Annotated in this window: 61 protein-coding genes and 1 tRNA gene (1 of these 62 cut by a window edge); 32 read left to right on the top strand and 30 right to left on the bottom strand. The window is 64.6% G+C overall.

Annotation, left to right across the window (positions count from 1 at the left end; genetic code table 11):
• From JQ627_RS26775 to JQ627_RS26800, 6 genes are all read left to right on the top strand, one after another.
• A protein-coding gene (locus JQ627_RS26775) for a hypothetical protein (protein ID WP_212487069.1) crosses the window boundary here: on the top strand, positions 1-10 show its end. It extends 218 nt beyond the left edge of the window; only the last 10 of its 228 coding nucleotides appear in the window; its start codon lies beyond the left edge, outside the window; its stop codon occupies positions 8-10.
• A gap of 77 nt (positions 11-87) precedes the next feature.
• A complete protein-coding gene (locus JQ627_RS26780) occupies positions 88-639 on the top strand; it encodes a DUF4142 domain-containing protein (protein WP_212487071.1) in 552 nt (183 codons plus the stop codon).
• Positions 640-845: 206 nt separating this feature from the next.
• Positions 846-1,736, top strand: a complete 891-nt coding sequence (locus JQ627_RS26785; RefSeq protein WP_212487073.1) for an SDR family oxidoreductase — start codon at positions 846-848, stop codon at positions 1,734-1,736.
• A gap of 77 nt (positions 1,737-1,813) precedes the next feature.
• The gene (locus tag JQ627_RS26790; protein ID WP_212487075.1) at positions 1,814-2,398 is read left to right on the top strand and encodes a phosphatase PAP2 family protein; all 585 of its coding nucleotides are present in this window, start codon (positions 1,814-1,816) and stop codon (positions 2,396-2,398) included.
• Positions 2,395-2,742: a DUF3147 family protein gene (locus JQ627_RS26795; RefSeq protein WP_212487077.1), complete on the top strand. Its 348-nt coding sequence runs from the start codon at positions 2,395-2,397 to the stop codon at positions 2,740-2,742. The genes JQ627_RS26790 and JQ627_RS26795 overlap by 4 nt, the downstream gene beginning before the upstream one ends.
• Positions 2,742-3,224: a hypothetical protein gene (locus JQ627_RS26800; RefSeq protein ID WP_212487078.1), complete on the top strand. Its 483-nt coding sequence runs from the start codon at positions 2,742-2,744 to the stop codon at positions 3,222-3,224. Before JQ627_RS26795 ends, JQ627_RS26800 begins: the two co-directional genes overlap by 1 nt.
• Positions 3,225-3,372: 148 nt before the next feature.
• Here the strand turns inward: JQ627_RS26800 and JQ627_RS26805 are convergent, their stop codons facing one another.
• On the bottom strand, positions 3,373-3,531 hold the full coding sequence (locus JQ627_RS26805; RefSeq protein ID WP_212487080.1) for a hypothetical protein: 159 nt from the start codon (positions 3,529-3,531) through the stop codon (positions 3,373-3,375).
• A gap of 172 nt (positions 3,532-3,703) precedes the next feature.
• On the opposite strand from JQ627_RS26805, the gene JQ627_RS26810 reads away from it, so the two are divergent.
• Complete coding sequence (locus JQ627_RS26810; RefSeq protein ID WP_212487082.1) at positions 3,704-3,958, top strand: hypothetical protein; 255 nt, start codon at positions 3,704-3,706, stop codon at positions 3,956-3,958.
• 158 nt (positions 3,959-4,116) lie between these two features.
• Here the strand turns inward: JQ627_RS26810 and JQ627_RS26815 are convergent, their stop codons facing one another.
• From JQ627_RS26815 to JQ627_RS26820, 3 genes are all read right to left on the bottom strand, one after another.
• Positions 4,117-4,323: a hypothetical protein gene (locus JQ627_RS26815; protein ID WP_212487084.1), complete on the bottom strand. Its 207-nt coding sequence runs from the start codon at positions 4,321-4,323 to the stop codon at positions 4,117-4,119.
• Between the two features lie 82 nt (positions 4,324-4,405).
• Positions 4,406-4,537: a hypothetical protein gene (locus tag JQ627_RS39545; protein ID WP_283817138.1), complete on the bottom strand. Its 132-nt coding sequence runs from the start codon at positions 4,535-4,537 to the stop codon at positions 4,406-4,408.
• 118 nt (positions 4,538-4,655) lie between these two features.
• Positions 4,656-4,850, bottom strand: coding sequence for a hypothetical protein (locus JQ627_RS26820; RefSeq protein WP_212487086.1), 195 nt, complete (start codon positions 4,848-4,850; stop codon positions 4,656-4,658).
• Between the two features lie 94 nt (positions 4,851-4,944).
• On the opposite strand from JQ627_RS26820, the gene JQ627_RS26825 reads away from it, so the two are divergent.
• Entirely contained in the window at positions 4,945-5,457 is a 513-nt protein-coding gene (locus JQ627_RS26825; protein WP_212487088.1) for a DUF4142 domain-containing protein, read from the top strand.
• 5 nt (positions 5,458-5,462) lie between these two features.
• Here the strand turns inward: JQ627_RS26825 and JQ627_RS26830 are convergent, their stop codons facing one another.
• On the bottom strand, positions 5,463-5,759 hold the full coding sequence (locus JQ627_RS26830) for a hypothetical protein (protein WP_212487090.1): 297 nt from the start codon (positions 5,757-5,759) through the stop codon (positions 5,463-5,465).
• 279 nt (positions 5,760-6,038) lie between these two features.
• Between JQ627_RS26830 and JQ627_RS26835 the strand changes: the two genes are divergently transcribed.
• Together JQ627_RS26835 and JQ627_RS26840 are read left to right on the top strand one after the other, a co-directional pair.
• The gene (locus tag JQ627_RS26835) at positions 6,039-12,332 is read left to right on the top strand and encodes a HAMP domain-containing protein (RefSeq protein ID WP_212487092.1); all 6,294 of its coding nucleotides are present in this window, start codon (positions 6,039-6,041) and stop codon (positions 12,330-12,332) included.
• Between the two features lie 14 nt (positions 12,333-12,346).
• A complete protein-coding gene (locus JQ627_RS26840) occupies positions 12,347-13,828 on the top strand; it encodes an HWE histidine kinase domain-containing protein (RefSeq protein ID WP_212487094.1) in 1,482 nt (493 codons plus the stop codon).
• Here JQ627_RS26840 and JQ627_RS26845 read toward each other — a convergent pair.
• Positions 13,825-14,046, bottom strand: a complete 222-nt coding sequence (locus JQ627_RS26845; protein ID WP_212487096.1) for a hypothetical protein — start codon at positions 14,044-14,046, stop codon at positions 13,825-13,827. The genes JQ627_RS26840 and JQ627_RS26845 overlap by 4 nt on opposite strands.
• A 140-nt stretch (positions 14,047-14,186) precedes the next feature.
• Here JQ627_RS26845 and JQ627_RS26850 point away from each other — a divergent pair, with 140 nt between their 5' ends.
• The gene (locus JQ627_RS26850; RefSeq protein ID WP_212487098.1) at positions 14,187-14,444 is read left to right on the top strand and encodes a hypothetical protein; all 258 of its coding nucleotides are present in this window, start codon (positions 14,187-14,189) and stop codon (positions 14,442-14,444) included.
• Positions 14,445-14,540: 96 nt separating this feature from the next.
• Positions 14,541-14,786, top strand: coding sequence for a hypothetical protein (locus JQ627_RS26855; RefSeq protein ID WP_212487100.1), 246 nt, complete (start codon positions 14,541-14,543; stop codon positions 14,784-14,786).
• Between the two features lie 84 nt (positions 14,787-14,870).
• Here the strand turns inward: JQ627_RS26855 and JQ627_RS26860 are convergent, their stop codons facing one another.
• Together JQ627_RS26860 and JQ627_RS26865 are read right to left on the bottom strand one after the other, a co-directional pair.
• On the bottom strand, positions 14,871-15,056 hold the full coding sequence (locus JQ627_RS26860) for a hypothetical protein (RefSeq protein WP_212487101.1): 186 nt from the start codon (positions 15,054-15,056) through the stop codon (positions 14,871-14,873).
• An 18-nt stretch (positions 15,057-15,074) separates the two neighbouring features.
• Positions 15,075-15,296 carry a hypothetical protein gene (locus tag JQ627_RS26865; RefSeq protein WP_212487103.1) on the bottom strand — a complete coding sequence of 74 codons (222 nt, stop codon included), beginning with the start codon at positions 15,294-15,296 and terminating at the stop codon, positions 15,075-15,077.
• 114 nt (positions 15,297-15,410) lie between these two features.
• Here JQ627_RS26865 and JQ627_RS26870 point away from each other — a divergent pair, with 114 nt between their 5' ends.
• Complete coding sequence (locus JQ627_RS26870; RefSeq protein WP_212487105.1) at positions 15,411-15,605, top strand: DUF3072 domain-containing protein; 195 nt, start codon at positions 15,411-15,413, stop codon at positions 15,603-15,605.
• 72 nt (positions 15,606-15,677) lie between these two features.
• Positions 15,678-15,968, top strand: coding sequence for a DUF6496 domain-containing protein (locus JQ627_RS26875; protein ID WP_212487106.1), 291 nt, complete (start codon positions 15,678-15,680; stop codon positions 15,966-15,968).
• A gap of 12 nt (positions 15,969-15,980) precedes the next feature.
• Here the strand turns inward: JQ627_RS26875 and JQ627_RS26880 are convergent, their stop codons facing one another.
• Both JQ627_RS26880 and JQ627_RS26885 read right to left on the bottom strand, forming a co-directional pair.
• Positions 15,981-16,343: a hypothetical protein gene (locus tag JQ627_RS26880; protein ID WP_212487107.1), complete on the bottom strand. Its 363-nt coding sequence runs from the start codon at positions 16,341-16,343 to the stop codon at positions 15,981-15,983.
• A 271-nt stretch (positions 16,344-16,614) separates the two neighbouring features.
• Entirely contained in the window at positions 16,615-18,150 is a 1,536-nt protein-coding gene (locus JQ627_RS26885; RefSeq protein ID WP_212487108.1) for a Do family serine endopeptidase, read from the bottom strand.
• Between the two features lie 209 nt (positions 18,151-18,359).
• Here JQ627_RS26885 and JQ627_RS26890 point away from each other — a divergent pair, with 209 nt between their 5' ends.
• The gene (locus JQ627_RS26890) at positions 18,360-19,196 is read left to right on the top strand and encodes a universal stress protein (protein WP_212487109.1); all 837 of its coding nucleotides are present in this window, start codon (positions 18,360-18,362) and stop codon (positions 19,194-19,196) included.
• 15 nt (positions 19,197-19,211) lie between these two features.
• Here the strand turns inward: JQ627_RS26890 and JQ627_RS26895 are convergent, their stop codons facing one another.
• Complete coding sequence (locus tag JQ627_RS26895) at positions 19,212-20,099, bottom strand: transporter substrate-binding domain-containing protein (protein ID WP_212487110.1); 888 nt, start codon at positions 20,097-20,099, stop codon at positions 19,212-19,214.
• A 112-nt stretch (positions 20,100-20,211) separates the two neighbouring features.
• Here JQ627_RS26895 and JQ627_RS26900 point away from each other — a divergent pair, with 112 nt between their 5' ends.
• Positions 20,212-20,901, top strand: a complete 690-nt coding sequence (locus JQ627_RS26900) for a GntR family transcriptional regulator (protein WP_212487111.1) — start codon at positions 20,212-20,214, stop codon at positions 20,899-20,901.
• Between the two features lie 39 nt (positions 20,902-20,940).
• Entirely contained in the window at positions 20,941-22,308 is a 1,368-nt protein-coding gene (locus JQ627_RS26905) for an FAD-binding oxidoreductase (protein ID WP_212487113.1), read from the top strand.
• Between the two features lie 13 nt (positions 22,309-22,321).
• On the opposite strand, the gene JQ627_RS26910 is transcribed toward JQ627_RS26905, so the two are convergent.
• The 9 genes from JQ627_RS26910 to JQ627_RS26950 all read right to left on the bottom strand — a co-directional run bounded on the left by JQ627_RS26910 (position 22,322) and on the right by JQ627_RS26950 (position 31,538).
• Complete coding sequence (locus tag JQ627_RS26910) at positions 22,322-22,534, bottom strand: hypothetical protein (protein WP_028148245.1); 213 nt, start codon at positions 22,532-22,534, stop codon at positions 22,322-22,324.
• Between the two features lie 257 nt (positions 22,535-22,791).
• Complete coding sequence (rpe, locus tag JQ627_RS26915; protein WP_212487115.1) at positions 22,792-23,529, bottom strand: ribulose-phosphate 3-epimerase; 738 nt, start codon at positions 23,527-23,529, stop codon at positions 22,792-22,794.
• Positions 23,526-24,461: a CbbX protein gene (gene cbbX / locus JQ627_RS26920; RefSeq protein ID WP_212487122.1), complete on the bottom strand. Its 936-nt coding sequence runs from the start codon at positions 24,459-24,461 to the stop codon at positions 23,526-23,528. The genes rpe and cbbX overlap by 4 nt, the downstream gene beginning before the upstream one ends.
• A 98-nt stretch (positions 24,462-24,559) precedes the next feature.
• Positions 24,560-24,967 carry a ribulose bisphosphate carboxylase small subunit gene (locus tag JQ627_RS26925; protein ID WP_212487124.1) on the bottom strand — a complete coding sequence of 136 codons (408 nt, stop codon included), beginning with the start codon at positions 24,965-24,967 and terminating at the stop codon, positions 24,560-24,562.
• A gap of 11 nt (positions 24,968-24,978) precedes the next feature.
• Positions 24,979-26,439: a form I ribulose bisphosphate carboxylase large subunit gene (locus JQ627_RS26930; RefSeq protein ID WP_183260015.1), complete on the bottom strand. Its 1,461-nt coding sequence runs from the start codon at positions 26,437-26,439 to the stop codon at positions 24,979-24,981.
• 35 nt (positions 26,440-26,474) lie between these two features.
• Positions 26,475-27,560 carry a class II fructose-bisphosphate aldolase gene (gene fba, locus JQ627_RS26935; RefSeq protein WP_212487126.1) on the bottom strand — a complete coding sequence of 362 codons (1,086 nt, stop codon included), beginning with the start codon at positions 27,558-27,560 and terminating at the stop codon, positions 26,475-26,477.
• A gap of 14 nt (positions 27,561-27,574) precedes the next feature.
• A complete protein-coding gene (gene tkt / locus JQ627_RS26940; RefSeq protein WP_212487128.1) occupies positions 27,575-29,596 on the bottom strand; it encodes a transketolase in 2,022 nt (673 codons plus the stop codon).
• A gap of 16 nt (positions 29,597-29,612) precedes the next feature.
• Positions 29,613-30,488 carry a phosphoribulokinase gene (locus JQ627_RS26945; protein WP_028158112.1) on the bottom strand — a complete coding sequence of 292 codons (876 nt, stop codon included), beginning with the start codon at positions 30,486-30,488 and terminating at the stop codon, positions 29,613-29,615.
• Positions 30,489-30,500: 12 nt separating this feature from the next.
• A complete protein-coding gene (locus JQ627_RS26950; RefSeq protein ID WP_212487130.1) occupies positions 30,501-31,538 on the bottom strand; it encodes a class 1 fructose-bisphosphatase in 1,038 nt (345 codons plus the stop codon).
• A 120-nt stretch (positions 31,539-31,658) separates the two neighbouring features.
• On the opposite strand from JQ627_RS26950, the gene JQ627_RS26955 reads away from it, so the two are divergent.
• Together JQ627_RS26955 and JQ627_RS26960 are read left to right on the top strand one after the other, a co-directional pair.
• Entirely contained in the window at positions 31,659-32,636 is a 978-nt protein-coding gene (locus JQ627_RS26955) for a LysR family transcriptional regulator (RefSeq protein ID WP_212487132.1), read from the top strand.
• A 384-nt stretch (positions 32,637-33,020) separates the two neighbouring features.
• Entirely contained in the window at positions 33,021-35,411 is a 2,391-nt protein-coding gene (locus tag JQ627_RS26960) for a TonB-dependent siderophore receptor (RefSeq protein ID WP_212487134.1), read from the top strand.
• Positions 35,412-35,496: 85 nt separating this feature from the next.
• Here JQ627_RS26960 and JQ627_RS26965 read toward each other — a convergent pair whose 3' ends face one another.
• The 4 genes from JQ627_RS26965 to JQ627_RS26980 form a co-directional block, all read right to left on the bottom strand.
• On the bottom strand, positions 35,497-35,706 hold the full coding sequence (locus JQ627_RS26965; RefSeq protein ID WP_212487136.1) for a hypothetical protein: 210 nt from the start codon (positions 35,704-35,706) through the stop codon (positions 35,497-35,499).
• Between the two features lie 136 nt (positions 35,707-35,842).
• A complete protein-coding gene (locus tag JQ627_RS26970) occupies positions 35,843-36,262 on the bottom strand; it encodes a DUF4118 domain-containing protein (RefSeq protein ID WP_212487138.1) in 420 nt (139 codons plus the stop codon).
• Between the two features lie 139 nt (positions 36,263-36,401).
• Positions 36,402-37,595, bottom strand: a complete 1,194-nt coding sequence (locus tag JQ627_RS26975; protein WP_212487140.1) for an MFS transporter — start codon at positions 37,593-37,595, stop codon at positions 36,402-36,404.
• 51 nt (positions 37,596-37,646) lie between these two features.
• Positions 37,647-38,201, bottom strand: a complete 555-nt coding sequence (locus JQ627_RS26980) for a TetR/AcrR family transcriptional regulator (protein WP_249143389.1) — start codon at positions 38,199-38,201, stop codon at positions 37,647-37,649.
• A gap of 536 nt (positions 38,202-38,737) precedes the next feature.
• On the opposite strand from JQ627_RS26980, the gene JQ627_RS26985 reads away from it, so the two are divergent.
• The 3 genes from JQ627_RS26985 to JQ627_RS26995 all read left to right on the top strand — a co-directional run bounded on the left by JQ627_RS26985 (position 38,738) and on the right by JQ627_RS26995 (position 39,882).
• Entirely contained in the window at positions 38,738-38,917 is a 180-nt protein-coding gene (locus tag JQ627_RS26985; protein WP_249143391.1) for a hypothetical protein, read from the top strand.
• Positions 38,918-39,128: 211 nt separating this feature from the next.
• Positions 39,129-39,353, top strand: a complete 225-nt coding sequence (locus JQ627_RS26990; protein ID WP_212487146.1) for a hypothetical protein — start codon at positions 39,129-39,131, stop codon at positions 39,351-39,353.
• Between the two features lie 202 nt (positions 39,354-39,555).
• Complete coding sequence (locus tag JQ627_RS26995) at positions 39,556-39,882, top strand: hypothetical protein (RefSeq protein ID WP_212487148.1); 327 nt, start codon at positions 39,556-39,558, stop codon at positions 39,880-39,882.
• A gap of 33 nt (positions 39,883-39,915) precedes the next feature.
• On the opposite strand, the gene JQ627_RS27000 is transcribed toward JQ627_RS26995, so the two are convergent.
• Positions 39,916-40,890: a tripartite tricarboxylate transporter substrate binding protein gene (locus JQ627_RS27000; protein ID WP_212487150.1), complete on the bottom strand. Its 975-nt coding sequence runs from the start codon at positions 40,888-40,890 to the stop codon at positions 39,916-39,918.
• Between the two features lie 477 nt (positions 40,891-41,367).
• Positions 41,368-41,444, bottom strand: a tRNA-Pro gene (locus tag JQ627_RS27005).
• 68 nt (positions 41,445-41,512) lie between these two features.
• Between JQ627_RS27005 and JQ627_RS27010 the strand changes: the two genes are divergently transcribed.
• The 6 genes from JQ627_RS27010 to JQ627_RS27035 all read left to right on the top strand — a co-directional run bounded on the left by JQ627_RS27010 (position 41,513) and on the right by JQ627_RS27035 (position 47,421).
• Entirely contained in the window at positions 41,513-42,502 is a 990-nt protein-coding gene (locus JQ627_RS27010) for an L-threonylcarbamoyladenylate synthase (RefSeq protein WP_212487152.1), read from the top strand.
• Between the two features lie 24 nt (positions 42,503-42,526).
• Complete coding sequence (locus tag JQ627_RS27015; protein ID WP_212487155.1) at positions 42,527-43,954, top strand: FAD-binding oxidoreductase; 1,428 nt, start codon at positions 42,527-42,529, stop codon at positions 43,952-43,954.
• Positions 43,951-44,388 carry a GNAT family acetyltransferase gene (locus tag JQ627_RS27020; protein WP_212487156.1) on the top strand — a complete coding sequence of 146 codons (438 nt, stop codon included), beginning with the start codon at positions 43,951-43,953 and terminating at the stop codon, positions 44,386-44,388. Before JQ627_RS27015 ends, JQ627_RS27020 begins: the two co-directional genes overlap by 4 nt.
• A gap of 12 nt (positions 44,389-44,400) precedes the next feature.
• Positions 44,401-44,982, top strand: coding sequence for an NUDIX domain-containing protein (locus JQ627_RS27025; RefSeq protein WP_212487157.1), 582 nt, complete (start codon positions 44,401-44,403; stop codon positions 44,980-44,982).
• A gap of 279 nt (positions 44,983-45,261) precedes the next feature.
• Positions 45,262-46,191 (top strand): glycine reductase, encoded by a 930-nt coding sequence (locus JQ627_RS27030; protein ID WP_212487158.1) that lies wholly within the window; start codon positions 45,262-45,264, stop codon positions 46,189-46,191.
• Between the two features lie 36 nt (positions 46,192-46,227).
• Positions 46,228-47,421 carry a CaiB/BaiF CoA-transferase family protein gene (locus tag JQ627_RS27035; protein WP_212487159.1) on the top strand — a complete coding sequence of 398 codons (1,194 nt, stop codon included), beginning with the start codon at positions 46,228-46,230 and terminating at the stop codon, positions 47,419-47,421.
• 113 nt (positions 47,422-47,534) lie between these two features.
• Here JQ627_RS27035 and JQ627_RS27040 read toward each other — a convergent pair whose 3' ends face one another.
• Positions 47,535-48,299 carry an SOS response-associated peptidase gene (locus JQ627_RS27040; RefSeq protein WP_212487160.1) on the bottom strand — a complete coding sequence of 255 codons (765 nt, stop codon included), beginning with the start codon at positions 48,297-48,299 and terminating at the stop codon, positions 47,535-47,537.
• Positions 48,300-48,362: 63 nt separating this feature from the next.
• Here JQ627_RS27040 and JQ627_RS27045 point away from each other — a divergent pair, with 63 nt between their 5' ends.
• The 4 genes from JQ627_RS27045 (at position 48,363) to JQ627_RS27060 (ending at position 50,239) form a co-directional block, all read left to right on the top strand.
• The gene (locus JQ627_RS27045) at positions 48,363-48,863 is read left to right on the top strand and encodes a hypothetical protein (protein WP_212487162.1); all 501 of its coding nucleotides are present in this window, start codon (positions 48,363-48,365) and stop codon (positions 48,861-48,863) included.
• Between the two features lie 19 nt (positions 48,864-48,882).
• The gene (locus JQ627_RS27050) at positions 48,883-49,317 is read left to right on the top strand and encodes an NUDIX hydrolase (RefSeq protein WP_212487186.1); all 435 of its coding nucleotides are present in this window, start codon (positions 48,883-48,885) and stop codon (positions 49,315-49,317) included.
• A gap of 47 nt (positions 49,318-49,364) precedes the next feature.
• Positions 49,365-49,742 carry a TIGR02301 family protein gene (locus tag JQ627_RS27055; protein ID WP_212487164.1) on the top strand — a complete coding sequence of 126 codons (378 nt, stop codon included), beginning with the start codon at positions 49,365-49,367 and terminating at the stop codon, positions 49,740-49,742.
• A gap of 230 nt (positions 49,743-49,972) precedes the next feature.
• Positions 49,973-50,239: a hypothetical protein gene (locus tag JQ627_RS27060; RefSeq protein ID WP_212487166.1), complete on the top strand. Its 267-nt coding sequence runs from the start codon at positions 49,973-49,975 to the stop codon at positions 50,237-50,239.
• Positions 50,240-50,435: 196 nt separating this feature from the next.
• Here the strand turns inward: JQ627_RS27060 and JQ627_RS27065 are convergent, their stop codons facing one another.
• The 3 genes from JQ627_RS27065 to JQ627_RS27075 form a co-directional block, all read right to left on the bottom strand.
• Entirely contained in the window at positions 50,436-50,756 is a 321-nt protein-coding gene (locus JQ627_RS27065; RefSeq protein ID WP_212487168.1) for a cupredoxin family copper-binding protein, read from the bottom strand.
• Positions 50,757-50,766: 10 nt separating this feature from the next.
• Positions 50,767-51,300 carry a DUF4142 domain-containing protein gene (locus JQ627_RS27070; RefSeq protein ID WP_212487169.1) on the bottom strand — a complete coding sequence of 178 codons (534 nt, stop codon included), beginning with the start codon at positions 51,298-51,300 and terminating at the stop codon, positions 50,767-50,769.
• A gap of 91 nt (positions 51,301-51,391) precedes the next feature.
• Positions 51,392-52,081, bottom strand: a complete 690-nt coding sequence (locus JQ627_RS27075; RefSeq protein ID WP_212487171.1) for an RNA polymerase sigma factor — start codon at positions 52,079-52,081, stop codon at positions 51,392-51,394.
• Positions 52,082-52,251: the final 170 nt, after the last annotated feature.

Consider the following 52,251-nt stretch of genomic DNA (forward strand, 5'->3'; position numbering starts at 1 on the left):
GACGGACTAGGAACCTCGGTCCCGGCGCGGTGTTGGCGCAAAGACCCGCGCAGCAAGCGGCCGTGCCGCCAATCCGGAGGACCGACCATGAAACGTGCCGTCATCGCCTTTGCTGGCGTGCTTCTCGCAGGCCCCGCGCTCGCCCAGTCGCTCGGCGAGAAGACCGGCATCAACTCGGTGCTCGGCGTCGCGCCAGCTACCGCCGACTTCGTCAAGGAGGTCGCCACCAGCGACATGTTCGAGATCGAATCGAGCAAGCTCGCCGGGCAGAAGGGCACCGCGCAGGAGAAATCCTTCGCGCAGCAAATGGTGACCGACCACACCAAGACCAGCAGCGAGCTCAAGGGCCTCGTCGGCGACGGCAAGGTGCAGGCGACCCTGCCGACGGCGCTCGACAGTTCGCACCAGAGCAAGCTCGACAAGCTCAAGGGCGCCTGGGGCAAGGATTTCAGCTCGGACTACAATTCCTACCAGGTCAGCGCGCACGAGGACGCGGTCTCGCTGTTCGAGCGCTACGCCAAGGGCGGCGACAATTCGGCGCTGAAGGATTGGGCCGGCAAGACGCTGCCGGCACTCAAGCATCATCTCGATATGGCCAAGGAGCTCGGCAAGGCGCCTAGCGTCGGGCAGTCCAAGTAAATCATCGCATGAGGACGCCGGCGTCACCGACGTTCTCATATTAGCAACGATTGCTCCTCTCCGCTCGTTGAGATCGCACGGTTGCGGAGACCACCATGGCGCATCAAGGCAAGGCTTCCGTATCCCGCCGGCACGTCGTTCACGCGGCGAGCGCAACGCTCGCTACGGCTTCGCTGGCGTCTTCGTCAGCGAAAGGAAACCCAGAGATGGCCGAGCACGACCTGATCGATCCCGTCACCCGCTATCCGAAGCCGCCGTTCAAGAAGCAGTCACAGCCCTGGCCAGGGCTTGCCGGCAAGATGGAGCCGCGGCCGGACCATGGCGAGAGCAGCTACAAGGGCTCCGGCCGGCTCGCCGGCCGGAAGGCGCTGATCACCGGCGGCGATTCCGGCATGGGCCGCGCGGCCGCGATCGCCTATGCGCGCGAGGGCGCCGACGTCGCCATCAACTATCTGCCGGCGGAAGAGCCCGACGCGCAGGAAGTGATCGCGCTGATCAGGAAGGAGGGGCGCACCGGGCTTGCGATCCCCGGAGATCTCAAGGATGAAGCGTTCTGCAAGAAGCTGGTCGAGCAGACTGTGCAAGACCTCGGCGGGCTCGACATCCTCGTCAACAACGCGGCACGGCAGCAGACGCGCGCGTCGATCCTCGACGTCTCGTCGGAAGACTTCGATGCGACCATGAAGACCAACATCTACGCGCCGTTCTGGATCATCAAGGCAGCGATGCCGCATCTCAAGCCGGGCTCATGCATCATCGGCACGACGTCGGAGCAGGCTTACGATCCCTCGGCGGACCTCTACGATTATGCACAGACCAAGGCCGCGACGATGAACTACGTGAAGTCGCTGGCGAAGCAGCTCGCTTCGAAGGGCATTCGCGTCAACGGCGTCGCGCCGGGACCGATCTGGACGCCGCTCCAGGTCTCCGGCGGCGCCACGATGGAGAAGCTCGAGAAGTTCGGCGGCATGACGCCGCTCGGTCGCCCCGGCCAGCCCGCCGAGCTCGCTTCGATCTATGTGCAGCTTGCCGCGGCCGATGCGAGCTATGCGACGGGCCAGGTGTATGGCTCCGCGGGCGGATCGGGACAGCCGTAACGCTTCGGCCGAGGAACTATCGTCGGCCCTTGGCTTTACAAAACTGTCATGGAGATCGTTTCGCCAACCGTAGACCGATGGCGCTCGTAACAGTCAAACCAACGCGGATCGATGTCGCGATCGCGAACGAGATCGCGGATCACACCAATGTAGAGCTCGAGGAGATCGCCGAGGCGCTGACCTGGGGCGCGGACGAGCATGTGCTGCTTGCCCTCGCCGCGTCAGGCTGGCTCTACGGCCGGCTTCAACCTGCCGAAGAGCGCCGCGCGGCCAATCACATTCTGGCGGTATCGCTGATGACAGCGATCCTGCCGCACCTCCTCAAATCGGCATTCGATCAGGTCAGGCCCGACCGACTGACTGTGCGAGGCCATCGCCGCGGTGTTCCGTTCTCCGGGCGGTCCCGCGACGCATTCCCGTCGGGCCACGCCATGCATATGGGCGCGCTGGCATCAGCAGCCGGCCTGCTGCCACCGGCCCGCCGCCGTCTCGTCCGCTCCATCGCCGTGTCGCTGTCATTGACGCGCGTGGCACTGCTCGCGCACTGGGCCAGCGACGTCGTCGTCGGCTTCACCCTCGGTATCGTCATCGAGCGATTACTGAGGCCGTGGTCATTGGCGAAGCCGCGGCTCGGGGCCCAAAGCCGGCGGGTAAGATCATGACCGAGTATGTCGTGCGCTTCATCGCCGGCGGCGTGATCGTATCCGCCTTCGCAATCCTCGGCGACATGCTCAAGCCCAAGAGCTTTGGCGGCCTCCTTGGCGCCGCGCCGTCGGTCGCGCTCGCCACGCTCGGCATCGCGGTCGTTCAGCACGGCCCGCAATACGCTGCGGCCGAAAGCTGGACCATGATCTACGGCGCGGTCGCCCTCGCCTGCTACAGCCTCGCCGTCTGCCATCTCCTGATGAGATTTCGGCTCGCGGCGCTGCCCGCCACCATTGTCGCTTTTGCCGTATGGCTTGCAGTCGCCTTCGGCCTGCTAGCGGGTCTTGGAGGTGCCGCCTGATGCTGATCGAGCTGTCATCCTCGGCGCTCAAGCGAACGCGCTGGTACGAATACGGCATTCGCTTCCTGCTCGGCGGACTGGCGACGGTTTTCGCGGGCATCATGGGCGCGCGCTTCGGCGTCTCGGCCGGCGGGCTCTTTCTCGCCCTCCCCGCCATCTTCTGCGCCAGCGCAACGCTGATCGAAAGCCATGAGCGCCGCGCCAAGGAGAAGGCCGGTTTCAGCGGACGAAGACGCGGGCAGCAGGCGGCGGCGCTGGACGCCGCCGGCGCTGGCCTCGGAAGCATCGGCCTCGCGGCGTTCGCGGCCGTGTTCTACGGCATGGTGTCAGCAAGCATCGTCGGCGCGTTCGCCACCGCCATTCTGGCCTGGGCCATGGTTTCGGTGTCGGCGTGGTGGCTGAGGCGGAAGCTTCGCATCACCTCTCGCCGCGAGGAACACGGGCGCCAGGCGCGATCAGCGAACGGCCGCGGCCTCCGGTAGCATCAGGAAATCATGCATCGCGGCAGCGGTCTGAAGCTGATCGATGCGCGCCATAACAGAATCGCGCTGCTGTCCATCCGGCAAGCCCGACAACTCGTGCTCGAGCCGCAGCTTCTCTGCTTTGAGACGTTGTTCGAATGTATGCGGCTCAGACCGTCTTCGCATCTTCCGTCCTCGGTGGTTGCAGCCCTGAGCTGTTGGCCCAGCGCTCGACTTGATCGATGACCTTCTGGTGGCTCGGACGCACCGGCTTGGGCGCCTCGGGCTCCTCGGAAAGCCTGCGAGGTAACCTGACTTCCTCCGTCATGGCCTATCTCCCTCTGCAAGAGAATGCGCCATCGGCGGAGTTGTTTCAATAATAACCCATTGATTTTATTGTATATTTTTACTCATTTGGGGATTTTGGCGACTCTTGTGGAACTCTTGGGGAGTTAGTTCATTGAGTAATCTACTCAACTTGCTCAATCTGAGTGCTCAACATGAACGACCTTCGCGCCGAGCGCCTCCAAGTCATGCTCTCGCCGGAAGAGCTGGCTGCTGTTGACGATTTCCGGTTCAAACATCGCATGCCGACGCGGGCGGCAGCGGTCCGCGAACTCCTCAAGTTCGGACTGGCAACCCTGGGCGTGGACGCGGAAGCCGGTGTGAAATCGAGCAGCTTCGGCGTGTTGGGCCGCGGCCCCGAGGGACACACTCAACGCGATCCCGAAAGCGGCAACGAAACCGATCCATAGAGGCCATCGATAAGCAAACGGCCCCGGCACGGTGGGTGCCAGGGCCGTCCTTGGAGATTGCTTCCGGCTCACCGGGGGTATGACAACCGGAAGCAGCTTGTCGACGCTTCGCGCGGGGATTCGTTCCGCGCGAAAAATCTTCCACCGTTCGAGCAGCTCTACCCGCTCGGCGCTGCGCCGGAATCATCCGGCGTCATGCCGGAGCCCGGCGTCTTGCTGTCGTCATTCAGCTTGGGATCACGCGTCGCTTCGCGCGACGACGAACCTTTCGGGTCCGTCTTGTGCACGGTCTGCGCGCGTTCTTTGTCGCGCGGCTGCTCCTCGGCGCGCTTGTCCTTGATGATGCCGTGGTCGGAATGCGCCATGATATCCTCTCGCTTCTTCTGATGTCTCGAAGCAGTTACGCGCTGGCACAACGAATGTTCCAGCGCGAGAGGCTCCACAACGCTAACTATGTGTGGCGTGGGTTGCCGCCGATGCATTCTCCAGATGCACCTGCCGCACCGTCGTCACCGTCGCGAACGCGACCGAGACGCCAAAGGCGAGAATGAGCGAAAGAAGAGCCAGACGTGGAGCCATTGCAAAACCTCCTTCTGGAATCAAAAACCAACGCGATCGACTGTTCGTGGATGATCCTGGATTGGTCGCTTGCATTCCGTGAGCGGTCTCACACGCAGATTCACGAAAATGAGCGCGCTCACGCATCCTGCGTTTGGAGGACGCGGACCTTTACGGGCGGAATTTCACCGTCCAGCCAGTCCTGCTCTTTCGCCAGTGCCGTCCAGGCATCCGCCATGCGCAAATAACGATTGTGGGCGGGCTGCCCGTCCGCGCGCTCGGCGAGCTGAAGGCAGTTGTCGGCATTATCCCTGAAGATGTCAGACTGTTTCATCGCGAAGATCTGGGGACGGAACTCTCGCTCCGCAACCGCCCTTAACGGATCGTAACGCCAGGGAACTTCGCACGCTGTTGGTCATTGGAGATGCATGAGGATACTCGTCGCGATAGTCCTGGCGTTCATCAGCACCTCGGCGTTCGCCGACAGCACTGGTGCGCGAACGGCCGGCGACCGCATGCCGAACGCAACCGATGTCATCACCGGTCTCTACACCTTCAGCCGTTTCCAGCAGGGCCTGCTGGAGAGCACCGACCTGAAAGGCAATGCGGAGATGAAAAATCTCGCGGCCCTGCGCGCCGAAGAGGCAGGCAAGCGCGACAAGACCCTGAAGCAGATTCAGGACGCGATCGGTGCGGAGCCGCATGCCGGCAAGACGACGTCAGTGAGCGCAAGCCTCGTCGAGCCCGAAGATGCGGATGAACCAACTTACGTCAGAAGCTTCTATGCCGCGCAAATCCCCGAATATGAATCCGTCATCAGCCTGCTCGAGCGCTATCTGAAAGCGCCCGACAATCCCGCGCTCGCCGCCTTCGCGCGCGAGCAATTGCCGATGCTGCGCTCGCAGGTGAAAGATGCGGAGCGCACCATGGCGGACAAATAGCAGCCCTATTTGTCTTCCGGATGATGCTGCTGGTTCTCCGGCCGCACCGTGCGGTTACTCTCGGGCATCTTGTCCCGGCCGGCATCGCCATTGTCGTCCTTGCCGCCCGAGGTCGAGGTGCCGCTGCCGCTTGGGTTCGATCTGGTTGCGGTCCCCGTCGTCTGCGAATCCGCGTGTGGCGTGGCGGAGCTTGCGGCGGGGTCGCCGGTCACAGCCCCGCGCCCGCTGGGCGCACCGGCCTGGGCCAGCGCTGATCCGGCGGCAAACCATGTGATGATCAAGACGGCCAACGCGGCTCTCATATGCGGTCTCCCTGGGTTCGCGGGCTAACCTCGAGGCTGGTCCTCCGTTCCTCGGCCGGCTGGGAGTACTGGTGCCGGCCAAATGCCGGCGCTCAGGCGGCCTTTTTCTGAACCGGATGGAACCATTGACAATCTTCGTCGTTACTTTCTCCGGGCTGAGCACGGCAGGTTCCAATTCGGCGCGTCATAACGTTGGCGCTTGATTTCGAATTTGGCTGACGCTCTATTTTGACAATTGCGTCACGCCTTGGATTCGGTCGACGCCGCGGGGGAATCAGTATGAGCGACCTCGATCCCGGAACTGCATCACGCTCCGGTCGTCGCGTCCCAAAGCCAAAAACCAACGGTACGTCGGATCCGGATTCCCGACCGGAGCTGCTGCTTGCCTTGCAGGCCATGCGCAGCGGCGATTTTTCGGTGCGGATGAGCGGGGACTATCTCGGGATCGACGGCAAGATCGCCGACACTTTTAATGAAATCATCGCCGCCAACCAGCGCATGGCACAGCAGCTCGAGCTGGTCGGTCAGGTCGTCGGGCGCGAAGGCAAGACCCGCCAGCGCGTGAAGTTTGGCCTCGCGAGCGGCTCCTGGGCCGACATGGAAGGCTCCGTCAACACGCTGATCGACGACCTCCTGTGGCCGACGCGCGAAGTGACGCGCGCGGTCGCGGCGGTGGCGCAGGGCGACCTGCTCCAGACCGTCAAGCTGGACGTCGATGGCCGCCCCTTGCGCGGCGAATTCCTGCAGTCGGCGACCATCGTCAACACCATGATCAAGCAGCTCGGCGTGTTCACCTCCGAGGTGACGCGCGTGGCGCGCGAGGTCGGCACCGAGGGCAAGCTCGGCGGCCAGGCCCAGGTGCCGGAGGTGACCGGCGTCTGGAAGGACCTGACCGAGAGCGTCAACTCGATGGCGAACAACCTGACCAACCAGGTTCGCAACATCGCCGAGGTGACGATCGCGGTCGCCAACGGCGACTTGTCCAAGAAGATCACCGTCGACGTCCGCGGCGAGATCCTTCAGCTCAAGGAAGCCATCAACACGATGGTGGACCAGCTCCGCTCCTTCGCCTCCGAAGTGACGCGCGTGGCGCGCGAGGTCGGCACCGACGGCAAGCTCGGCGGTCAGGCGATCGTGCCCGGCGTCGCCGGCACCTGGAAGGACCTCACCGACTCCGTGAACGCGATGTGCGGCAACCTCACCGCACAGGTCCGCAACATCGCCAACGTGACGACCGCCGTGGCGCGCGGCGACCTGTCCCGCAAGATCACGGTGGACGTGCGTGGCGAGATCCTGGAGCTGAAGGACACCATCAACACCATGGTGGACCAGCTCAACTCCTTCGCCTCCGAAGTGACGCGTGTCGCGCGCGAGGTCGGCACCGAAGGCAAGCTCGGCGGCCAGGCCCAGGTGCCCGGCGTCGCCGGTACCTGGAAGGACCTCACCGACAACGTCAACTTCATGGCGTCGAACCTGACGGCGCAGGTCCGCAACATCGCCGACGTCGCGACCGCCATCGCGGGCGGCGACTTGTCGAAGAAGATTACGGTGAACGTGTCGGGCGAAATCCTTCAGTTGAAGGAAACGCTCAACACCATGGTCGACCAGCTCAATGCCTTCGCCGGCGAAGTGACGCGCGTTGCGCGCGAGGTCGGCACCGAGGGACGGCTGGGCGGCCAGGCCAACGTGCTCGGCGTCGCCGGCACCTGGAAGGACTTGACGGAAAGCGTCAACTCGATGGCCTCGAACCTGACCGCACAGGTTCGTAACATCGCCGAGGTGACGACGGCGGTCGCCGGCGGCGACTTGTCGAAGAAGATCACGGTGGACGTGCGCGGCGAAATTCTGGAGCTGAAGGACACCATCAATACGATGGTGGACCAGCTCAACGCCTTCGCCGGCGAGGTCACCCGCGTGGCGCGCGAGGTCGGCACCGAAGGCAAGCTCGGCGGCCAGGCCCAGGTGCGCGGCGTCGCCGGCACCTGGAAGGACCTCACCGACTCCGTCAACTCGATGGCCTCGAACCTGACCGGCCAGGTCCGTAACATCGCCGAAGTCGCGACCGCAGTCGCCAAGGGCGACCTGTCGAAGAAGATCACCGTGAACGTCTCGGGCGAAATCCTTCAGTTGAAGGAAACGCTCAACACCATGGTCGACCAGCTCAACGCCTTCGCCGGCGAAGTCACGCGCGTGGCGCGCGAGGTCGGCACGGAAGGCAAGCTCGGCGGGCAGGCTCAGGTGACGGGCGTCGCCGGCACCTGGAAAGATCTCACCGACAACGTGAACTCGATGGCGGGCAACCTCACCGCCCAGGTCCGCAACATCGCCGAGGTCGCGACCGCCATCGCCGGCGGCGACCTGTCGCGCAAGATCACGGTGGACGTCCACGGCGAGATCCTTCAGCTCAAGGACACCCTGAACACGATGGTCGACCAGCTCAACCGCTTCGCGGGCGAGGTGACGCGCGTGGCGCGCGAGGTCGGCACCGAAGGGCGCCTCGGCGGTCAGGCCAACGTGCCCGGCGTCGCCGGCACCTGGAAGGATCTCACCGATAGCGTGAACTCGATGGCGGGCAACCTCACCGCCCAGGTCCGCAACATCGCGGAAGTGACCACCGCCGTGGCGCGCGGCGACCTGTCGCGCAAGATCACCGTCGACGTGAAGGGCGAGATCCTCGAGCTCAAGAACACCATCAACACCATGGTGGACCAGCTCAACGGTTTTGCCGGCGAAGTCACCCGCGTCGCGCGCGAGGTCGGCACGGAAGGCAAGCTCGGCGGCCAGGCCGAAGTGCCCGGCGTCGCCGGCACCTGGAAGGATCTTACCGACAACGTCAACTTCATGGCCTCGAACCTGACGGCCCAGGTCCGCAACATCGCCGAGGTCGCGACCGCGATCGCCGGTGGCGACCTGTCGAAGAAGATCACGGTGGACGTGCGCGGCGAGATCCTGCTGCTCAAGGACACCCTGAATACGATGGTGGAGCAGCTCCGCTCGTTCGCCGCCGAAGTGACCCGCGTGGCGCGCGAGGTCGGCACCGAGGGCCGGCTCGGCGGTCAGGCCGTCGTGCCCGGCGTCGGCGGCACCTGGAAGGATCTCACCGACAACGTCAACCTGCTGGCCGCGAACCTCACCACGCAGGTCCGCAACATCGCCGAAGTCACGACCGCCGTCGCGCGCGGCGACTTGTCCCGCAAGATCACCGTGGACGTGAAGGGCGAAATCCTCGAGCTGAAGAACACCATCAACACGATGGTCGATCAGCTCAACGCGTTTGCCGGCGAAGTCACCCGCGTGGCGCGCGAGGTCGGCACCGAAGGCGAGCTCGGCGGCCAGGCCCAGGTGCCCGGCGTCGCCGGCACCTGGAAGGACCTCACCGACACCGTCAACTTCATGGCGGCGAACCTGACCGAGCAGGTCCGCGGCATCGTCAAGGTCGTGACCGCCGTCGCCAACGGCGACCTCAAGCAGAACCTCACGGTGAAGTCGAAGGGCGAGGTCGCGGCACTCGCCGACACCATCAACAACATGACCGAGACGCTCGCAACCTTCGCCGACCAGGTGACGTCGGTGGCGCGCGAGGTCGGCGTCGAGGGACGACTGGGCGGCCAGGCCGACGTGCCCGGCGCCGCCGGCACCTGGAAAGATCTGACGGGTAACGTCAACCTGCTCGCGGCCAACCTCACTTCGCAGGTGCGCGCGATCGCGGAAGTCGCGACCGCCGTGACCAAGGGCGACCTGACGCGCTCGATCCAGGTCGACGCCCGCGGCGAAGTCGCCGAGCTGAAAGACAACATCAACACGATGATCACGAATCTCCGTCTCACGACGGATGTGAACACCGAGCAGGACTGGCTGAAGACCAACCTCGCCAAATTCACCAACATGCTCCAGGGCCAGCGCGATCTCACCACCGTCGGCCGGTTGCTGCTGACCGAACTGTCGCCGCTGGTGAACGCCCATACCGGCGTGATCTACCAGGTCGAGAACGAGGACAGTCCGCAGCTTCTGCTGCTCGCCTCCTATGCAGGCGACGGCGTTTATCCGTATCAGCGCGTGCTGCCGTTCGGCGACGGCCTGATCGGTCAGTGTGCACTGGACAAGCGCCCGCGCGTGATCGCCGACATTCCAGCCGACGTGGTGCCGATCAACTCGGCGCTGTTCCGCGTCGCGCCGAAGAACCTCGTCGTGTTGCCGGTGCTGTTCGAAGGCCAGGTCAAGGCCGTGATCGAGCTCGCCTCGCTCACCTCGTTCACGACGTCACAGATGACGTTCCTGGAGCAGCTCACCGACTCCATCGGCATCGTGCTCAACTCGATCGAGGCGACGATGCAGACCGAGGGCCTGCTCAAGCAGTCGCAGCAGCTCGCCGGCGAGCTGCAGACCCAGCAGCGCGAGTTGCAGCAGACCAACGACCAGCTCGAGCAGAAGGCGCAGCAGCTCGCCGAGCGCAACGTCGAGGTCGAGCGCAAGAACCAGGAAATCGAGCAGGCCCGCCGCGCACTCGAGGAAAAGGCGACCGAGCTCGCGCTGACCTCGAAGTACAAGTCCGAATTCCTCGCCAATATGAGCCACGAGCTGCGTACGCCGCTGAACTCGATCCTGATCCTGGGCCAGCAGCTCACCGACAATCCCGACGGCAATCTTACCGGCAAGCAGGTCGAATTCGCCCGCACCATCCACGGCGCCGGTACCGACCTGCTCAACCTCATCAGCGACATTCTCGACCTCTCCAAGATCGAGTCCGGCACGGTGACGGTCGACGCCGAGGAGATTCTGACCGCGAACCTGCTCGAGACCGTCGGCCGTCCGTTCCGGCACGAGGCGGAGAACCGCAACCTGTCGTTCAAGATCGACGTCGACCCGAACCTCGCGCGCAGCATCGTCACCGACTCCAAGCGCCTGCAACAGGTCCTGAAGAACCTGCTGTCCAACGCCTTCAAGTTCACCGCCGAAGGCGAAGTCCGCCTGAAGGTCGCCGCCGCGGTCGGCGGCTGGGGCACGGATCACCCGGTGCTGAACTCCGCGCCGGCGGTGATCGCGTTCGAAGTGTCCGACACCGGCATCGGCATTCCCCTGGAGAAGCAGAAGCTGATCTTCGAGGCATTCCAGCAGGCGGACGCCGGCACCAGCCGCAAATACGGCGGCACCGGCCTCGGGCTTGCGATCAGCCGCGAGCTCGCAAGCCTGCTCGGCGGCGAGATCCACCTGCGCAGCGCGCCCGGCAAGGGGTCGTCCTTCACGCTCTATCTGCCATTGAAATATTCCGGCCCGACGCTCGCGCCGCGCGCGCCCGCGCCGCATCAGTATGGTCAGCCACCGGCATTGCAGCCGGCCGCGCCGGAGCAGCAGCGCATCATCGAGCAGATTGCCGACGACAGGCTCAGTCTCGAACCCGGTGACACCATCTTGCTCATCGTCGAGGACGATCCGCATTATGCGCGCGTGCTGGTCGATCTCGCCCGCGACAAGGGCTTCAAGGTCCTGGTCGCCGCGCGCGGCGCGGAGGCGCTGGAGCTTGCGAAGCAGTACCAGCCGCGGGCCGTCTCGCTCGACGTGTTCCTGCCGGACATGCTGGGCTGGACCGTGCTCAGCCAACTCAAGCACAATCCGCTGACCCGCCACATCCCCGTGCAGATCATCACGCTCGACGAGGACCGCCAGCATGCGCTGGCGCGCGGCGCTTTCTCCTTCGTCAACAAGCCGACCACGACCGAGGGCGTGGCGGCTGCGCTGACGCAGATCAAGGAATATGCGCGGCCGCGGCGCAAGCGGCTCCTGATCGTCGAGGACAACGAGGCCGAGCAGCTCTCGATCCGCGAGCTGCTGCATCACGACGACATCGAGATCGTGACGACGGACACCGGCGCCGGCGCGCTCTCGACGCTGCGCGAGGCACCCTGCGATTGCGTGGTGCTCGACCTGCGGCTGCCCGACATGAGCGGCTTCGAGGTGCTGGACCAGATCCGCAGCGACGAGGCACTGTCGAACGTTCCAGTCGTGGTCTTCACCGGCCGCGAGCTGTCGGCGGAAGAGGACGCCGAGCTCCACACCATGGCGCGCAGCATCGTGGTGAAGGGTGTGGAGTCGCCGGAGCGCCTGCTCGACGAGACCGCGTTGTTCCTGCATCGCGTGATCACGGAACTGCCGGTCGAGAAGCAGCGTATGCTGGAGAAGCTGAACAGCTCCGACGAGGACCTGATCGGCAAGACCGCCCTGCTCGTCGACGACGACGCCCGGAACATCTTCGCGCTGTCGAGCGTGCTGGAACGGCGCGGCATGAAAGTGCTGACGGCGACGACCGGCCGCGAGGCGGTGACGCTGGTCAAATCCAATCCGGAAATCGCCATCGTGCTGATGGACATCATGATGCCGCAGATGGACGGCTATCAGACCATCGGCGTCATTCGCGAGAATCCGGCCTTCGCTCGCCTTCCGATCATCGCGTTGACCGCCAAGGCGATGAAGGGCGACCGCGAAAAATGCCTGGAAGCCGGCGCGTCCGACTACCTCGCCAAACCCGTCAATACCGATCAATTGCTGCTTGCGATCCGCATGTGGCTGCACCGTTGAGTTTGGATCCGCGAATGGACCACGAAAAGGTCAACATCCTCCTCGTCGACGACCAGCCGGCCAAGCTGCTCGCCTATGAGGTGATCTTGAAGGATCTCGGCGAGAACCTCGTGATCGCCTCGTCGGGCCGCGAGGCGCTGGAGGTGCTGCTCAAGACCGAGATCTCGGTGATCCTGGTCGACGTCTGCATGCCCGAGCTCGACGGCTTCGAGCTGGCTGCGATGATCCGCGAGCATCCGCGGTTCCAGAAGACCGCGATGATCTTCATCTCGGCTATCCAGGTCAGCGACATCGACCGCTTGCGCGGCTACGAGATGGGCGCCGTCGACTACGTCCCAGTTCCGGTCGTGCCCGAGGTGCTGCGCGCGAAGGTCAAGGTATTTGCCGAACTCTATCGCAAGACGCGCGAGCTCGAACGGCTGAACCAGGATCTCGAGGACCGCGTTCGCGCACGCACGGCCGAGCTGGAGAATTCCACCGCAAAGCTGCGCGAGAGCGAAGAGCGGCGCAGCATGGCGATCGCCGCCGGCAAGATGGGATCCTGGGACTGGGACTGGGTCAACGGCGACTGGATGTGGGACGAAGGCCAGTACCGCATCTTCGGCGTGACGCCGGAGACCTTCAATGTCACCTCAGCCAACATCCAGGCGCTGCTGCACCCTGACGACGTCGACCAGTTCAGCCAGGCGATTGCCGCGTTCAATACCGGCGCGCACGCCTATGAAGGCGAGTTTCGCGTCAACCGGCCCGATGGCGAGGTGCGATGGTGCGTCGGCACGGCAGCCGCGACGGTGGACCAGGGCGGCCGCGTGGTGCGCGTGAGCGGCGTCACCGTGGACATCACCGAACGCAAACGCGCGGAAGAGAGACAAAATCTGCTGGCGCGCGAGGTCGATCATCGCGCCAAGAACGCGCTGGCGCTGGCGCAGTCGATCGTGCGCCTCACCCGTGCCGACGGGGTCAAGGCCTACGTCAACGCGGTCGAGGGGCGCATCAATGCATTAGCGCGCGTGCACACGATCCTGTCGCTGTCGAGCTGGCAGGGTGCCGAGCTCTCCAGGCTGATCGACGAGGAGCTTGCGCCCTACTCGCTCGGCGGCCAGATCAAGCTTGCGGGTCCGGAGGTTCAGCTGATGCCAGCGACCGCGCAGACGCTGGCGCTGGCGCTGCATGAGCTCTTCACCAACTCGGCGAAGTACGGCGCGCTGTCGACACGATCGGGGCGTCTCGCGATCGGCTGGCAGGTCGAGGACGACCATCTCACGCTGACCTGGGATGAAACGGGCGGTCCGCTGGTGAGGACGCCGAAATCCCGCGGTTTCGGCACGCGGAGTCTGCTTGCCAGTGTGGAATCGCAACTGGGCGGGCAGGCGGAATTCGACTGGCGTGCCGAAGGCCTGTTGTGCCGCCTTGAGGTGCCGCTGACGCGGAAGGCTGCAGCCACAAACAAGTTCGACGCGGCTTCCTCCGAAGCCCGTCAGCGGGCCTCGGGTTAGCGCGCGCCGACGACCCTCAATCGCCGCATCGGCTGCGGCTCGTCAGCGATACGTCCTTCGAGCCAGGCTTCCGTTTGCGAAAGATCACGTAGCGCCCGCGCGTAACGGCGGGCTGCGCTCCGCTCGGCGCCGCGCGGCAGCTTGCGCGCCTTGCGCAGAATGTCCGCAGCTGCGTTGCGATAGGCCAGCGAGCGATAGAGAAAGACGACCTTACCCATATCGAATGTTCCCGTGTTGATGGCCTTCATCCTCGCAGGACCGGCATGAACGCTGGATGAAGCGGGGCATGACGAAATCTTCATGAGAATGGAACCCGCACTCGTCGCGCGCGTTTTATGCCATACCGTGGGGCGGTTCCATGCGCGTAAAAAAGTCGCCGAGCCTCATCTCTCCGACCGGCGTCATCAAGCTGATGACGCATGCGATGATGGGCGCAGCCCTCGGCCTTGCCTTCGGTCTCGTCCTCGTCCTGTCCAATCCGGCGGTCGCAAATTTGCTGAACCACGGCGGATATTCAGCCGCCGTTGTCTTCGTCGTCACACTGGTAACGACGTTCGCGATCGGCGCGACGCTCACAGGCGTCGTGTTCATCCTCGCCGAAGACAAGGAATTTTGAAGCACGCGTGACACGCAGCAGGTGCTTTCGTTCGGAACTCCTGCCGCAAATGGCGGTTGGCTGCCTGCGTCAATTTAACCCAGGGAGTTCCCGCGCATGAAAGCCACTAAGCTCGCTCTTACCGTGATGTTGGCAACCGGCCTCGCCGCCGCGCCGTTCGCCGCGCAGGCCAAGTCGCATAAGGCCAAGCACGGATCCTCGATGTCGTCGTCGCAGACCACAGGCGCCAATACCAAGTCCTCCAAGGGTGCTGATCCCTCCGGTCAAGGTGGTTCTGGCCCCGGCTCCGATCAGGGCGGCACCATGACGAACAACAAGGGCGGCATGAGCAACACCAAGTGACCTCTGGCCGACAATCAAGGCCTCGCGGCGACGCGGGGCCTTTTGCTTTGGGGCTGGATCGGGAATCCCTTTAGCGCCACATCGCTAGAGCGGCCGTCCCGTGGCAATCGCCTTCACAAGATGCTCGAGCCGTGCACGCTTGCGTGCGATCAGGAGCTGGGCTGCGGCATCATCGAGACCCTCGCGCTGCAATTGCCGGATAGCGGAGCCGAGTTCGAGAATTTCGGCGCGCAGTTTTAGAATCCGGTACGTGTCCGGGTCTTCCTCCACCGCACGCTCCCAAAATTCTCAGCGGCGCGCGATCACGCGCAAGGGACTGCCGGATGTCGTTGCAGGACGAAGGCGCACCCGGTCGCGGACGTCAGGCAAGACATCGCCGCCACCGGCCGCCTTCCATTCGCCGATCAGCAGGTTGATTTTCCGGCGCAGATTCATCTGCGCCAGGGCCTTTTCTGTGCAGTCGAGATCGCGATCGACGAGGTCGCGCACGGACACCTCAATATCGGCCATTTCGAGCCTCAAGGCGCTGATTTTGCGTCGAATTTCATTAATTCTGTTGTCCATGGCTTGTTAGAACAAAATAAGAACATATAGTCAAGTCACGATTTGAGATGGAGAGGCCAGATGCAGGTTCAGGGTAAATACGACGCCAAGGTTTTCCTCACGGAGCAGATGACGAGAGCGCAGGGGCTGAGGCTGAAGCGGCTGAGCGAGGAGGCCTATCAGCCCACTCAATACGATCGGGCTCTGTCCTTCACGGAGGCGGCGCGTCGCATTCGAGCGCTGGAAGACGAGATCGAGTTGGCGAACTCCTTCTGAGGAGCGCGGCCAGCGCATTTGGAACGTTGGGTCAGTGATACGGTTCTTTCCCCGGGCCAAGGGAGAGAGTTGATGGCACGCAAGGCAAAGAAACGCCGCTATTCACGCAGCGCCGGCAGTGACGTCGAACGCGAGATGCGCCGTTACAAGAAGGGCACCGCGAAAAGCGGCCCCGGCGGTCGTGGCGGACGCGTGAAGAGTCGCAAGCAGGCGATTGCAATCGGCCTGTCGGAAGCGCGCGCGAAGGGCAAGAAGGTCCCGAAGAAGGCCTCGAAGCGGAAGACATCCAAGAAGAAGAAGGCCAGGAAGACGACCCGGAAAACTTCGAAGAAGACCTCGAAGCGCAAATCCAGCAAGAGGTAACGCCGAACTGCGTCAGATCATGCTGCCCGGCATGAAGCAGCGGATCGAAATTCCGAACGCAGTCTTCACTGGCCACACCATGGTGTGGCCAGCCCGGTTTGGCTCGGTGATGACGGCCTCATCAGGCACGTCCACCCACTGTCCATCGAGCCGCACGCGATAGTGCCCATCGTGCGATTCCCAGTCGGGGTCGGATACAGCAAAGCCATCTGCATCCGAGCAGCACGGCCCGAGATTGCTGCGCAAACTGTCGAACCAGGGTTTTAGGGGCGAGTTGGCGTAGCGGCCATCGTCGCGCCCCAGAGCGCTTCCGGTCGTCAGCACGATTGGCGCCACGAGCAGCGCACGCCTCAGCGAGAGCTTCAATCGATCCATGTCGGCACCGATCAAATGCGAACGCCAGGTTCCACAAGACGGCCGGGCGTTCGAGGTTCCACTCTAGCAAATCGCTCTGGCGTCTTCATTGCCGCCAAAGCACAACACGCGATTCCGAACTGTGACGAGCGAACGCGGCTTTTTCGGACGAACCCGTCATCAACGCTGCCGTTAACGAGAATGTTATCGGCGTCTGTGGGAATCTTCCAGCCGTGCACGAAAAAGGCGGCCCGCGGGCCGCCTTTTGAGTTTGCCGCAGGAAGCGCGCGGCTTACGCCAGCGGTACCGCGACGAATCGGGTCGTCTCCGCATTCTTCACCTGCAACAGCACGCTGCTCTTGCCGGACGACTTGGCCTGCGCCAGCTCCGAGCGCACGTCGCCGACATTGGTGACGGCCTTGCCGCCGACATTGAGGATGACGTCGCCGGTCTGGATGCCGCGCTGCGCGGCCGGTCCCTGCGGATCGACCTCGGTAACGACGACGCCCTTCTGGCCCGCGCCCTGGACGTCGCCGGCCGGCGCCAGGCTGAGACCGAGGCGGGGCGTGCCGGTGTTCGACTGCGCCTTGCCCTCGCCGGCCTTGGCCTGTCGCTCGTTCGGCAACTCGCCGAGGGCGAGTGTCACCGTCTTGCTCGCGCCTTTGTGGAAGACGTCGAGCTTCACGGAGGTGCCCGGCGCCAGGGTGGCAATGGTGCGGGCGAGATCGCGGGAGTCCTTGATCGCGGTACCGTTGACGGCGGTGATGACATCGCCAGCCTCGATGCCGGCCTTCGCCGCGGGGCTGCCGTCCTGCGGGTTGTCGACGATCGCGCCGCGCGCCTCCTTGAGGCCGAGACTGTCGGCGATCTCGGCGCTCACCGGCTGCACCTGCACACCGAGCCAGCCGCGGGTGACCGAGCCCTTGTCCTTCAACTGCGCGACGACGAGCTTCGCGGTCGAAGCCGGAATGTCGAAGCCGATACCGACCGAACCGCCGGAGGGTGAGAAGATCGCGGTGTTCACGCCGATCACGTTGCCGTTCATGTCGAAGGCCGGACCGCCGGAATTGCCCTTGTTGATCGGCGCGTCGATCTGGATGAAGTCGTCATAGGGACCGTTGCCGATGTCGCGACCGTTGGCCGAGACGATGCCGGCGGTGACGGTGCCGCCGAGGCCGAAGGGATTGCCGACCGCGACCACCCAGTCGCCGATCCGCGGCTTCTGGTCGGAGAATTTGACGAACGGGAAGTCCTTCTTGCCATCGACCTTGATCAGCGCGAGATCGGTCTTCGGATCGGTGCCGACCACCTTCGCTGTGTAGCTCGTGCCGTCGTCCATGGTCACCTGCACCGACTCGGCGTGATCGACGACGTGGTTGTTGGTCACGGCATAGCCGTCGGCGGAGATGAAGAAGCCGGAACCTTCGCCCGTGATCATCTGGTGGCGCTGGCGCGGCATGCCGTTCATGCCACCGGGGCCGCGGAAGCCGAACTGTCGCGAAAACTGGTCGAACGGCGAATCCTCGTCCGAATCCATCCGGTTCTGTTGCAGCATCGCGCTCTTGTCGTTGTCCTGGTCGATCTTGACCCGCACCGAGATGACGGCGGGTTTGACCTTGCTGACGAGATCGCCGAAGCCCGGCGGGGTCGCGGCGCCTTCCGCGGCCTGGGCCGGCCCGACGAAGGAGTTCAGACCGAACTGCGACGAAGCGGGAGAGGCAGCCAGCACGGCCACGCCAAGCGCGGCCACGGTGCCCAGCAGCGCAAGCCGGCGCGGCCTCAATATCTTGCGGGACGTGGTGGTGTCGGAATTGACGCGGTCGTTCATGTCGAAATGTCCATGTTGGGTAAGTCGCCTTGCACCCAACATGGACATCGTCACCTTACGGCGTCCCGTCCGTCCGATTAAATCTTGGCAAAGTTGCCGCGGCCAGCGGCCCGGCCGAAAATCAGGGCTGCACATTGACGCAGCTCAACGCAGGCCCCGTGCGCAGTGATAGACTACGGCCACCGGATGATGCCCATCGGAGGCGCGCCATGTACAAAGACATCCTCGTCCATATCCCGACCGAGCGCCCGATGCGCGTGGTGATCGACGGCTCGATCTCGCTCGCGGCGAGACTCAACGCACACATCGACGCGGTCGCCGTCGGGTACGTCGCGAGTAGCACTGCCTACGTCCTGGACGGCGGTGCCGCCGTAGCGGCCGTGTTCGAGATGGAGCGCGAGCGCGCGGTGGAGCGGGCCGAGGCCGCCTTGGCGATATTTCAGAGCGAAGCCAGGAGCGCCGGCATCTCGTGCACCTGCCACCCGCTCGGCGCAATCCCGGCGGATGCAACCGGCTCGCTCGGCGAGATGGCGCGGCTCCACGATCTCAGCATCGTGCTGCAGCCCGATCCGGCGCACGGCTCATTCGACAATGATATGCCCGGCGAGATCCTGTTCCAGGCGGGCGGACCAGTACTGTTCCTGCCCTACACCTTTCGTGGGTCATTCAGGGCGAACCGGATCGGCATCTGCTGGGACGGCAGCCGCCTCGCCGCCCGCGCGATGCGCGACGCCGCTCCCTTGCTGGCCCGCGCCGAGGAGATTGTGATCATCACGATCAACGAAACGGATACCGTTCCCGACGCGGTCTCGGCAAGCCATCTGGCAAGACATCTCGGCCGGCGCGGGTTGTCGACCCGCACGGTCAACCTGTCGGCCGCGCGCGCCGACATCCAGCCGACCATCCTGTCGCTGGCCGCCGACGAGAGCCTCGATCTCCTGGTCATGGGCGGCTACGGCCACTCGCGGTTGCAGGAACGCTTCCTCGGCGGCGTCACCCGCGCCATGCTGGAGGCCATGACGGTCCCAACGCTGATGTCGCATTGATCGGCGACGGACCGATCACACGCCCCTGTCGTTGGGATTGGCGACCGCATCCTTGAGCGGCGCCGGCATCGGGAAGTTCAGGTTCACGTTCTTCGGCGGAATGGGCTTCGTGAACCATTTCGCATAGAGTTCTGCAAACTGACCGTTCTTCATGATCGCGCCGAGTGTTTTGTCGACCAGCGCCTTGAAGTCTGGATCGCCTTTGCGGATGATCAGCCCGTAGGGCTCGGTCCGCAGACTGTCATCGATGATCCGCCAATTATCCGGCGTCTGGCTGCTCGCGATCAGCCCCGCGAGCAGGATGTCGTCCATCACGAAGGCGTCGCTGCGGCCGGTGGTGAGCGCGAGGAACGACGCGGCGTGGTCCGGCGACAGCACTTGCTTGACCTCAAACTTCTTCTCCTGGCTGCGTGCCAGCAGCAAGGTGATCGACGTCGAGCCGGTGGTCAGCGCAACCGGCCTGTCCTTGAGATCCTCGAACGTCTTGATCGGTGCGTCTTTCCGGACGACAGCGCGGATGCTCGAAACGAAAATGGTGTTGCTGAACGCCACCACCTTCTGGCGCTCCAGCGTGTTGGTGGCGGGACCGCAGACGATGTCGATGGTTCCGTTTTCGATCAGCGGGATCTGCGTGCTGAGCTGGATCGGCTGCAGCCTGGTCTGAAGCGTCGGGAGCTTCAGTTCGTCCTTCACCGCATCGACGATCCGCGCGCACAGATCCATCGCGAAGCCGACCGGCTTCTGGTTGTCGTCGAGATAGGAGAAGGGGACCGACACGTCGCGATGGCCGAGCCGGATCTCACCAGCATCCTTGATCTTGGCCAGCGTTCCGCCAGGCGTCTGAGCCAGCGCGGGCGCCGCGACCGCGGTCAAAAACATCAGCGAAGACAACAGCCTCTTCATGGCCTTACTCCTGCAATGGATACAATCACGCGATATTTTATACATAAGATTGCATAATCTACAAAATGATTTTATACAATCCGGCTTGAGGCCAACCGCAACGAGATACCGGATGAAATCGGGAGCAGTGGCAAAGCAACGCAGTAGCAGCAGTCACGGCTCGACGCCCGACGCAGTGCGCGAGGCGCTGCGGCGCGCGATCAGCGCGGGCGAACTGGCGCCCGGCATTCAGCTCCGGCAGGACGAGCTCGCCGAGAAATTCGGGACCAGCCGCATCCCCGTCAGGGAAGCGCTCCGCCAGCTCGAAGCCGAAGGCTTCGTGACACTCCTGCCCAACCGCGGCGCGGTCGTCTCCGATCTCTCCATCGACGAGGTCGTGGAGCTGCTCGAGATCCGCATTGCGCTCGAATGCCACGCGCTGCGCCTCGCCATCCCGGCAATGGGCGAGGTCGATCTCGACGACGCCAGGACAATTCTGCGCTCGTACGACGAGGAGCCTGATCCGGAAAAATGGAGCGCCTTCAACTGGCGCTTCCACAAGGCGCTCTACGCACCCTGCAATCGCCCTCGTCTGCTTGCGATGATCGAGGCGAACTACGGCCATGTCGGCCGCTTCACCCGCGCCCTCGTGTCGCGCGCGACCGGAAAGGATCGGCCGCAGCGCGAGCACTATCAGCTGCTCGAATATTGCCGCGACGGCGAAGTCGAGAAGGCCGTGCGCCTGCTGCGCGAGCACATCGTGCAGACGCAAAAGACGCTGCGATCGGCACAGCGCCAGGCATCACGGGACAAGATGGATTGATCCCAGGACGGATCGTCTCGCCAAGTTGAGGAGAGTACGTTGAAGACGAATGACGTCGAAATCCTGGTCATTGGCGCCGGCATGGCAGGCCTTGCCACGGCCTATTACCTCGCAGTCGAGCACAAGCGCTCGCGCCTCCTGATCGTCGACGAAGGCCAGCCGATGGCGCTGACATCTGCGCAATCCGGCGAAAACTATCGCAACTGGTGGCCGCATCCGACCATGGCCGCGTTTACCGACCACAGCACCGATTTGATGGAGGACATCGCGCGCCGCACTGACAACCGCATCCACATGACGCGGCGCGGCTACCTCCTCGTGACGCGCGATGACCAGCCGGACGAGTTGCTGCGGCAATTGCATGCGGGCTACGGCGCTTCGGCCTCAAAACTGATCCGTGAGCACGAGGGCACAAGCCAGACCTATTTACCTCCGCTGTCGGCGGACTGGCAGACCGCGCCCGACGGCGTCGATGTGCTGCGCGGCCGTGATCTCATTCAGCGTTACTACCCGGCGTTCGACAAGGAGGTTGCGACCGCGCTTCACATCCGCCGGGCCGGCGACATCAGCGGCCAGCAACTCGGCCAGTACATGCTCGAGACGATGCGCCCGCTGGGAGCGCAGTTTCAGCAGGCGCGCGTGGTCGGCATCGCCAGGACCGACCGGTTTCTGGTCGACGTCATCGCCGACGGCGAGCGCCAGACCATCAAGGCCGATATCATCGTCAATGCGGCGGGCCCATTTGCCGCGCATATCTCGGCGATGCATGGCGAGAAGCTCCCGATGCACAACGTGCTTCAGCAGAAGATCGCCTTCGTCGACCGCAATCGTGCCGTCAGCCGCAAGATGCCCTTTGCAATCGACCTCGACGGCCAGACGCTCGCCTGGTCACCGGAAGAACGCGAGATGCTGGCGGCCGCGCCGGAACTGGTCCGGTTGCTGGAGCCGATGCCGGGCAGCATTCATTGCCGCCCCGACGGCGGCGATCACGGCCAATGGATCAAGCTCGGCTGGGCATTCAACTCGGACCCGTCCGAGCCGACCCGCGAGCCCGAACTCAATCCCTATTTCCCGGAGATCGTGCTCCGCGCCGCAAGTCGGCTGCAGCCTGCGCTCCGGCAATACCTCGGCGCCCTGCCCCGCGACCGGGTGCATTACGGCGGCTTCTATCCGATGACGAAGGAAAACTGGCCGCTGATCGGCGCCGCCAGGACGCCGGGCGTGTTCCTGACGGCGGCGCTGTCGGGTTACGGGACGATGTCTGCCTGCGCAGCCGGCGATCTATGCGCGCGGGCCGTTGTCGGCGCCCCCTCACCCACTTTCGCCGGTGTTCTCTCGCTCGCGCGTTACGAAAACACGGCACTCATGGACGAATTGGAGAGCGCCGAAAGCCGCGGCCTGCTCTGATCGCCGGACACCCTCACGCCGCGGCGGGGGTCTCAAATGGCGCGGTGGCGATGGCGTCGTCCTCGGGCTGCGCATTGCACGCGTCGAAGTGCGCCTTCAGCGCAATCTCGGCGAGATATTCGAAATGTTCGGCCTGGCCGAGGAGTTGCCAGTTCTGGAGCGGCCGATAGGCCGCTTGCTGACGACAGAGAGAGGCCAGGGCCCGGTAGCGACGTACGTTCTCCATGAGACCCTCCCTCGCATTCCACCGTGTTTATTGCCCTGATTTGCGTCAGGCCGATGGCGGTTATGCAAAACAATTGCTGCGTGCGAAGCCCCGCCTGACCTGGGTTAACGTCTAGGAAACGTGCACGCCCGCATTGGTTCCTATCGGAGCATCCGCGCGCGAGATGCCGATCAGATCAAAATACCGTTCGATCGGTTCCGGCCGGCCGATGAGATAGCCTTGGATCTCCCGGCTCGGCCATGCCTGTATGCCGTACTCTACCGGGTGAGCGCGGTCTCGGCGGCTCGGATCGTCTGCGCTGAACCATGTTGCAGCTTCGGAACCCTGCCGGCTTCCGCAGCAGCGCGGATGGCGGCGATATTGCCCGCATAATCGGCGCTGCTCTTGCCGCGGAACACGGCCGATCCTGCCACAAGGGTGTCGGCGCCCGCGGCAGCCACGGCGGCGGCATTGTCGCGCGTAATGCCGCCATCGACCTCGAGCCGGATCGGCCGGCCGCCGATCATGCTGCGAATGCGCCTGATCTTCTCGATCTGGGAGTCGAGGAAGGATTGGCCGCCGAAGCCGGGATTGACCGTCATCACCAGCACGAGGTCGAGACGATCAAGCACGTATTCGATTGCAGCTTCCGGCGTAGCCGGACACAGGCTGACACCAGCCTTCTTGCCGAGCGCGCGGATGGCCTGGAGCGAGCGGTCCAGGTGCGGGCCGGCCTCGGCATGAACCGTGATGACGTCGGCGCCTGCCTTTGCGAACGCCTCCAGATAGGGATCGGTCGGCGCGATCATCAGATGCACGTCAAAGATCTTCGCCGTCGCCGGCCGGATCGCCTTGATGACGTCGGCGCCAAAGCTGATGTTCGGCACGAAGTGTCCGTCCATGACGTCGCAATGGATCCAGTCGGCGCCGGCAGCATCAATAGCCCTGATCTCCTCACCGAGGCGCGCGAAATCGGCGGCCAGGATCGAAGGCGCGATGAGGATTTCTCCCGTCATGGCTTCGCACTCCTCTGCGCGTCCGCACCGCCGCTGAAAACGCGGCTCGCAAGGACATCCGTCGGGTCGATCGTTTCGAGATCGGCGACATCGAGCATCCGGTTGAGATCAGACACGAGGCGATCGGCCTGCCGCAGGCGGATGCGGTCGACCGCGTTGCGGATCGAGCGCGCATTGGAGAAGAACGGCTGGGTCCGGCGCAGTTCGATGTATTTCTCGAAGGCCTCGCGCGCGGCCGCCGAGAAGCGATAGCCGCGCTCCTTCAGCATCAGTTCGGCGATGACCAGCAGCTCGGCTTCGGCATAATCCGGAAATTCGATGTGATGGGCGATGCGCGAACGAAAGCCCGGATTGGAGGCAAAGAAGCTCGTCATCCGCTCGCCATAGCCGGCGAGGATCACGACGAGGTCCTCGCGCTGGTTCTCCATCACCTGGAGCAGGATCTCGATCGCTTCCTGGCCGTAATCGCGCTCGTTGTCTGGCCGGTGCAGATAGTAGGCCTCGTCGATGAACAACACGCCGCCCATCGCCTTCTTCAATATCTCCTTCGTCTTCGGCGCGGTATGGCCGATATACTGGCCGACGAGATCGTCGCGCGTCACCGAGATCACCTGCCCGCGCCGCACGAAACCGAGCCCGTGCAGGATCTTTGCCATGCGCAGCGCCACCGTGGTCTTGCCCGTGCCGGGATTGCCGGTGAACGACATGTGCAGCGTCGGTGGCGACGATGCCAGTCCCGCACGCTGGCGGATGCGCTCGATCAGCAGCAGTGACGCGATCTGGCGCACGCGGCTCTTGACCGGCTTCAGACCGATCAGCTCCTGCTCGAGCTGTTGCAGCGTGTCGGTGATCCCGGCCCCCTCGGCCTCCTTGCGGAGATCGAAGCTGGTCTCGCTCGTTTCAGCGGTTGTCGCATGAGGGACATCAAGCATCGGCACCTCGAAGAAAAGAGCTTCGCCGCGGGGGGAGCGGCGAAGCAGTGGTCCGCCAAGGAAACGGAGCAGGGAGTGCTCCGCGCGGAGGAGAGTGACTAGGTCGACGCGTGCGCGGCCTGCCGGCGCACGGTGGTGTAACGGATCGCACGTCCGCCCACCTCCTGCCGCACCAGCTCGAACTCGGCTTCCTGCGGCGGGCGGTTGACGAGGAACGAGATCCGCACCGATTCCCAGCCATGGCTGGAGTCGAATCCACTGATGCGGATGTACCGGTCGCCGTAGACCCTGCGGCATTCGGCGAGCTCCATCATCACGCCGGCGGCGTCCTGGAGGTCGAACATCGGCAGGCCCCACATCTCCCAATAGGTGCTGCGGGGATGCGGATCGTCGGTGAACTCGATATTCACCGCCCAGCCGTTGGTCAGGCAATATTGCACCTGCTTATAGATCTGGTCGTCGGTCAGATCAGGCAGGAACGAGAAGCAGCCCTGGGTCAGTTTCATGTCAATACTCCTCAAACGGTTTCCAGCGCGGTCGGCACGAAGTCCGGCGTGTCGGTGGATTGATAGTTGAAGGTGACGTCCTTCCAGACTTCGAGCGCGGCCTTCAGCGGCGTGCAGGTCTCCGCCGCCCTGGCCAGGATCTCCGGACCTTCATGGACGTAGTCGCGCCCCTCGTTGCGGGCGAGGATCATCGCCTCGAGCGCCACGCGGTTGGCGATCGCGCCGGCCGCAATGCCCATCGGATGGCCGATGGTGCCGCCGCCGAATTGCAGCACGACGTCCTCGCCGAGGAGGTCGAGCAGCTGGTGCATCTGGCCGGCATGGATGCCGCCGGAGGCGACCGGCATCATCTTGTTCAGGCTCGCCCAGGACTGGTCGAAGAACAGGCCATGCTCGAGCTTTGTCGGGTTGAAGTCTTCGCGGCAGACGTCGTAATAGCCGCGCGTGGTGTTGGGGTCGCCTTCGAGCTTACCGACCACCGTGCCGGCATGGATGTGGTCGACGCCGGCGAGCCGCATCCACTTGGCGATGACGCGGAACGACACGCCGTGGCTCTTCTGCCGCGTATAGGTCGAGTGACCGGCGCGATGCAGATGCAGGATCATGTCGTTGCGCCGTGCCCATTTCGCCATGGACTGGATCGCGGTGTAGCCGATCACGAGATCGATCATGACGATGCACGACCCGAGCTCCTTCGCGAACTCCGCGCGCTCGTACATGTCCTCCATCGTCCCCGCAGTGACGTTCAGGTACGTGCCCTTCACCTCGCCGGACGCCGCCTGCGCGCGGTTCACGGCCTCCATGCAATAGAGGAAGCGGTCACGCCAATGCATGAAGGGCTGCGAGTTGATGTTCTCGTCGTCCTTGGTGAAGTCGAGCCCGCCCTTGAGCGCCTCGTAGACCACGCGGCCGTAATTGCGCCCGGACAAGCCGAGCTTGGGCTTCACCGTCGCGCCCAGCAGCGGCCGGCCGAACTTGTCGAGCCGCTCGCGCTCGACCACGATGCCGGTCGCCGGCCCCTGGAACGTCTTCACATAGGCGACCGGGAAGCGCATGTCCTCCAGACGCAGCGCCTTCAGTGGCTTGAAGCCGAACACGTTGCCGATGATCGAGGCCGAGAGATTGGCGATCGAGCCCGGTTCGAACAGGTCGAGGTCATAGGCGATGTAGGCGAAGTACGAGCCCGGCGTGCCGGGCACCGGATCGACGCGGTAGCACTTTGCGCGATACTTCTCCGCTGCGGTCAGGCGATCGGTCCACACCACCGTCCAGGTCGCGGTCGAGGATTCGCCGGCAACCGCCGCTGACGCCTCGATGGGGTCCACGCCCTCCTGCGGCGTCACGCGGAACAGCGCGATGACGTCGGTGTCCTTCGGCGTGTAATCGGGCTCCCAATAGCCCATCCGCTTGTATTCCATCACGCCTGATCGATAGCGCTCTTTGCCCCGGACGGTTCCTGCGTGTGCATTCATGGCTCTCTCTCCTGCTCTTCTCTCTCTCTGAATGATTAGGCGGCGACCGGTTCGCGGGTGCCGATACACGGGTCGAGATCGCCGGCGCGATAGCGCCGCGCCATCTCGCTCAAGGGAATGACCTTGATCTTGCTGGCGTGGCCCGCGGTGCCGAACTGCTCGAAGCGATCGCGGCAGAGCTCGCGCATCGCATCCATCGCAGGCTTGAGGAATTTTCGCGGATCGAACTCAGAGCGCGTTTGCGCGGCGACCTTGCGGAACACGGCGGTCATCGCGAGGCGACAATCGGTGTCGATGTTGACCTTTCGCACGCCGCTCTTGATGCCGCGGACGATCTCCTCCACCGGCACGCCCCAGGTCTGCGGCATCTCACCGCCGAACTGATTGAACATGTCCTGGAGCGGCTGCGGCACCGAAGAGGAGCCGTGCATCACGAGATGCGTGTTCGGCAGCCGGCGGTGAATCTCCTCGACCACCCGCATCGCCAGGATGTCGCCGTCAGGTTTGCGGCTGAACTTGTAGGCGCCATGGGACGTACCCATCGCGATCGCGAGCGCGTCGACCTTGGTGGCGCGGACGAAATCGACGGCCTGGTCGGGATCAGTCAGGAGCTGGTCGTGACTGACCTTGCCCTCGACGCCGTGGCCGTCCTCCTGCTCGCCGCCGCCATGCTCGAGCGAACCGAGCACGCCGAGCTCGCCTTCGACGGAGGCGCCCACCCAATGTGCGAGATCGACGACACGCCGGGTGATCGCGACATTGTAGTCGTAATCGGCGGCGGTCTTGGCGTCGGCCTTGAGCGAGCCGTCCATCATGACCGAGGTGAAACCATGAGCGATGGCGGAGGCGCAGGTCGCCTCGTCATTGCCGTGGTCCTGGTGCATGCAGAGCGGGATGTCCGGATAGGTCCGCTCCAGCGCGTCGATCATGTGCGAGAGCATGAGATCGCCGGCATAGCTGCGCGCGCCGCGCGAGGCCTGGATGATCACGGGCGCATCAACCTCGGCCGCGGCCTGCATGATCGCAATACCCTGCTCCATGTTGTTGATGTTGAACGCCGGCACCGCGTAGCCATGGTTGGCGGCGTGATCGAGCAGCTGACGAAGTGTGATACGGGCCACGAATAGTCCTCCTGTTATTGCTTGCCGGCGCGGGTGATCGCCCGCCGGGCGGCTTCGGCAACGCTTTGCGGCGTGATGCCGAATTCGCGGTAGAGCACGGGCGCCGGCGCCGAGGCGCCGAAGCCACGCATGCCGACGAACTCGCCGTCAGTGCCGATCCAGCGATGCCAATCGCCGGCTACTGCGGCCTCGATGCCGACGCGCGGGGCGGTGCCGAGCACACAGGCGCGGTAGTCCTCCGGCTGTTCCTCGAACAGGGCGAAGCACGGCGCGGAGACCACGGCGGCGCGGATATGTTCCGTCGCGAGCAGGCGAGCGGCTTCCAACGCGATCGAGACTTCGGAGCCCGTCGCCATCAACGTGACGTCGCGACCGCCGTCCGGCGAGACGATAAGGTAGGCGCCGCGCGCCACGCGATTTCGGCCGCGGACATCGCTGCGGAATGTCGGCAACGCCTGGCGCGACAGGCACAGCACGGAGGGACGATCTTCCGCCTCGAGTGCACAGTCCCAGGCTTCCAGCGTCTCGACCGCGTCGGCCGGGCGGAACACCAGAAGATTCGGGATGACGCGCAGCGCCGCGAGATGCTCGACGGGCTGATGCGTGGGACCGTCCTCGCCAAGACCGATGGAGTCGTGGGTCATCACATGGATGACGCGCAGCCGCATCAAGGCTGCAAGACGGATCGCCGGCCGGCTGTAGTCGGAGAAGGCGAGAAAAGTGCCGCCATAGGGGATGAATCCGCCATGCAACGCCAGGCCATTCATCGCGGCCGCCATGCCGTGCTCGCGGATGCCGTAATGGATGTAATCGCCGGCGAACGCGTCGCGCGTGACCGGAGTTTGGCCCTTGGCATGCGTCAGATTCGAATGCGTCAAGTCCGCCGAGCCGCCGATCAGTGCGGGAATCGCTCCCGCGATTCCGTCGAGCACCTGTTGCGAGGCTTGCCGCGTCGCCAGCTTCGGGCGCTCGCCGGCGAAGCGCTCGCGCAATTTCGCCGAGGCCTGGGCATAGGCCCCCGGCAGGGCAACGGCCTTGCCCTCGATGAACAGGTCGCGCTGCTCAGGCGTCGCACATTCATAGCGGTCGAGCCAGGCGAGACGCTCGACCTGCCCACGCTGGCCGATCATCCGCCATGCCTTAAGGATCGGGATCGGCACGACGAAGGGCTGATAGTCCCAGCCGAGCGTCCGTCGCGCCGCCGCGGTCTGCTCGGTCCCGAGCGGCGCACCATGCGCCTTTTCGGTGCCCTGGCGATCCGGTGCGCCATAACCGATGATGGTGCGGCATGCGATCAGCGAGGGCTTTGTGCTCTCGCGCTCTTCGGCAATCGCCTGCGCAACTGCTTCGGGGTCGTGGCCGTCGACACTGCGGACCGACCAGCCGGACGCCGCAAAGCGCGCGAGCTGATCATCGGAAGTGGCCAGCGACGTCGGCCCGTCGATGGAGATGCCGTTGTCGTCGAACAGCACGATCAGCCGGCCGAGCTGGAGATGACCGGCGAGCGAGATCGCCTCCTGGCTGATGCCTTCCATCAGGCAGCCGTCCCCGGCGATCACATAGGTGAAGTGATCGACCAGGCCGTCGCCGTGCCGTGCATTGGCCATGCGCTCGGCGAGCGCCATGCCGACCGCGGTCGCGATCCCCTGCCCCAGCGGGCCGGTCGTGGTCTCGACACCGGGCGTGTGGCCGTATTCCGGATGGCCCGGCGTCTTCGAACCCCACTGCCGGAACGCCTTGATGTCGTCCAGGCTGACATCGCCGCCGGTGAGATGCAGCAGCGCATAGAGCAGCATCGAGCCGTGCCCGGCCGAGAGCACGAAGCGGTCGCGATCCGGCCAGTTGGGATGTGCGGAGTCGAACTTGAGGAACCGCGAGAACAGCACGGTTGCGACGTCGGCCATGCCCATGGGCAGGCCGGGATGGCCGGACTGCGAGGTCTCGATGGCGTCAACCGCGAGGAAACGGACTGCGTTGGCGAGATCGTTGTGTGTCACTGCCGTGATGTCGGCTTCAGCGTGGACGGAGATGTTCATCGGATTCTCTCCCTGTTCACTTCAGATTTCGCTTGCGCTCGATCAGCTGCATGATCAGCGGCGTCAGGATCAGCTGCATCGCCAGATCGAGCTTCGCGCCGGGACACACGATGGAGTTCGCGCGGGACATCCAGCTGTGGGGAAGCATCGACAGCAGATAGGGAAAGTCGATGCCGCGCGGGTTCTTGAAGCGGATCACGACCATCGATTCGTCCGGCGTCGGGATCCAGCGCGCGATGAACGGATTGGAGGTGTCCACCGTCGGCACGCGCTGGAAGTTGATGTCGGTCTCGGTGAATTGCGGGCAGATGTAGTGGATGTAGTCGGGCATCCGCCGCAGGATGGTGTCGGTGACGGCCTCGGTCGAATAGCCGCGGGCGCTGCGGTCGCGGTGCAGCTTCTGGATCCATTCGAGATTGATCACGGGCACGACGCCGATCTTGAGATCGGCGTAGCGCGCGACATTGACCTTGTCGGTGACGACGGCGCCGTGCAGGCCCTCGTAGAACAACAGGTCCGAGTTTTCCGGCAGCCGCTCCCATTCGGTGAAGGTGCCGGGAGCCGCACCGTGCAGTGCGGACTCCTCGGCGTCGTGGACATAGTGCCGCGTCGTCGCTGTGCCGGTCTCGCCATAGTCTCGGAAGGCACGCTCCAGTTCCTCGAACAGGTTGGTCTCGGGGCTGAAATGGCTGAAATGCTTGTTGCCGCGCTCGGCTTCCTTCGCCATCTGCGTGCGCATCTCGGCGCGGTCATAGCGATGGAAGGCGTCGCCTTCGATGTAGACGGCGTTGACCTTCTCGCGGAAGAAGATCTGCTCGAACGTCTTCTTGACCGAGGTGGTGCCGGCGCCGGAGGAGCCGGTGATGGAGATGATCGGATGCTTCCTGGACATGGGTCGCCTCGCTCACAGCCGGAAGAAGCCGCGCCGCGCGAACAGCGGTGCGGAGATGCTGGCAACCAGCAGCGGATCGCAATGCAGTTCCTCGACGCGCCGCACCTCGTTGCTCGATCCCATGATCAGCGGCACACGCTGGTGCAGGCTCTGCGCCGATAGCTCGAGGATGCGCTCGCGCCCGGTCGTGGCGGAGCCGCCGGCCTGTTCGATGATCATGGCCATCGGGTGCGCCTCATAGGTGAGGCGCAGGCGGCCGTCGCCATAGCCGGGGCGCGCGTCCGAGGGATAGAGGAACACGCCGCCGCGGGTGAGGATGCGGTAGGCCTCCGCGACCAGCGACCCGATCCAGCGCATGTTGAAATTGTGGTTGGCGGGCCCTTCGACGCCGGCAAGACATTCGTCGACGAAGGCGCGGACCGGCGCATCCCAGTGGCGGCGGTTCGACGCATTGATCGCAAATTCTTCGCACGTCTCGGATATCTGCACGGCGCTGCGCGCGAGGCGGAAGCAGCCCGCCTTGCGGTCAAGCGTGAAGATGTCGACGCCGTCGCCGAGCGTGAGCACCAGTGAGGTCTGCGGCCCGTACGTGACGAACCCCGCAGCGAGCTGCGCCGAGCCGCGCTGATGGAAGGCGAGAGCCAGGTCATCCGGGGCAGGCAGGATCGAGAAGATCGTGCCGACGGTCATGTTGATGTCGATGTTGGAGGAGCCGTCGAGCGGATCGATCGCGACGCAGATTTTTGCCTCGCGGTCGCCGATTTGCGGCTCGCGCATCTCCTCCGACGCGAGCGCCGCGATCGGCAGTCTGCTGAGACAGCGGCGCAGGATCGCATCCGCCTGGACGTCGAGGTCGCGCTGGAGATCGCCGTCGCTGTTGCGGCCCGTGGTCAGGCCCGATGCGTCCGCGAAATCGCCGGTGGCGATGAGGTCGGCGATCTCGATCGCCGCCGCCGCGATGGCATCGACTGCGGCGGCCACGGCCAGCGCATGGGGGGCGGTCTCGGAGTACCGCTGAAGGTGGTCGTCCAGCCTGAGTTGCCCGGTCATCTGCGTCCATCCCCTTTGCTGGCGCCGCATCCAGTTCCCTCCCCGCGGGAGGTCGGTGCGGTCAGTCCCAACACGATGAGATTGACAGGGCCGGCTTAATAAGGAAAATTTCTATTCATAATGAGCGTCAAAGAATTTTCTTATAATGGCCCCGGCCATGCAGCGGCCCAGCTCCGGCATCTGACGATCCGGCAGCTCCGCTCGCTTGCGGCGCTCTCGGCGAAGGGCAGCGTCACCGCGGCCTCGGGCCAGCTCGGCCTGACCCAGCCAGCCGTCACCCAGCAGCTCCGGCAGCTGCAGGACCTCGCCGGCCTGCCGCTGGTGCAGCGGACCGGCGACGGCATGCTGCTGACGGAGGCAGGCAAGGAGGTGCTGGCGCTCGCCGAGCGCGTCGAGGCCGCGATCACGGACTGCCAGGGCGCGCTCGATCTGCTCGCCGGACGGACCGGCGGCACGGTGCATCTCGGCGCGGTCTCGACCGCGAAATATTTCGTGCCGCATGCGATCGCGGCGTTCTCGAAGCGGCATCCGAAGATCGAGATCAAGCTCACCATCGGCAATCGCGAGGACATCCGCGAGGCCATGCACGGCTACGATCTCGATTTCGCCGTGATGGGTCGGCCACCGGCCGACGTGAGCGTCGACGTGCGTCAGCTCGGGCGCAATCCGCACATCATCGTCGCGCGCAAGGGACACTGGCTGGAGAAGGATTCCGGCCTCAACCTGACCGACCTCGTGCACGAGACCTTCCTCACCCGCGAGCCGGGATCAGGCACGCGCACGCTGATGGAAGGCATGTTCCAGAGATCGGATCTCGAGCCGATCATCGGCATGGAGATGAGCAGCAACGAGACCATCAAGCAGGCTGTCATTGCCGGGCTCGGCATCGCCTTCATCTCGGCCCACACGGTGGCGCATGAGCTCGCCGAAGGCCGCCTCATCGTGCTCGACGTCGCGGGTCTGCCGATCGTCCGGCAATGGTACGTGATCCGCCGCAGCGACAAGGTGCTGCTGCCACCTGCGCAGGCGATGTTCGATTTCCTGGGCTCCGAGGGCTCGAACTATTTGCCCGACGTGCCCGAGTTCGGCGGGCAATAGCCCGCCGATACTCACCCCATCAGCTTCATCGCAACCGTTGCCGCCAGAATGACGATGATCTGGAGCAGGCGCTCCGTCGTGAAGATGCGGTTGAAGGTGGTCATCGCTTGCCCCGGCCGACGTAGGAGATCTCGATCGGTCGGTTGCTAGCACACGCGGGCACGGAGATAACTCCGTAGTCGCCACGGATCCTGCCGGCGCGCCGAAACATGTGATCGCCTGGAACCCGACAAGTTTCGAACGATTCAAATCATCCAGCGCGGAATGGCCGCGGGGTCGCCGTGTTCATGCACACAGTGACTTCGCGTGCACGGATGCGCCTTGCCCCGCATCCGGCCGCGCAATGGGGAATCCGGGCGAGTTTTGCAGAGTGAGGGGGGCGCGATGAGCCACATCGCCGCCGCGGGAGAGCTTTTGTCTGCCGCAAGCTACATGTCCAAGCGCAATTTTTCGGGTATCAGAGGCGTGTTGACCGCGCTGATGACGTCAGCTGCGTTCTTCGCCAGTCCGCAGGCCTTTGCGCAATCCTCGCCCGCACAGGGCGTGACGATTCCATCCGTCACCGTGACCGCGCCGGAAGCACAGCGCCGTACCAATCCCTCTTCGGCCGCACGTCGGTCAAGCGGCACGCGGACCCGCCGGACGCAGACCGCAAGGCGGCCGGAGACGACCGCCGCGCCACAGCCCTTCGCACCATCGCAGGACGCGCGCACCGGGACGGTCGGCTATTTCGCCAACAGCACCTCCGTCGCCACCAAGTCCAACACGCCCATCGTCGACATCCCGCAATCCCTGTCCGTCATTACCCAACAGCAGATCCGCGACCAGAACTACCAGGGCCTGACCGATGTCACCCGCTACGTTCCGAGCGTTACCGTCCACCAAGGCGAAGGCAATCGCGACGAGCTCGTCATCCGCGGCGTCGATTCCAGCGCGAACTTCTTCGTCAACGGCTTCCGCGATGACGTGCAGTATTTCCGCGACCTGTACAACGCGCAGAGCATCGAGGTGCTGAAGGGCCCGAGTGCGCTGACCTTCGGCCGCGGCGCCGGCGGTGGCGTGCTCAACCGCACCCTCAAGGAGGCCGACGGCAACCGCATCTACCAGGCCACCGCGCAGACGGGATCATGGGGCGACCGCCGCGTCACGCTCGACGCGGGACAAGCGATCAACGAGAACGTCGCGGCGCGGCTGAACGTGTTCTACGAGGGCAGCGATGCCTTCCGCGACTTCAATCATCTCGAGCGCTACGGCATCAACCCGACCGTCACGCTGAAGCCTGATGATTTCACCAAGATCAAGCTGTCTTACGAATATTACCACGACGGCCGCACCGCAGATCGCGGCAATCCCTCTCAGAGCCTTCCCGGCGGCGTCACGCGCTTCAATCCGACGACGCCGTTTGCGCCGAACGGCAATCTCCAGACGTTCTTCGGCAGCCCCAGCCTCAATACCGCGCAAGCGACGGTGCAGACCGGCATGGCGATCATCGAGCACGATTTCCAGAACGGACTATCGGTGCGCAACGGCACGTTCGCGGCCGACTACCAGAAGTTCTATCAGAACGTCTATCCGACCGGCGGGCCGCTCGCCGGCGCCGTCAATGCGGCCGACACCGCGGTCAATCTCGGCGCCTATCAGCACACGACCAACCGCGACAATTTCTTCAACCAGACCGACTTCACCTACAAGGGCTGGACCGGCCCGATCGCGCACACGGTGGGCTTCGGCACCGAGTTCGGCCGCCAGACCGGCGTCGACATCCGCAACACCGGCGTCTTCCCGAACGGCACCAACACCATCGTGCAGAACCCTTTCGCGCCGACCTATTTCGGGCCGGTCAACTTCGTTCACCACTTCACCGGTACCAACCCCGACGGCGTCACGACGCCGGATTCGAACAGCAAATATGCGCTGAACGTCGAGTCCGGCTATCTGCGCGACACGATCGAGGTCTCGCGCGCGCTCCAGCTGATCGCCGGCGCGCGGTTCGACCGGTTCGAGATGTCGGCGCTGGACATGAACACCAACCTCAACCGCAACCGCACCGACAATTTGGTATCGCCGCAGGCGGCGGTGCTCTTCAAGCCGATGGAGACGATGTCGGTCTACACGGCCTACAGCATCTCCTATTTGCCCGCCTCCGGCGACCAGTTCTCCTCGCTCAACGACGGCACGCTGATCCTGCAACCGCAGAAGTTCGAGAACACGGAGGTCGGGATGAAGTGGAACATCAACCCGAAGCTGTTGTTCTCGACGGCGATCTACAACCTCAACCGTACCAACCAGCCGATCGCGGATGGCAACAATCCCGGCTTCTTCCTGCCCTCCGGCAGCACGCTGACGCGCGGCTTCGAGGCGAGCCTCGTCGGCTACGTCACCGAGCAATGGCAGTCCGTGCTCGGCTACGCCTATACCGATGCGAAGATCACCAGCGCGACGTCGGCGACCGTGGTGCCGGGCAATCGCGTGCAGCTCGTGCCGTACAATCAGTTCGCCTGGTGGAACAAGTATCAGTTCACGCCGATGTGGGCGGCCGCGCTCGGCATCATCTATTTTGGCGATTCCTTCGCATCGTCGGATGACACGGTAAGACTGCCGAGCTTCGTGCGCTTCGATGCCGGCGTCTATGCCACGATCGACGCCAACTGGCGCGCGCAGCTGACGGTCGAGAACATCTTCAACCGCGGCTATTGGGCGTCCGCCGACGGCAACAACAACATCTCGCCCGGTCAGGGCCGCACGGTGAGGGTCCAGGCAAGCTACAGATTCTGACTGGCCTCTGCGCGAACGTCTGCGATTTCCTTCGCATGTCGTTCGCGCGGTTCGTCGTCGGTCTCGGTACCGCGATGGTTAACGATCAGGCCGCGAGCGGGGCGGCGTAGTCCGCGCGCGCGGCGAAATAGGTTTCCAGCTCCGACAGCGCCCGCGCTTCCCATTCGCTTGCCTGCTCCAGCAGCGACCAGCGCTGGCCCGGGCGGAATGCAGCGGTCTGGCGATAGAGCGATGCGATGCCGCGATAGCGGCGCACGTTCTCAAAGATGGCGTGACCGTTTACTTGGCCGTTCATGTCCAAAACTCCCTCGTCATTCCCGGCAGAAATTGCGGCCAAATCTTTTTCGAAAAGTTAGCGGCGCGCACCAAGCTCGCGGATGGTTGCCGGACTGTTGCGCGGGCGCAACGCGCCCCTTCCGCGCGAGGCGCGTTTATTGCGAATTCGTTGCCGTGCTCTCGCCCGAAGGCTTCAGCCCGCCGCGACTGATCATTGCCATCGTCTCGCGGCAGAGATCGGCAAGGCCGATCAAGAGCACTGCGAGAAGGCAGAACAGGTTGATGGAATCCGCACCCGCGCTCGATAACGGCATGAACTGGAAGAACGGCGGGATGAACGCCCACCACACCAGCGGAATCGTGAGCAGCGCGGCAAACACCGCCGCCGGCGCGCCTGCGATCATCCCGAGCACGAACAGGCTGGGCAGGAACGCCGCGAAATAGAGCTTTGCGCCGAGCGCGACGCAGGCGCCCTGAAGCGCGGCCGACACGGCGACGACGAAAAATCCGAGCAGAAACGCCTGCCACGACCATGGCCGTACTCGCGGTACGCCAACCAGTCCCGCACGCCTCATCAGCCTCCCCCTGCCGCCCGTTAACCGGGCTCGATTGCGACCAAAGTACTACAGCCGCAGGGAAACCGCGAGACGGAAATCGCACGGTGCGAGGCTTTGGATGCAGGGCTTGGTAAACGCCCTGCGCACGATCGTACCGCTACTCGGTGGTCGCGTAGAGCAAGCCCGCGACCGGCAGAGCAAGGCCAATGGCCGACGCCAGCGTCCAGCCGCCTTGCGCGAAGGCCCAGGCGCCAACCGCAGAGCCGGCAGCGCCGGCCGCGAAGAACGTCGCCATATAGAGGCCGTTGAGCCGGCTGCGCTGCTCATGCCCGAGTACGAAGATGGCGCGGAAGCCGAGCACGACGTTACCCTGGACACCGATATCGATGGCGATCGCAGCCACGACCAGGCACGCAAGATTCAGCATCGAACCGGCCGCACCGATATACGTCACCAGGAAGCCGGCGGCCGCGAGCAGCATCGCGATCCGCGTCGCGATACGGCTATGGCCACTGTCCGCGAGCCGCCCCGCGATGGGAGCTGCGAACACGCCGGCCACACCGGCGAGCGCGAACAGCGCGATGCCGCGCTGGGAGAAGCCGAACACGCTTGCGAGCTGGAGCGGCGCCACCGTCCAGAACAGCGTGAAGGCACCGAACAGGCTCGCCTGATAGAGCGCGCGGCGCCGGAGCAACGGCGTGGTCCGGGCCAGACGCGGCATCGACAGCAGCAGCGTGCCATAATGCATGCGCGCGACGGGCTTGCGCTTCGGCAGCGTCGTCCACAGCACAATTGCGAGCACGATCATCAGCGCGGCGGAGATGAAGAACACCGCATGCCACGACAGCGCCGCGGTGACGAAGCTCGACACCGGCCGCGCCAGCATGATGCCGAGCATCAGGCCGGTCGAGACGTTACCGACGACGCGGCCGCGAATGGCTTCCGGCGCCATATGTGCGGCGTAGGGAATGATGATCTGCACCGCGACCGAGCCAAGCCCGATGAACAGCGCCGCGATCAGGAACGGCAGCGCGTGCGTTGCGAACGCGGCGGCGAGCAGCGAAGCCGCGCCAAGCGTGATGACGGAGCAGATCAGCGCGCGGTTCTCGACGAGGTCGCCGAGCGGCACGATGAAGAGTAGCCCGACGCCATAGCCGATCTGCGTCATGGTGACGATCAGTCCGGCCGCTTCATGCGACAGGCCGAGCGCGGCGCTGATCGGGGCGATCAGCGGCTGGGCGTAGTAGATGTTGGCGGCGACCATGCCACAGGCCGCGGCAAGCACGAAGGTCAATCGCTGCGACACCGCATCCGACCCGGGTGCGGTCTCGATCGTGGCATTCATCGTCATTCCAACGGACTCCAGATATCGGGAATGTTTATTCCCTAATAGGACACAAATTCAGGCGAGCAGTTTCATCGCGACGCCGACAAGGCGCTCGCCGTCGAGCGGCAGGCGCGCCTTGCCGACGACACGCATTCCTTGCGTGATGCAGATCATCAGCCGCGCGGTGTCGTCGACCTCGACATGGCCGGGAATCGAGCCATCGGCCTGCCCCTCGCGAATGAGGCCGGCGATGAAGGTCTCGTTGGTCTCGAGTTGCGCGTTGACGCGGGCGCGGACTTCCGGATCGAGCGCGGAGAGTTCGACCGCGCCGCCAACCACGATGCAGCCGCGACGGCCCTCAACCCCCTGTGAGTGCTCGACATAGGACAGCAACATATGGCGCAGCCGCTCGCGACCGTTGCCGCCGCGCGCGGCCGCGCTGCGGGTCTGATCCCGGCGCACTGTGGCGTAGCGCTCGAAGGCGGCCAGGAACACGGCCTGCTTGTCGCGAAACGCCTTGTAGACGCTGCCGGTGGCAAGCTGCATGGCGGCGGTCAGGTCGCCGATCGAGGTCGCATGATAGCCCCGCTCGCAAAACACCCGCACGGCGCGATCGAGCGCGGTGTCCATGTCGAATTCCCGGGGACGGCCGGGCAGACGGGCAGCAGGCTGGGCGCGGCGGGCGATTTTTTGCATCGCGGGATAATAGGGAATGGTTGTTCCCGAATCAAGGCACGGAGTTGTGAATGGGGATGGATAGAGGGCACGCTCTCTCCGCATCGTCATTGCGAGCGCAGCGACTTGTCCGCCGAAGCTTCAGCGAAGGCGGAAGCAATCCAGAGCGTCACCGCCGCAGCCTCTCGGCTCAACCACAACCGCCTCTGGAATTCGGGATCGCCCGCCCCAGTGCGCAACTGCGCACAAGGCGGGCGATGACAGCGAGTGGGCGGTTGCAGACACGCCTTCGCATCCTCGCGGCGGCTTGGTCTCGCCACCCTCTCTAAGCCAAGAGTGGCACTCTCCTTGCTCCTCTTCCGCCAATCCCTCAGACCCGCAGTGGGTCTGTTTCATAGTGAGGCGATCCTATGCAGCCGACGTCCCGTTTCGAAGCGACTATTCCGACACAGCTCCACGTCCTGATCTCCGATCTGCGTTGGCGCACGCAAATGCTCGACGCCGACATTCTGGACGAAGAGCGGAGGGCCGGAATCTCCGATCCAAACAATCTCGCCTACCCGATGCTCGCGCAGAACCTGAGAGCCCGGCGCGACAATATCCGGGTGAGCATCGCGATCCTGGAAAGCCGCATCGAAAAGCGATCAACGGGATGGCCGAGCGCCGCCTGACGCGGATCGTGCTGGGCCCGACCAGGCAACGCGACGGTATATGCAGAAGGGCACGGGCGATGGGCGATGGCCCTGCCCGGGCCGGTCAACGCGCAGGAACCCGCGTTGCCCTTTTGCAACGGTTCCCCACTGTCTGAAGCCGGACAAAACAAACTCCCATTCCGGCCACGAACCCCGCTCACAACGCCGTGAGACTAGCAGGGGAACTACGATGCGTGCACAGCGCGTTTGGAAAGTGAATGGGGCCGCCAGCATCGGGCAGCTCCAATCGAGACTGGACGATCTGAACAAGCGTCTCGGTCAGCTTGAAAACCAACATCCGGAGAGCTGGAAGGTCGAAGAGCTGAAATCGAGCGCGATCAGCCTGTCGCGCGAGATAGACGACATCCGTTGCGCCGAAGCGACGGCGGCGCTGAGCGAGCTGCTGCGGAAGTAGTCAGGCCTCGGCGATTCGGCGTGACGCAAGGAACCAACACCGCGCACCGCCATTTCCATGACGGCATGGAGCAGAATCATGACCAGGCACCTGACGCGAGCCCATCTCGCGCGCGGGGTAGCCGGCGCGGTGTCCACGCTGGTCCTGTGCGCGGCGGCGGCATTCGCCATCGCGCGCCACTTCGCGCTGTGAGGGATTTCGCATGATTTCCGACCCCGAGGAGTCGGTGAGGCTGCAAGGTTTTGGCGAGATGACGTTGCGCACCGCCGTCGCGACGCTGATGGCGCTCACGCCAAGCGAACGGGTGGACGCCGCCATCTTCCGTGTCCGCGACGGCGTGCGTTTGGCCTCGAGCGAGATCGCCGAACTTGCCTCGGACTGGGGCATGGCACCCATGGCAGAAGTCAGGTCGCCAAGCCTTGTCCCGGACCAGCACTGGCCGGACATCGTTCGCGGCATGGTGCGCGAGGCGCCGTTGCCGGCGCTGATGGTCGCGTTTCTGATCGGTGTGCTGGTGGCGCGGCGGTAGTCTCGCGACAACTGCCGGCTGCAGCAGGATTGATCACTTCTGCTCGTTCGCCCGCATAACCTCGGCGTAAGGACGCAGGGCCTCGGACATGTCCTCGAGGCGCTTTTGCCATTCAGCACCAGGCATGAAGGCGATAACCGGTTCGTCGCCTGGTGAGCCCGTCAGGTACTCTGGATTGCGCAGGCCTTCGGCAATCCCGGCTTCCAGCTTCTTGACGATGTCCTCTGGAACGCCCTTCGGGACCGCAAAGCCGCGTTCTGCCGTCGACGTGACCGGAAAGCCCACCTCCTCTGCCGTCGGAACTTCGGACAACGATGGAAAGCGCTTCTTCGACAGGATCGCGATGACGCGCAGTGGCCCCTTGTTGGTACCATGCAATTCGGGAATCTCGCTGAGACTGACCATTCCGACTTCCAGATGCCCGCCCAACAGATCGGTCCGCTGCGCGGCCGTTCCTCTGTAGGAGATTTCGTTGGGCTCGACCGTCGCGGCTGCTGCGAGCATGCGAATGGCCAGATGACCGTTCGTGCCGGCACCATTGTGACCAAACGTCACCGAGCCCGGCTTGCTGCGAAGTGCGGCAATGACATCTGGCAGATTCCTGAATCTGCTGGCGGCGGGCACCACGATCACGTTCGGATCTTCGACCACCCGCGCGACCAGCCGGATTTCGTCCATGGTGTATTGGGTTTTGCGGGTCATCGGCAAAAAGTTGTAGCCCGGCACGTTGACGACGCCCATCGAATAGGCGTCGGGCGCCGCGCGCGCGATCGAAGCAAACGCGATCTCTCCGCCGGCGCCAGGCTTGTTCAAGACGACAAACTTCGCCTTGCCGCCCAGCGCGCGCTCGACAAAGGGAAGAAGTTTGCGAGCCATGACATCCGTACCGCCGCCGGGCGCAAAGCCGACGACGACTTCGATCGGCTTGTCCTCCGGCCACGCAGCCCATGCCGCCCCGGAAGCAGTGAAGCCAAACGCTGCAACGAGCGCGGCGATCTTCTTGTTCATGATTTCCAGCCCTGTTTTTGTTATTGGCCGATCGCGCCCTCGAACGCGCGATCGACTGTGCGTTCATCTAGCCGTCGGCCTGACCGGAGAGCAACCGATTATCCCGAGCGCGCGCGTTTGAGGGGCCGCGGGGGTTTGTGAGGCAATTGTGGAAGCGTCAGAGGTGAAGGCGGCTTCGAACGCCATGAGCGCGGCTTCACCCGGACTTCGTTCGTGAAGCCCCGTGGCGGCCCTGGCTTGGCGACGCTTTTGATCAGTTCGCTGGCGGCCACGGCGCGCGCGCCGGTCATCCTCCGACCTACCGCACAGCGCCGGCCCATCGAGGTGGCGGCATGGCAAGCCATGCCACCGCAACAGACGCCCCTGCCGACCCAAATCGGCCGTGGACCCGCCCCGAAAATCGTTGCAAAAAGGCGCTCCCGAGGCGCGGGCGGCCGGTCCGCCAAGCCTCTGGGAAAACGTCGACTTTTGGAAGAATGGTCGGAGTGGCAGGATTCGAACCTGCGACCCCTGCGTCCCGAACGCAGTGCTCTACCGGGCTGAGCCACACTCCGACAAGAAGGCGGCTTATAGCGTCGGGTTTGACGCACCGCAAGCGGCCGGCATGAGGAATTTTATCCCTGTGAAAACGGGTCTTGAAACGCTGATTTTGCCGGCCGGCGAGGCCGGCGCGGAAGCCGCCGCCCGGACTTTGGCCTCCGGCGGGCTGGTCGCGTTCCCGACCGAAACCGTCTACGGGCTCGGCGCGGACGCCGCCAATGCCGCCGCGATCGCCCATCTCTATGCCGCCAAGGGACGGCCGGCCTTCAATCCGCTGATCGCCCATGTCGCCGACCTCGCGGCCGCACAGGTCATCGGGCAGTTCGACGCGCGCGCGTTGAGCCTCGCGGAGGCGTTCTGGCCGGGGCCGCTGACGCTGGTGGTGCCGAAGGCGAAGAACTGCCCGGTGGCGGATCTCGCCACCGCGGGCCTCGACACCGTCGCGATCCGCATCCCCGCCCACCCGGTGGCGCAGGCGATCCTGCGCGCCTTCGGCGGGGCGGTGGTGGCGCCGTCCGCAAATATCTCCGGCCATGTCTCGCCGACGCTGGCGGCCCATGTCGAAAGTGACCTTGCCGGGCGGATCGACCTGATCGTGGACGGCGGACCGGTTGCGGTCGGCGTCGAATCGACCATTGTCGGATGCTTCGACGCCCCGATGCTGCTCCGTCCGGGCGGGCTCTCGCGCGAGCGGATCGAGGCCGTGCTCGGCTCGCCCCTGGCGCGGCCGCCGCTGGAGGCCGAGAGCGACGACAGCCAGCCGCTGGCGCCGGGCATGCTGGCCTCGCATTACGCGCCGCGCGCCAGTGTCCGGCTCAATGCGCGCGAGGTGGCACTGGGCGAAGCGCTGCTGGCGTTTGGGCCTTCGCGCCTGCCCGGCGTTGAAGCCGCCGCTGCTGTCATGAATTTGTCGCCCGCGGCTGATCTCGATGAAGCCGCCGCCAACCTGTTCGGCTATCTTCGCGCCCTCGATGCCAGGGGGCCACGAGCGATCGCCGTGATGACGATCCCCGAGGAAGGACTTGGCGAAGCGATCAACGACCGGCTGCGCCGGGCCGCCGTAGCGCGCTGAGAAGGCGGAATGAGAGAAGAAGAGATGAACGTCAATAAATCTGCCACCCCGCCGCTTGCGCCCGAGCTGATCGAACAATTTCGCAAGATCGTCGGCGACCGCCATGCCATTACCGACGCGGCCGACATCGAGGCTTACATCACCGAGGAGCGCAACCTGTTCCACGGCCGCTCGCCGCTGGTGCTGCGCCCGGGCTCGACCGCCGAGGTTTCGGCGATCTGCAAGCTCGCCTCTGCGCAGAAGATCGCGCTGGTGCCGCAGGGCGGCAACACCGGGCTCGTCGGCGGCCAGACGCCCCACAATGGCGAAGTGGTGGTGTCGCTGCGCCGGCTCGACAAGATCCGCGAGGTCGACACCGCCTCCAACACCATGACCTGCGAGGCCGGCGTCGTGCTCCAGGTCGCGCAGCAGAAGGCGGCCGACGTGGACCGGCTGTTTCCGCTCTCGCTCGGCGCCGAGGGAAGCTGCACCATCGGCGGCAATCTCTCAACCAATGCCGGCGGCACTGCCGCGCTCGCCTATGGCGTCGCGCGCGAGATGGCGCTCGGGCTCGAGGTGGTGCTCGCCGACGGCCGCGTGCTCAATGTGCTGTCGAAGCTGAAGAAGGACAACACCGGCTACAATCTGCACAACCTCTTCATCGGCGCGGAAGGCACGCTCGGCATCATCACGGCGGCCACGCTAAAACTGTTTCCGAAGCCGCGGGCGGTCGAGACCGCCTTCGTCGGGCTGAAATCGCCGGCGGCGGCTCTGAAGCTGCTGACGATCGCGCAAGGCGAAGCAGCCAACGCGCTGACGAGCTTCGAGCTCCTGTCGGAGATGGCGGTCGATTTCTCGGTCCGCCACGGCATCGACGTGCGCGATCCGCTCGAGCAGAAGCATCCATGGTACGTGCTGATGGAGTTGTCTTCCCCTGGCGACGACGCCCGCACGCCGTTGGAGACGATCCTCGGCCGCGCCATGGAGGAGGAGATCGTCGACGACGCCGTGATCGCGGCCAACCTCACCCAGCGCAACGGCTTCTGGAAGCTGCGCGAGGAGATGTCGTCGGCGCAGAAGCCCGAAGGCGGCTCGATCAAGCATGACATCTCCGTGCCGGTCGCCGCCGTGCCCGCCTTCATCGCGGAGGCCGATGCCGCCGTCGTGAAACTGATTCCCGGCGCACGGCCGGTGCCGTTCGGCCATCTCGGTGACGGCAATCTGCACTACAATGTCAGCGAGCCCATCGGCGCCAACACCGCGGATTACCTCGCGCGCTGGCACGAGATGAATGCGGTCGTGTTCGAGATCGTGCTGCGCATGGGCGGCTCGATCTCGGCCGAGCACGGCATCGGCGTGCTCAAGCGCGACGAACTGCCTGAAGTGAAGGACAAGACCGCGATCGAGCTGATGCGGTCGATCAAGGCGATGCTCGATCCGCAGGACATCATGAATCCGGGCAAGGTGCTGTGAGCACTCTTGCGATCGATGCGATCGACGACGCCGATGTCGAACCGGTCGTCGCGCTGTGGCAGCGCTGCGGCCTGACGCGACCCTGGAACGATCCGCATGCCGACATCGCGCTGGCGCGGCGGCGCGACAATTCCACCGTGCTGATCGGCCGCGACGGCGGCACGATCGTCGCCACCGTCATGGTCGGCCATGACGGCCATCGCGGCTGGGTTTACTACGTCGCGGTCGCCCCCGATATCCGCAAGCGCGGTTACGGCCGTGTCATCATGGCCGCGGCCGAGAACTGGCTGCGCCAGGCTGGCATCGCAAAGCTCCAGCTCCTGGTCCGGCGCGAGAACGCGCAGGCCAATGCGTTCTACCAGTCGCTGGGTTTCGAGGAATCGACCTCGGTGATGTTCCAGAAGTGGCTCGACGGCCGCGAGCAGCCCCGTTAGCGGAAGACAGCAATGACCATTTCCGACCGCGTCCGCATCAAGGACGTCCGTGTGCTCTCGGACAACTGGACCCTCCTGAAGAACACCACGTTCGAGTACCGGCGCGCCAGTGGCGAATGGCAGACACAGCACCGCGAAACCTATGAGCGCGACAACGCCGCGGCCGTGCTGCCGTATAATCGCGCTGGGCGTACCGTGATTCTGGTGCGCCAGTTCCGCCTGCCGGCGTTCATCCGCGGCTATGACGATCTGCTGATCGAGGCGGCCGCCGGCGTGCTCGACGACGCCACCCCCGAGGTGCGCATCCGCGCCGAGGCCGAGGAGGAAACCGGCTATCGCCTGCACCACGTCCAAAAAGTGTTCGAGGCGTTCATGAGCCCCGGCGCCGTCACCGAGAAGCTGCATTTCTTCGTCGCCGAGTACGAGCCGGAGATGCGCGTCAGCGACGGCGGCGGCCTCGAACACGAAGGCGAGGACATCGAGGTGCTGGAGCTTTCGATTGACGAGGCGCTGGCGATGATCGCCGACGGCCGCATCATCGACGCCAAGGCGATCATGCTGCTGCAATACGCGGCGCTGCATGTGTTTAGATAATTCGCGAGCTGTCTTCTCCCCTTCTCCCCTTGTGGGAGAAGGTGGCGCGAAGCGCCGGATGAGGGGTATCTCTCCACTTGCGAAAACCGTTCGTGAGGATGGAGACCCCTCACCCGTCTCGCCGCTACGCGGCGAGCCACCCTCTCCCACAAGGGGAGAGGGTAAGACCACGCTGCTCCCTTGCTGGATTGCAATTCTGGCCTGCGCCGCGCCGCTCCCCGTTGAGCTGCCCGCCGACTATCTCTAGTCTGTCGCCAACAAGAACCAGGAGACGCGCCCATGTCCGCCTCGCGCGACGATGAATTCGGCTTTGCACCCGACCACGATGCCCCCGTCCCCTATATGCAGCGCACGCGGGACTATTACACCGCGATCGGCTACACCACGCCGTATCGGTGGGCGCATTACACCGAGACGCCGTTCCAGCCGTTGAAGAAGCCACTGGCGCAGTCGCGGGTCACCATCATCACGACCGCTGCGCCCTATGATCCCACCAAGGGTGATCAAGGGCCGGGCGCAGCGTATAATGGCAGCGCGAAGTTTTACCAGGTCTATGACGGCGACACCTCGAAGCCACACGATCTTCGCATCTCCCACATCGGCTACGACCGCAAGCACACTTCGGCGACCGACAACGGCACCTGGTTTCCGCTGCCGCAGCTTTTGAAGGCATCCGCCGCAGGCCGCATCGGCGAGATCGCCCCGCGTTTCTTCGGCGCGCCGACCAACCGCAGCCATCGCGTGACGCTCGACACCGACGCGCCGGAGATCCTGGCGCGCTGCCTCGCCGACAAGGTCGACGTCGCCGTGCTGGTGCCGAACTGCCCGGTCTGCCACCAGACCACCGCGCTGGTGGCGCGGCATCTCGAAGCCAGCGGCATCCCGACCGTGGTGATGGGCTGCGCCAAGGACATCATCGAGCACGCCGCCGTGCCGCGTTTTCTGTTCAGCGACTTCCCGCTCGGCAATTCCGCCGGCAAGCCGCATGACGTCACCTCGCAGGCGCAGACGCTGGAGCTGGCGCTCAAACTGCTGGAGAGCGCGAGCGGACCGCAGACGACGATGCAGTCGCCGCTGCGCTGGAGCGAGGACGCCTCCTGGAAGCTCGACTACAACAACGTCGCGCAGCTCTCCCCCGAGGAGCTGGCGCGCCGCCGCGCCGAATTCGACAAGCAGAAGGAGATCGCGCGCGGCAACCGCGCCGCCTGACGTCCTCCGATAACAACAAACAATGGGGAGAGCGACGTGACGCGACCGTTCGAGGGCGTGAAGATATTGGACTTCACGCAAGTGCTGGCCGGCCCCTATGCGAGCTACCAGCTCGCGCTGCTCGGGGCTGATGTCATCAAGGTCGAGCGGCGCGAGGGCGAGGACATGCGCCGCACGCCGCTCAGCCGCGAATGGGCCGAGCGCGGGCTCGCGCCGGCGTTCCAGGCCATCAACGGCAACAAGCGCAGCCTGACGCTCGACCTGCAAAAGCCAGAGGCGATCGCGATCGTGAAGAAGCTCGTGGCGCAAGTCGACGTCGTCATGGAAAACTTTCGCCCCGGCGTGATGGACAAGCTCGGCATCGGCTACGAGACGCTCTCCGCGATCAATCCAAAGCTGATCTATTGCGCCGTGTCCGGCTTCGGCCAGACCGGCCCGGACCGCCTGCGGCCCGGCTATGACGGCAAGATGCAGGCGCTGTCAGGCATCATGGCGATCACCGGCCACCCTGAAACGGGGCCGACGCGCGCGGGCTTTGCGGTGTGCGACGTGCTTTCGGGCGCGACCGCCGCGTTCGGCGTGTCGAGCGCGCTGTATCAGCGCGACCGCACCGGACAGGGCCAGTTCATCGATGTCTCCATGCTAGAGGCGACGATGGCATTTCTGTCGGGACAGATCGCGGACTGGTCGGTCGCGGGCCATCGCCAAACACTTTCAGGCAACCAGGCGGTCAGCCGCAGGACGACGGCGAATTTGTTCAGATGTGGCGACGGCCACATCCTGCTGGCCGTCAACAACGAGAAGCAGTACCGCGCGCTGATGTCCGCGCTCGGCCGCGAGGACACGCTGAGCGATCCGCGCTTCGCAGACTGGTTCGCGCGCAACGAGAACGAAGGCGCATTGCGCGCCATCATCGAGGAGGCACTTGCGAAGAGACCGGCGCGCGAATGGGAAACGATTTTGGAGGATGCCGGCGCGCCCTGCGCCAGCATCTGGAAGGTCGAGGAGATCATCGACCATCCGCAGATCAAGGCCCGCGGCGCGATCCAGGAGCTGGATACGCCCTACGGCCGCCTGCGCTTTGCCGGCAGCGGCTTCAAGCTCGCGCATGGCGGCGGCAAGCTGGACCGGATGGCGCCGGAATTGGGTGCGGATACGGATGCGGTGCTGGGTGAGCTGGGGCTCGATGCGACGGAGATTGCGGCGCTGCGGGCGCGGGAGATTGTCTGAAACTCCGCTGCCGTAGGGTGGCAAAGGCGCAACGCGCCGTGCCCACCATCTATCCGTTTGCACGGCGCGCAACGGTGGGCACGCTTCGCTTTGCCCACCCTACGGCATCGCAGCTAGAACAACGAGCCCTGCCCGTCGTCCGATGAGCTGGCCGCAACCTTCCGCACCGCCTTCTTCGGCTTCGCAGCCTCTGCCTCCGCCTCGATCTCCTCCGCGCTGATCGGCAACACGAGCTGATCGTCGTCATTGGCGACGCGGTTGACGCGGGTGGAGACGGAATGCCAGGCGAATTCGCCGATGCGCGGGGCGGACATCAGCGGCAACACGGCGTCGACATCGTCGCCGCGACTGTCGAGCCAGCGCTCGAAATCGCGCGGGCTGATGGTGACGGGCACGCGGTCATGCAGCGCGGCGAGATCCTCGCCCGCCGCCGCCGTGACGATCGCGACGGTGTCGAGCTCCTCGCCGTTCGGCCCGGCCCAGGTCTCGAACACCGCAGCGAAGCCGAGCGGCTCGCCGTCGGCGCGGTGGATGAAGAAGGGCTGCTTGCGGCCGCCCTCCGCCTTCCATTCATAATAGCCGTCGGCGGGAATCAGGCCGCGGCGCCTCCGAATCGCGTTCTTGAAGGCGGGCTTTTCCAGCACCGTCTCGGAGCGCGCGTTGATCAGGAGCGTAAATCCCTTGGGATCCTTGACCCAGCTCGGCAACAATCCCCAGCGCATCAAGCGGAAATGGCGCGCGCCGTTCTCGAGCAGCACGACCGGAATCGGTTGTGTCGGCGCGACGTTGTACCGTGACGGGAAATTCGGCTGCTCGATGTAGCCGAACAGTTGCCGTAAAGCCGCGGGGGCTGAAGTTATGACGAAGCGTCCACACATCCTAGGGCGTCTATATAGGGTCCGTTCAGGTCCTTTTAACCCCGAACGTTAACACTGCGGCAGATGAGCTCAACGGCCTCCCAACCCGCGCGGACGCATGTACAGACGGGCCCCGAGGCTGCTGCCTGGGCCGAGCGGCTGCGCGTGGCCAACATCAACCCGCGGACCGGGCTTGCCACCGACTATCTCAACCATTTCAATGAAGCCGTGATGCTCCTGGAAATGGTGCCGGACATGCCGGAATGCGCGGAAGACTTCTTGACCTGGTCGCCGCTGTCCTATGCCGAGCATTTCACCGCGTCGAATTTCAAGGCACGGGATCTGGCCATCGAAGCCTATGAGAAGGCCGATCCTTCCGTGCGCGCCCAGTTCGACCATATCACCGACACCATGACCTCGATCCTGACAGCGGTCGGCTCGGCCATGCGCGAGGTCGAGAAGGACACGACCCGCGTCCGCCTCGCCGAGCAGGCCACGCTCTGGGTCAAGCCGCTGATCGCGGCCTGCGGCGGCATCATCAATGGCGGCGCGGAAGCCGACATCGACACCATCATGGCGAACTGAGCCAGGGTTGTTTGAAGATATGTCTGCGGTCGTCCAGCCCACCCATCCCCAGATCGCGGTCAGCGCCGCCATCTTCCGCGACGGCAAGGTGCTTCTGACCCGCCGCGCCCGCTCGCCCGCCAAGGGGTTCTATTCGCTGCCGGGCGGCCGGGTCGAGTTTGGCGAATCGCTGCACCAGGCACTGAGCCGCGAGGTCGACGAGGAGACCGGGCTAGCCATCGAGATCGTGGGCCTCGCCGGCTGGCGCGAGGTGCTGCCGGCCGCAGCCGGCGCCGGCCATTACCTGATCATGTCCTTTGCCGCCCGCTGGGTGGCCAAGGAGCCGACGCTCAACGACGAGCTCGACGACTACCGCTGGATCGCCCCCGACGCCCTGGCGAGCCTCGGCGACCTCAAGCTGACCGGGGGGCTGGAGGAGGTCATCCAGTCGGCCGCCCGGCTGATCGGGCCCTGACCGCCCAGCCTTGCGTCATCAGCCCCGAGGGGGCATACACGCCGCCGATGTCCACGCGATTTCTGGCCATTTTTGCCCTGATCCTCGCCTGCGCCTCCGCGCCCGCCCGGGCCCAGGACGTGGCGGCGCCGTTTGACGCCGATTTGCAGCGGCTGGCGGAGATCCTCGGTGGGCTGCATTACCTGCGCGGCATCTGCGGGTCCAACGAGGGCAACAAATGGCGCACCGAGATGCAGGCGCTAATCGATGCCGAAACCCCCTCCGGCGAGCGCCGCACCCGCATGATCGCCGGCTTCAACCGCGGCTATAACGGCTTTCAGCAGACCTACCGGAGCTGCACGCCGGCCGCGACGGTGGCGATCCGCCGCTATATCGAGGAAGGCGCGAAGATCTCGCGCGATCTGACGGCGCGTTACGCAAACTGACTTGTCATTCCGGGGCTCGACGAAGTCGAGAATCCATCGCGCGTCAGAGTTGGCGGCACGATGGATTCTCGCGCTGCGCGTGCCCCCGGAATGACGAGGGAACCTGTCATCGACTTTGTTCACAGCCGTTAACCGTTCCTAAAGATGTGGCCTAGCGGGCGTTAATACGCGTGCTACACCTCCTGCACAGCGCATCGCCGTGGATCGCGCCCCAGCCCTGATCGAGTTTCATGAGCCATTCATTGTCCTACGCCCCCGCCCGCGCGCCGCTGCCTGATCACGAGCAGAAACAGGCTGCGCTGAGCTATCTCAACGAGGCGTGGGCCGAAGCGCGCCATGACGGCGTCGACGGCGACTGCCTGGCGCAGGCGAGCCTGTTTGCGGCATTCGCCGAGCTCGTCGGCACCTACGGCGAGGATGCGGTGGCGAAATTCGTCGAGGGCTTTCCGGGCCGCATTCGCAACGGCGAATTCTCGGTCACTCTCGCAAGGCAGTAAGCCTGTTGCGAAAAATGACCCCGCCACACGGGCGGGGCCAGTCTACGGATGAATGACCCGGCGAACGGGATTTGGCGAACAGGTTCGCGAGGTCTGCTGCGTTTATCGCACGGAAGCCGCCTCCCCCGGACAAGCATTAGTCTCGGGATCGCCGGGAGATATTCCCGCCGGGATTGGGAATGCGCCCCCTCCTCCCTCACGGCTCGACCTTGAGCGTCGCTTTCATGTTGGGATGATAGCGGCAGTAATAGTCGACTGTTCCCGCCTTCCTCAGAACTGACGTCGCCGACTTCTTCGCTGGCAGCATCACGTCGAAATCGCCGTTCTTCGCCGTGGCGGTGTGCGCGAACACGTCCTTGTTGATCCATTCGATGGTATCACCGACCTTCGCGGACGTTTCAGCCGGCGAGACCACGAGATTTTCCATTGTGATCTGAATGGTCGCGGCGCGCGCCGGGACGACGATCGACAGCAAGACGACCGCAAGCGCGATCGAAGCGAGGCGTCCCGGCTTCATCCCACACCCCCTACTTCAGCTCGGCCGCGACATGCTCGGCGTGCTGCTGATGGCCCTGAAAAATCTTCAGGCCGGTCTGCAACAGGCTCTTCAGCTCGGCATTGCCGGCGGACGGGATGAGCTGGGTTTCCAGCGCGCCGTTGACCGTCTTGTGGTAGGCGACCTCGTTCGCGACATAGGCCTTGTCGAACGCCGCGCCGCTCAGCTTGTCGAGCTCGGCCAGCTTGTCGCTCGCCTGCTTCGACAGGGCGCGGCTGGTGTCGTTGTCTTCAGGGGTGACGTTCAGCTTCTTGACCAGCGCGAGCGCCTGCTTGTTGACCACCTCGTGATCGCGCAGCATGTCGTCGGCAAACGCCTTCACGTCCTTGTTCTTCGCCTTCTTCTGCGCCTGCTTGGCGGCGTTGATGTCGATCACGCCCGCGGTATAGGCGATGTGCGCGATCTGCGGATCGGTCGGCTTTTCCGCTGCGCTCGCGCCTTGCAGCAGCGCGGGGCTCGACAACAAGATTGCTGCGGCGATCGCCGCACTCGATCGGATGAACATGGGTTGACACTCCTGTGGTGCCGGATGTTTTGCCGGCGCGTTGCTTCACAGGCGTTGGATGGGATTGTCGAGCAAACGTTCCCGAAAAACTTCAAACGCCGATGCCGAGCCGCTTCAGCACGACTTCGGTCAGGCGCTCGCAGCGCCACCCGGCGAACGGGAACGCGTCCATCACCACCGGACCGATCTCCTTCTCGACGTTCTCGCGCAGCATGGTGCGAGCACGGTGCAGCCGCGTCTTCACCGTCTCGGGCTTGACGCCGAGCAGATCGGCGGTCTCCTCGATGTTCATTCCCTCCATGACCCGCGCGACGAAGACCATGCGGAAGACATCCGGCAATTCATCGATTGCGCGCTCGACGACGCGCTGGATTTCACGTTGGGCCATGGTCCTTTCCGGATCGCCTGCGGGAGAAACGGGAAATTTTATGATCTGCGCCTCGAGCGCGGATTCGGGCACCGAGCCGAGCTCGACATGCGGTCTGGCGCTTCGCACCCGGCCAAGCGCTTCATTGATGGCGATGCGCGACAGCCAGGTCGACAGCCCGGACTCGCCGCGGAAACCGTCGAGATGGGTGAAGGCGCGGACGTAGGTTTCCTGCACCACATCCTCGGCTTCGCTGTCGCTGCGCAGGATACCGCGCGCAAGACGGTAGAGCCTGCGGTTGTTGGCCTGCATGATCTCGCGCAGCGCGGCCTCGTCACGGCCTCGCGCGCGCTCGATCAGCTCGGCTTCCGATGCTCTGGCGCCGGCGGGCAGGCCGGCTGCGGTCCGTTGCATGGTGGTCACCTGCTTGTTTCCGTTGCTCTCGGACACATTGGATGCAGGGGCAGCGAAAAGGTTCCCGACTTTCTTCCTTACCCTCCCCTAGAGGGGCAGGGGAATCGCATGTGATCTTTTCGTAAGGCATTGCGATTTTGGCAGAAATCGATTCTGACGGTGGCTCCTGA

Source organism: Bradyrhizobium liaoningense (assembly GCF_018130785.1).
Classification (GTDB): Bacteria; Pseudomonadota; Alphaproteobacteria; order Rhizobiales; family Xanthobacteraceae; genus Bradyrhizobium; species Bradyrhizobium liaoningense_A.

Coding starts and splice junctions, on each gene's coding strand:
- JQ627_RS26990 (WP_212487146.1), top strand. CDS start 39,129: ATGCGTGCACAGCGCGTTTGGAAAGTGAATGGGGCCGCCAGCATCGGG.
- JQ627_RS26790 (WP_212487075.1), top strand. CDS start 1,814: ATGGCGCTCGTAACAGTCAAACCAACGCGGATCGATGTCGCGATCGCG.
- JQ627_RS26975 (WP_212487140.1), bottom strand. CDS start 37,595: ATGACGATGAATGCCACGATCGAGACCGCACCCGGGTCGGATGCGGTG.
- JQ627_RS26890 (WP_212487109.1), top strand. CDS start 18,360: ATGTACAAAGACATCCTCGTCCATATCCCGACCGAGCGCCCGATGCGC.
- JQ627_RS26930 (WP_183260015.1), bottom strand. CDS start 26,439: ATGAATGCACACGCAGGAACCGTCCGGGGCAAAGAGCGCTATCGATCA.
- tkt (WP_212487128.1), bottom strand. CDS start 29,596: ATGAACATCTCCGTCCACGCTGAAGCCGACATCACGGCAGTGACACAC.
- JQ627_RS26870 (WP_212487105.1), top strand. CDS start 15,411: ATGCAGGTTCAGGGTAAATACGACGCCAAGGTTTTCCTCACGGAGCAG.
- JQ627_RS26900 (WP_212487111.1), top strand. CDS start 20,212: ATGAAATCGGGAGCAGTGGCAAAGCAACGCAGTAGCAGCAGTCACGGC.
- JQ627_RS26985 (WP_249143391.1), top strand. CDS start 38,738: ATGCTCGACGCCGACATTCTGGACGAAGAGCGGAGGGCCGGAATCTCC.
- JQ627_RS26865 (WP_212487103.1), bottom strand. CDS start 15,296: ATGGCCGATATTGAGGTGTCCGTGCGCGACCTCGTCGATCGCGATCTC.
- JQ627_RS26780 (WP_212487071.1), top strand. CDS start 88: ATGAAACGTGCCGTCATCGCCTTTGCTGGCGTGCTTCTCGCAGGCCCC.
- JQ627_RS26835 (WP_212487092.1), top strand. CDS start 6,039: ATGAGCGACCTCGATCCCGGAACTGCATCACGCTCCGGTCGTCGCGTC.
- JQ627_RS26810 (WP_212487082.1), top strand. CDS start 3,704: ATGAACGACCTTCGCGCCGAGCGCCTCCAAGTCATGCTCTCGCCGGAA.
- JQ627_RS26855 (WP_212487100.1), top strand. CDS start 14,541: ATGAAAGCCACTAAGCTCGCTCTTACCGTGATGTTGGCAACCGGCCTC.
- JQ627_RS27030 (WP_212487158.1), top strand. CDS start 45,262: ATGTCCGCCTCGCGCGACGATGAATTCGGCTTTGCACCCGACCACGAT.
- rpe (WP_212487115.1), bottom strand. CDS start 23,529: ATGACGGGAGAAATCCTCATCGCGCCTTCGATCCTGGCCGCCGATTTC.
- JQ627_RS27075 (WP_212487171.1), bottom strand. CDS start 52,081: ATGCAACGGACCGCAGCCGGCCTGCCCGCCGGCGCCAGAGCATCGGAA.
- JQ627_RS26845 (WP_212487096.1), bottom strand. CDS start 14,046: ATGGGTAAGGTCGTCTTTCTCTATCGCTCGCTGGCCTATCGCAACGCA.
- JQ627_RS26820 (WP_212487086.1), bottom strand. CDS start 4,850: ATGAAACAGTCTGACATCTTCAGGGATAATGCCGACAACTGCCTTCAG.
- JQ627_RS26960 (WP_212487134.1), top strand. CDS start 33,021: ATGAGCCACATCGCCGCCGCGGGAGAGCTTTTGTCTGCCGCAAGCTAC.
- JQ627_RS27060 (WP_212487166.1), top strand. CDS start 49,973: ATGAGCCATTCATTGTCCTACGCCCCCGCCCGCGCGCCGCTGCCTGAT.
- JQ627_RS26955 (WP_212487132.1), top strand. CDS start 31,659: ATGAGCGTCAAAGAATTTTCTTATAATGGCCCCGGCCATGCAGCGGCC.
- JQ627_RS26980 (WP_249143389.1), bottom strand. CDS start 38,201: ATGGACACCGCGCTCGATCGCGCCGTGCGGGTGTTTTGCGAGCGGGGC.
- JQ627_RS27045 (WP_212487162.1), top strand. CDS start 48,363: ATGAGCTCAACGGCCTCCCAACCCGCGCGGACGCATGTACAGACGGGC.
- JQ627_RS27070 (WP_212487169.1), bottom strand. CDS start 51,300: ATGTTCATCCGATCGAGTGCGGCGATCGCCGCAGCAATCTTGTTGTCG.
- JQ627_RS26825 (WP_212487088.1), top strand. CDS start 4,945: ATGAGGATACTCGTCGCGATAGTCCTGGCGTTCATCAGCACCTCGGCG.
- JQ627_RS26875 (WP_212487106.1), top strand. CDS start 15,678: ATGGCACGCAAGGCAAAGAAACGCCGCTATTCACGCAGCGCCGGCAGT.
- JQ627_RS26885 (WP_212487108.1), bottom strand. CDS start 18,150: ATGAACGACCGCGTCAATTCCGACACCACCACGTCCCGCAAGATATTG.
- JQ627_RS26910 (WP_028148245.1), bottom strand. CDS start 22,534: ATGGAGAACGTACGTCGCTACCGGGCCCTGGCCTCTCTCTGTCGTCAG.
- JQ627_RS27000 (WP_212487150.1), bottom strand. CDS start 40,890: ATGAACAAGAAGATCGCCGCGCTCGTTGCAGCGTTTGGCTTCACTGCT.
- JQ627_RS26795 (WP_212487077.1), top strand. CDS start 2,395: ATGACCGAGTATGTCGTGCGCTTCATCGCCGGCGGCGTGATCGTATCC.
- cbbX (WP_212487122.1), bottom strand. CDS start 24,461: ATGCTTGATGTCCCTCATGCGACAACCGCTGAAACGAGCGAGACCAGC.
- JQ627_RS26805 (WP_212487080.1), bottom strand. CDS start 3,531: ATGACGGAGGAAGTCAGGTTACCTCGCAGGCTTTCCGAGGAGCCCGAG.
- JQ627_RS27065 (WP_212487168.1), bottom strand. CDS start 50,756: ATGAAGCCGGGACGCCTCGCTTCGATCGCGCTTGCGGTCGTCTTGCTG.
- JQ627_RS26785 (WP_212487073.1), top strand. CDS start 846: ATGGCCGAGCACGACCTGATCGATCCCGTCACCCGCTATCCGAAGCCG.
- JQ627_RS26815 (WP_212487084.1), bottom strand. CDS start 4,323: ATGGCGCATTCCGACCACGGCATCATCAAGGACAAGCGCGCCGAGGAG.
- JQ627_RS26965 (WP_212487136.1), bottom strand. CDS start 35,706: ATGAACGGCCAAGTAAACGGTCACGCCATCTTTGAGAACGTGCGCCGC.
- JQ627_RS26880 (WP_212487107.1), bottom strand. CDS start 16,343: ATGGATCGATTGAAGCTCTCGCTGAGGCGTGCGCTGCTCGTGGCGCCA.
- JQ627_RS26950 (WP_212487130.1), bottom strand. CDS start 31,538: ATGACCGGGCAACTCAGGCTGGACGACCACCTTCAGCGGTACTCCGAG.
- JQ627_RS27055 (WP_212487164.1), top strand. CDS start 49,365: ATGTCCACGCGATTTCTGGCCATTTTTGCCCTGATCCTCGCCTGCGCC.
- JQ627_RS27015 (WP_212487155.1), top strand. CDS start 42,527: ATGAACGTCAATAAATCTGCCACCCCGCCGCTTGCGCCCGAGCTGATC.
- JQ627_RS39545 (WP_283817138.1), bottom strand. CDS start 4,537: ATGGCTCCACGTCTGGCTCTTCTTTCGCTCATTCTCGCCTTTGGCGTC.
- JQ627_RS26800 (WP_212487078.1), top strand. CDS start 2,742: ATGCTGATCGAGCTGTCATCCTCGGCGCTCAAGCGAACGCGCTGGTAC.
- JQ627_RS26830 (WP_212487090.1), bottom strand. CDS start 5,759: ATGAGAGCCGCGTTGGCCGTCTTGATCATCACATGGTTTGCCGCCGGA.
- JQ627_RS27025 (WP_212487157.1), top strand. CDS start 44,401: ATGACCATTTCCGACCGCGTCCGCATCAAGGACGTCCGTGTGCTCTCG.
- JQ627_RS26840 (WP_212487094.1), top strand. CDS start 12,347: ATGGACCACGAAAAGGTCAACATCCTCCTCGTCGACGACCAGCCGGCC.
- JQ627_RS27050 (WP_212487186.1), top strand. CDS start 48,883: ATGTCTGCGGTCGTCCAGCCCACCCATCCCCAGATCGCGGTCAGCGCC.
- JQ627_RS26850 (WP_212487098.1), top strand. CDS start 14,187: ATGCGCGTAAAAAAGTCGCCGAGCCTCATCTCTCCGACCGGCGTCATC.
- JQ627_RS26970 (WP_212487138.1), bottom strand. CDS start 36,262: ATGAGGCGTGCGGGACTGGTTGGCGTACCGCGAGTACGGCCATGGTCG.
- JQ627_RS27040 (WP_212487160.1), bottom strand. CDS start 48,299: ATGTGTGGACGCTTCGTCATAACTTCAGCCCCCGCGGCTTTACGGCAA.
- JQ627_RS26925 (WP_212487124.1), bottom strand. CDS start 24,967: ATGAAACTGACCCAGGGCTGCTTCTCGTTCCTGCCTGATCTGACCGAC.
- JQ627_RS26945 (WP_028158112.1), bottom strand. CDS start 30,488: ATGTCCAGGAAGCATCCGATCATCTCCATCACCGGCTCCTCCGGCGCC.
- JQ627_RS26895 (WP_212487110.1), bottom strand. CDS start 20,099: ATGAAGAGGCTGTTGTCTTCGCTGATGTTTTTGACCGCGGTCGCGGCG.
- JQ627_RS26995 (WP_212487148.1), top strand. CDS start 39,556: ATGATTTCCGACCCCGAGGAGTCGGTGAGGCTGCAAGGTTTTGGCGAG.